The organism is Microbacterium sp. PI-1 (assembly GCF_004337555.1).
Taxonomy (GTDB): Bacteria; Actinomycetota; Actinomycetes; order Actinomycetales; family Microbacteriaceae; genus Microbacterium; species Microbacterium aurugineum.
Genome location: NZ_SJYZ01000025.1, coordinates 1 through 47,915, shown reverse-complemented (window position 1 = coordinate 47,915; position 47,915 = coordinate 1). Strand labels below are relative to the sequence as shown.

Here is a 47,915-nt window from a genome sequence, read left to right as displayed (position 1 = left end):
CAGTGCTTCTTCTTCAGGGCCTTCTCCTGGATGGGAGCCTGCCCGGTCGCCGCGAGGTCGGCGTAGTACGCACGCGCCTCGTCCTGACGCTGCTTCTCGATGCCGCTCGCGATCGGTGCACGCACATGCTCCGGCTCATAGCCGAAGGCGTTGACCAAGTCGAGGGCGTACGGGCGCAGCCGCGCGCACAGACGGTCGATGTAGCTCGACACGGCCGCTGCGCGCTGGGTCGACAAGCGTCCGTTGATCAGGTGCCAGGCGAGGTGCTTCTCGATGAGCTGCAGCCCGAAGAGGTCACGCAGCCACGTGAGGACCTTCTTCGTGTCGGGGTCGTCCATCTGATGCACGGCGTCGGTGAACGCCTCCCACTGCAACAGCTCTCCGTGCGCACGAGCGGCTTCGATGAGTTCCGCCTGGTTCTCGTTGAACAGACGCGCACCGAGCACCTTGTCCTTCGCCCCCGGACGCAGCCGAGCCGCGATGTCGGCGACCATCTGCTGCACGCGCCCGGCGAGCAGGTCGTGCTGCTGCTCCTCGCGCAGCCCCCGCTCGACCGAGCGACTCACCTGACCGAAGTCGGAGACGGCCTGTCCGAGCTGACGGAGCCCCGCGCCGTGGAACACCTTGCCCGCGGTCATTCCGACGGCGAACTTGGCCAGCGCCGCCGCGTCCTTGCCCTGGAACTGCTTGGCGTAATCGGTGAGCAGGCGCTTGCCGACCAGCTGCAGGAGGACGTTGTTGTCGCCCTCGAACGTGACGTAGATGTCGAGGTCCTGGCGAAGGCCGACCAGACGGTTCTCGAACATGAAGCCGGCCCCACCGGTGGCTTCGCGGGCCTCCTGCAAGGTGTCGAGCGCATGCCAGGTCGAGAGCGGCTTGAGGGCGGCCGCGAGCGTCTCGAGGTCCTCCCGGTCGGCGGGCGTGTCGGTGCGGCCGGAGAACACGCCGTCGAACTTCTGCAGGAACTCGTCGTGCGCGAAGATCTGCGCGTAGGTGGTCGCCAGGCGCGGGAGCAGACGGCGCTGGTGCTTGCCGTAGTCCATCAGCACGACTTCCTGGCCGTCCGCTCCGTCGAACTGACGACGCTGCGTGGCGTAGGTGATCGCGATGTGCAGGCCGAGCGCCGATGCCCAGGAGGCCGCGCCGTCGAGGGACACGCGCCCCTGGACGAGCGTGCCGAGCATCGTGAAGAAGCGGCGGCCGGGACTGTCGATCGCGCTGGAGTACGTCCCGTCGGCGGCGACGTCGCCATAGCGGTTCAAGAGGTTGGTGCGCGGGATGCGCACGTGGTCGAACGACAGTCGTCCGTTGTCGATGCCGTTGAGGCCCCCCTTGAGCCCGTCGTCCTCGCGACCGATACCGGGGAGATCGTTGCCGTCCTCCCCGCGCAGTGGCACGTAGAAGCAGTGCACACCGTGGTTGACACCGTTCGTGATGAGCTGAGCGAACACGGTCGCCGCGACGCCATGCAGTGCGGCGTTGCCCAGGTACTCCTTCGTCGCGCCCCGGAAGGGGGTGTTGATGACGAACTCCTCGGTCTCCGGGTCGTACGTCGCGGTCGTGCCGACGGCGGCGACGTCGGAGCCGTGTCCGATCTCCGTCATCGCGAAGGCACCGGGGATCGACAGGTCCATCACGCCGGGGAGCCACTTCTCGTGGTGCTCCTTCGTCCCCAACTGGAGGATCGCGGAGCCGAAGAGTCCCCACTGCACACCGGACTTGATCTGCAGACTCGGGTCGGCGACCACGAGCTCCTCGAAGCCGGCGATGTTGGCGCCGTTGTTCTCCTCACCGCCGAGCGACTTGGGGAACGCACGGTGCACCGCCTTGTTCTCGACCAGCAGGTGCAGCTGGCTGAGCACGCGCTCGCGGTGCTCGTCCTTGCCGAGCTCGTCCTTGCGCCAGAACGCCGAATCCTTGATCATCTCGCGCGCCTGGCGGCGGACGTCACCCCACGTGCCCATCAGGGCATCGTTCACTCGGGCGACGTCGATCTGCGGCGGGGCCGCGATCTCGTGTGATTCATCGGGTGTCGTCGAAGGACGGACGGCAGCGTCGACCATGGGGTTCCTCCAGGAAAGTAGGGAGAACACCATGGTAGGTCTGCGACAAACGTCGAGGAACTCCTCTGTAAGCATCCTCCAACGCGTCGCCGGGATGCCCCCGCCGCCGGTTGTCGCCTCGCGACAGGAACGGCCGAGCCGCCCTCCTGCCCACGACTCCGAGAGGGTCGCCGGCGGGAGGACGGCTCGAGAGCGACTACAGCGAGAGACCGTGGCCGAAGCGGAAGAGGGGATCCGCGGTGTCGAACGGGACATCGGGGCGGGAGGCTTCGACAGCGGCCATCGAGCGCGGCAGATCGAACGGCAGTCTGCCGTGCGCCTCGACCGCACCGCTCAGCACGTCGAGCAATGCGGCGCCGGACGCGCCCCAGTTGACGGTCACCGCAGCAGCCACCTCGGCGATGGGGGTGAGGATCGGCGGACGGTCGGCCAGCACGTCGACGATGGTCGGGACCGCGTGTGCAACCTCACGGACGTGGGCGGCGAGCTCGGCGGGGAACTCCAGGGATCCCGCGTGGAAGAAGTTCTCGAACATCGTCGCGCGCTCTTCGAACGGCGCCTGCAGGCGGATGATCGCGAGGTCGGCCTCGGCAGGAGTGTCGACGACCTCGCCGAAGGCGGCCGCCACGTCCGCATCGATGCCCTCGAGGTAGAGCTTCGTTCCGCTCGCGAACGGCAGCGCACCGTCGTTGGACAGGACGGTGATCGAGGCGCGTTGCGCGTCCTCCCCCGCGGCGCGGAAGTCCGCGCGTCCGACGATCTCGTCGGCGGCGTCCTCATCCACGAAGGGGTTCTCGAAGAGACCGAGCTCGAACTTCTCCCGCAGGATCCGCCGCGCCGAGACGTCGAGTCGCTCTTCCGTGATCTCGCCGTCGGCGACGAGCTCGAGCAGCAGCTCCGGGTTCGCCTCGCCGCCGAACTGGTCGGCACCGGCATCCAGCACCTTCTTCATGCGCTCGCGAGGCGTGAGGTGTTCGACTCCCCAGGCGCGGGCGGAGAAGGGCTGTCCGAAGATCTCGGAGTCGCTGATCAGCCCCCAGTCGGTGCAGACCACCCCGTCGAACCCGTAGCGCTCCCGCAGCAACCCGGTGATGACCGACTTGTTGAAGCCGAAGCCGACCTCTTCATACTCGGTACCGACGGGCATGCCGTAGTACGGCATCATCTGGCGCGTGCCGGCGGCGAGCGCATCCTCGAAGGGCTTCAGGTGCAGCTCGAACTCTCCGCCGGGGTACACCTGCTCGCGCCCGTAGGAGAAGTGCGGGTCCTCGCCGTCCTTCTGCGGACCGCCGCCCGGGAAGTGCTTCGTCATGGTCGACACGGATCCGGGTCCGAACGAGGCGCCCTGGAAGCCGCGGATGTACGCGGCCCCGAGCCTACCGGAGAGTTCCGCATCCTCTCCGAAGGTCGCCGTCTGCCGGGCCCAGCGCGGTTCGGTCGCGAGGTCGACCTGAGGGTGCAGCGCCACGCGGAGGCCGACCGCGGTGTACTCCTGTCGGGCGATGTCGGCGAATCGCTCCACGAGCGCCTCATCCCGCGTCGCGGCGAGCCCGAGCGTCTCGGGCCACTGGGAGAAGGGACCTGCGAGGATCGACGCCCCGGGGTTCTCACTGAACGAGTGGCGGGGGTCGGTCGACAGGGTGACCGGGATGCCGAGACCCGTGGATGCCGCGAGACGCTGCAGGGAGTTGTGCCAGGCCGCGATCTCGCGGCCTGTCGGTGCAGCCCCCAGCAGGTTGAAGTGGGTCATCCGCTTGCCCTCGAGGAACTCACGGGCCGAGGGCGTCGCGAACGTGGGGTCGGACTCCTCGAGATCGCCGATCGCGATCATCGTGTGGAAGAGGAGGCCGGCCTTCTCCTCGATCGACATGGCATCCAGCAGCAGCTGCACGCGCTCGTCGACCGGGAGAGCGGCATCGAGCCAGGGACGGACGGTGGTGGCGGTATCGGTCATGGTCACTTGACTCCCTTGATGCGGTAGACGAGGAGGGCACCGGCCAGCGCGACGAGCGCACCGAACAGATACCAGGCCGTGTAGCCGCCGAGCGGCGTGGCGGCGCCGAGCGCGATGATGGCCGGGGCGATGGCCGGCGCGATCGACTGCGGCAGCGCGTTGGCGATGTTGAGCACCCCGAGGTCCTTGGCGGTGTCGGCGGGGTCGGGCAGCACCTCGGTGGCGAGGGCGAGGTCGACCGAGAGGAACGAGCCCGCACCGAGCCCGATGATCGCCTGCGCGACGACGACCGTGGTGACGTCCGGAGCAACGGCCAGGATGACGAGACCGACCACCATGATCACACCGGCGACCGCGACGAACGGACGCCGCTTGCCGATCTTGTCGGAGAGGAAGCCACCGAGCGGCGAGGAGATCGCCATCGCCGCCATCGAGGCGAGGTTGGCCAAGAGGATCGTTCCGACCGCGCCCTGCTCGTCGAGGCCGAACTTGGTGATCAGGTACAGCGGAAGGTAGGTGGCGATGCCCGCGTAGCCGAACATCACGAAGAACTTGGTCAGCCACGTCCAGCCGAAGTCCGGGTGCTTGCGCGGATTGAAGACGAAGGAACCGAAGAAGGTGCCGACCGTGAAGCGCTCCGCCGGCTTCTCTGTGAGTCGACGGTCCTGGAGGACGAGGACGAACACGATCACCAGGATCAGCGCGATCACAGCGGGCACGACGAAGCGTTCGAAGTCACCGGGGAGGAAGTTGACGATGAAGCTCCCGGCGAGGATGCCGATGGGGGTGGTGATACCGATGATGCCGGACACCTTGCCGCGGCTCGAGACGGGCACCTGGTCGGGCAAGGTGGCGTTGGCTGCGGCGAGCACCGCGTTCATCGACGCCTGCACGAGGCACCAGGCGAGCAGGACCATCCACACGGAGGTGGCGACGCCGATGATCAGGAATCCGCCGAGGCCGACGATCGCGCCACCGAGGATCCACGGGCGACGCATGCCCCAACGCGAAGTGGTCCGGTCGGAGAGCCGACCCACCAGCGGGTTCGCCACGAGCGCGAACGCTGCGCCGATGCTCATCACGAGCCCCAGGCTCGCCTCCGTGCTGACCGGATCGATGTGCTGGATCTTGAACGCCATCGACACCATGACCGGCGTGAGAAGCGCGAGGTACACGCCGAAGTTCACGGCGGCGAGGCCGGGCGCGTAGCCGCGCGGCGTCTTCGACGGCGTCGTTCCGGGCGCTTTGAACCCGGTGGTGCCGACCGCAGCCGCGTTCGCGGCGGATGACAACTCTGTCATGACAGTCCTTTCGAATCTCCGCACGTCTTCGGGCGATGCGGCTCTCCGAAGAAGATACACGAATCCAGACCGATTGGTAAGTGAATACCGACCGGTTGGTAATGAGCGAGGATAGAGAGCGGAGAGGAGGATGCGATGACCACGACCGCACCGACGGGCTCGCGGCACGCCCGTGCCGCCGCCACACGGGAGCGCATCCTCGCTGCCGCCCACGATCTGTTCATCTCCCGCGGCTATCGGTCGACCTCCCTGCGCGACATCGCCGCCGCCGCCTCGGTCAGCCACCCCGGGCTGCTCGGGCACTTCGGCTCGAAGGACGACCTCCTCGCCGAGGTCGTCGGCGCACTCGAGGCCGACAACGAGACGGTCTTCGCGGAGATCGCCGCCGCCTCCGAACCCGGCGACCTCGTCTTCACCCGACTCGCCGAGCGGAACGCCCACACCGAGGGATACCTCGAGCTCTTCGCCGCGCTCACCGGCGAGGCATCATCGCCTGGGCACCCGGCGCACGAGCGGATGCGGGAGCGCTATGCGCGGTTGCGCGAACTCAGCGTCGATGTCCTGGAGGACGCCAAGCACCTCGGCGTGGTCGCCGCCGACCGCGATGTCGACGGTGAGATCGTGCGGCACACCGCCGGCTGGGACGGCTTGCAGCTGCTCTCGCAGTACCTGCCCGACCGGGTCGACGTGGTCGAGGAGCTCGAGGAGCAGGAGAACCTGTGGGCCTTGCCGGTCGGCTGGCGCGACCCCGACGACGCGCCCGGCTCCGGCACCGGAACTTCCCGGACCCTCCCCGAACTCCGCACCGGCACCCTGGCGAACACCGATCCGGGGTACGCGGTCGGCCGCCGCCGCCGGGCGCAGATCGTCGCCGACGCGATGCGCCTGTTCTCGCGCGACGGCTATGGCGACACCAGCCTGCAGGACATCGCCACCGCCGTCGGCGTCTCCAAATCGACGCTGCTGCACCACTACCCCTCGAAAGAGCTGCTCCTCAGCGCCGTCCTCGCCGAACGCGACAAGGCGATCAGCGCGACCACGGAACTCTCCGAAGTCGGTTCGGCCGGCGCGCTGCTGCGAGGCATCCCGGACGGCGCGAGGGTCAACGCACGCAACGAACCCGGCCTGATCGAGGTGTACGCGGTCCTGTCCTGCGAAGCCGTCCCCGCGACCCATCCGGCACACGACTACTTCGCCTCGCGGTTCACGAACGCCCTGGACCACTTCACCGAGCTCTTCCGCATGGCTCAGGAAGACGGCGACCTCCCGGCACACCGCGACCCCGCACACGAGGCCACCTGGCTCATCGCGATGTGGGACGGCCTGCAGTATCAGTGGCTCTACGACCGGAGTGCGGTCGACATCGCCGAACAGCTGCGAGCCCACCTCGCCGACGTGCTGCCCGCGCGCTGACGGACAGGACGCAGTGCTCAGGCCGCGGCGATGACCGCGAGCACGCTCTCGCCGTAGGCCTCGCGCTTCTTCGCGCCGATGCCGGTGATGCCGTCGAGGTCTGCGAGCGACGCCGGACGATGCTCGGCGAGAGCACGCAGGGTGGCATCGCCGAAGACGATGTACGCAGGAACACCCTGCTCTCGTGCGGTCTCGGCGCGCCAGGCGCGCAGCGACTCGAAGAGCCCGCGATCCCCGGCGTCCAGCGCATCCGCGGCACTCGCCTTGCGGGCACGGCCGGACGAGACGGGACGGCCGATGGTGTCCTTGCGCAGAGGCACGGCGGTCTCTCCGCGCAGCACCCCGGCCGCCTGCTCGCCGGGGGCCAGCGTGCCGTAGTCGCCTTGGGCCACGAGGATGCCGCGGGCCAGGAGTTGCCGGACCACGCTGCGCCAGTCCTGATCGGACAGGTCGTGACCGATTCCGTAGGTCGCGAGCTTGTCGTGACCCTGCTGCCGGATGCGCTCGGTCGAGGCGCCGCGGAGGATGTCGATCAGGTGTCCGGCGCCGAACGCCTGGTTGCGCTCGCGCTGGAGTCGCACGATGGTCGACAGCAGCTTCTGCGCCGGAACGAGCCCGTCGAACGTCTCGGTGTCGTCGAGGCACGTGTCGCAGTTGCCGCAGGGCTGCGACTGCTGACCGAAATAGCCCAGCAGGTTCTGCCGACGGCACTCCACGGTCTCGCAGAGCGCGAGCATCGCGTCGAGGTGCTGCCCCATCCGCATCTTGAACGTGCGGTCGCCGGGGCTCTGATCGATGAGGCGGCGCTGCTGCACCACGTCGCCGAGTCCGTACGCCATCCACGCCACCGCCGGCTCGCCGTCACGACCGGCACGGCCGGTCTCCTGGTAGTACCCCTCCACGGACTTCGGCAGGTCGATGTGCGCGACGAAACGCACATCGGGCTTGTCGATCCCCATGCCGAACGCGATGGTCGCGACCATGACCACGCCGTCTTCCCGGAGGAAGCGGGCCTGATGAGCTGCACGCACCTCCGCGGGAAGGCCCGCGTGATACGGGAGCGCGTCGATCCCCTGAGCGGCGAGGGAGGTCGCCGTCTGCTCGACCGACTTGCGGCTGAGGGCGTAGACGATACCCGCCGCACCTTCCGGTTGCGACCGGATGAAGGCGACCAGCTGCTTGCGGGGGTCGACCTTGGGCACGATCCGGTACTGGATGTTGGGGCGATCGAAGCTCGCGACGAAGTGTGCGGCGGCCTCTCGTCCGTCCTGACCGTCGAGTCGCAGACGCTCGGTGATCTCCTTGTGCGTGGCCGCGGTCGCCGTCGCGGTGAGAGCCATGCGAGGGACCCCGGGGAACCGCTCGCCGAGGTCACCCAGCGCGAGGTAGTCGGGCCGGAAGTCATGACCCCACTGAGACACGCAGTGGGCCTCGTCGATCGCGATCACGCTCAGCGTCCCGCGTTGGAGCAGCGCCGTGGTCTGAGCGTGGGAGAGCCGCTCGGGGGCGACGTAGAGGAGGTCGAGCTCACCGGCGACGTAGGCCCGCTCGACCTCTCGGCGCTCGTCGATCGCCTGCGTCGAGTTGAGGTACGCGGCATTGACGCCGTTGGCCCGGAGCGCATCGACCTGGTCGTGCATGAGCGCGATGAGCGGGCTGACCACGAGCCCCGTGCCCTCGCGCACGAGTGCCGGCACCTGGTACGTGATGCTCTTGCCCCCACCGGTCGGCATGAGGACCACGGCGTCGCCGCCCGCGATGACCTGCTCGACGATCTCGGCCTGGTCGCCACGGAACTCGTCGTAGCCGAAGACCGTGTGCAGCGCGTCGAGCGCGGTCGCGAACCGGCTCGGGGTCGCCCGCCGTGCAACCGACGCGGGGGTCGAGGCCGGCGATGCGACCGGTGTGACGGGCCCGGACCCCCAGTCGAGGGGCGGCTCGTATCCTGCTCCCTGTGGCTCCCAATCCATCGGCTCCGGCGGGGCGGACGGCTCCCAGCCATCGTCGTAGGGCTCGTCGGCGTACGGCAGGTCCGCGTACGGGTCACGGGGAGTCTGCGGCATTCCTCCAGCGTAACCACCCCCGCCGACGCGGGAGCCCCCTTCTCCACAGGGGCGTAGGTTGGAGGCAACCCGTTCGAAGGAGCTCCGATGACCGACATCACCGTGACCCGCAACGAGGGCGAATCGCGCTACGAACTCCACTCGGGCGACGTGCTCGCCGGCTTCGCGGCCTTCGACCTCCGTGCCGGATCCATCCGCTTCCTCCACACCGAGATCGACCCGGCGTTCCAGGGACAGGGATTGGCCGGGAAGCTGGCCTCCGAAGCGCTGACGGATGCGGCCGGGCGCGGCGAGGCGATCGTGCCGCTGTGCCCGTACATCGCGAAGTACCTCGAGACGCATGAGATCCCCGGTGCCGAGATCCGCTGGCCGAAGGCTCCCGAAGGTCACGCCGGATCCGCGGGCGAGGACCCGACCGGGCGGGCGGAATGATCGGGCAGCACCGCCTGATCCTGGAGCCGCGGGAGGTTCCGCTCGGCGGTGTGCGCGGGATGAACGTGCTGCGAGCCCTGCCGCACCGGAACCTGCCCACGATCGGCGCCTGGTGCTTCCTCGACCGGTTCGGTCCCGCCGACACGAAGATGCGGGTCGAGCCGCATCCGCACATCGGGCTGCAGACCGTGACCTGGCCGCTCGTCGGGGAGATCCGCCACCGCGACTCACTCGGCAGCGATGCGGACCTGCGGCGCGGGCAGCTGAACCTGATGACGGCCGGGAACGGCATCTCGCATTCGGAGTACTCGATCGGCGACGATCCCGTGCCGCTCGACGCACTGCAGCTCTGGGTGGTGCTGCCCGAATCCGCCCGCCACGGTTCCCCCGGCTTCGAACGGCACACCGAACTGCCCGCGCTCACACTCCCTGCCGACGAGGGGGCAGCAGCCGAAGCCACCGTCGTGCTCGGTGACTTCGCCGGCGTGCGCTCGCCCGCGACCGTCCACACGCCGATCGTGGGCGCGGAGATCGTCCTCTCCCCCGGCTCCCGCGTGCCTCTCCCCCTGCGGGCCGACTGGGAGCACGCGCTGATGCTCGTCGAGGGCGATGCTGTCGTGGCCGAGCATCCTCTCGACCGCAACGGCCTGCTCTACCTCGGCGACTCCCGCGAGAGCGTCGAGGTGTCGAGCGGCGAGGGGGCACTGCTTTTCCTCCTCGGCGGCGAACCCTTCGAGGCCGACATCGTGATGTGGTGGAACTTCGCCGGCCGCTCGCACGACGAGATCGTCGACGCGCGCGAGGCCTGGGAAGCGGCATCCGACCGCTTCGGTGTCGTCGCCGGACACGACGTGCGCATCCCCGCTCCGCCGCTGCCACCCGTGCGGCTCATGCCGCGCAGCCGCAAGATCTGACGCGACACGGAGATCGTCACGCCCGGGCGGCGATGGCGGCGGCCTCGACCCCTTCGGGGAGTTCGCCGAACAGTCGTCCCATCCCCTCGCCGAGGCGCGCCGCGAGGAACCCCTCCGCGACGGCGGAAGGGGTGGTACGGATCAGGAGCGACGCCTCCAGCGACAGCGCGAGATCGGCGACCAGCCTTCGTGCCCGCGCCTCGGCCGCAGGATCCTCCGTGATGCGGCGAACGCGATCCCGCGTGCGGGCGATGTGCGCGTCGAGTCGGGGATCCTGCCCGGCGGCGAGCGCCACTTCGGCGTCGAACGCCTCGAAGGATTGCGGCTCGCGGGCCAGCGCACGCAAGACATCGAGGGCGATGACGTTGCCCGACCCCTCCCACACCGCCATGACCGGCTGCTCGCGGTAGCGCTGGGCGAGCGGGAAGTCTTCGGTGATCCCGTTGCCGCCGAGGCATTCGAGCGCTTCGGCCGCATGCGCAGGTCCGCGCTTGCAGACCCAGTACTTCATGACCGCGGTGCCGAGACGACGAAAACCGGTCTCCTGCTCGTCGGCATCGGCGTCGTAGGCGCGCGCGAGTCTGAGCGCCGCAGCGGTGGCCCCCTCGGTCTCGAGCTGCAGGTCGGCGAGCACGGCGGTCATCGCCGGCTGGTCGATGAGGGTACGACCGAACGCGGAGCGATGACGCACGTGCCAGGCTGCTTCGGCGGTCGCCTGACGCATGCCGGCAAGCGAGCCCAGGATGCAGTCCAGCCGGGTGTGGGTGACCATCTCGATGATCGTGCGCACACCGCGCCCCTCCTCCCCGACGAGGTGGGCGACGGCGCCTTCGTACTCCACCTCGCTCGACGCGTTGGAGACGTTGCCGAGCTTGTCCTTCAGGCGCATGATCCGGATCTCGTTGCGCGTTCCGTCTTCGCGCAGGCGCGGGAGCAGGAAGCAGGAGAGGCCGCCCGGCGCCTGAGCGAGAACGAGGAAGGCGTCCGACATCGGCGCGGAGCAGAACCACTTGTGCCCCGTCAACGCGTAGCGTCCGCCCCCGAGCGGCGCGGCGACGGTCGTGTTCGAGCGCACGTCCGAACCACCCTGCTTCTCTGTCATGGCCATGCCGAACAACGCGCCCGGCTTTCCGGGGGACAGGGTGGAGTCGTATCGGGTCGACAGGAGTCGCGGCATCCACTGCGCGGCCAGGTCCGGCTGCGCGGCGACGACCGGCACGACGGAATGCGTCATCGACACCGGGCAGGCGTGCCCGGGCTCGACCTGGGCGAACAGCATGAACGATGCGGCACGAGCGACGTTCGCACCGGGCCGCGGGTCGGCGAAAGCCGAGGTGTGCGCCCCCGCCGCGACGGCCGCGCCGAGCACGCGGTGGTACGACGGGTCGTAGTCGACCTCGTCGATGCGGTGCCCCCAGCGGTCGTGGGTGCGCAGGACCGGCTTGTTCCTGTTGGCCCGTCGCGCATCCTCCTGGAACTGCTCGCCACCCACACGGACGCCGATCTCGTGCAGTCCCGGGTGCGCCCATGCGGCGTCATAGCGCTCGACCCCCTCGACGAGCGCCGTGTTCGTGCCGTACTCGTCCACGCCGACGCGCTCCGGCGCCTGATTCGTGACCTGATGCGTGCTCATCTCTCCCCCACAGCGCGCAGACACAGGGCCGTGATCGTCGCCACGACGGACTCGGGGTCGGGTGCGTCCTCGACGCCGGAGACCGGGGACAGTGGTCCGGTGAGCGCCTCACCGATCGCGCCGACGAGTCCCGCCGCCGTGATCGCCGGATCCTGCGGAGCGAAGACCTCAGAAGCGATCCCCTGTCGGACGATCTCATCGAGCAGGGCAGCGTAGCCGCGGCGGTAGGCGAGGCGCTCCTCATCGACGGCGCGGCCGACGGGTTCGGCGAGGAGCGCCCAGGCCAGTCGCCGTCCGCGGAGTGCGCGCGCCGCGAAGGTCTCGATCAGAGCGACCAGACGCGCACGAGCATCATCGGGCGCGGCGTGCACCGCATCGTCCACCGCCGTCAGCTCGGCCCCGGCGCACTGTCGGAAGACATCGGCGAGTAGATCGTCGACGCTGTCCACGTAGGTGTAGAGCAGGCCCGCGCTCATTCCCGCACGAGCGGTGATGGCCTTCACGGTCGCCGCGCCGAAGCCCTCCTCACGCACGATGCCGCTCGCGGCCTCACGCAGTTCGCGACGACGATCTCCGGCCACGACGTTCACTCGTCGGCGTCTCTGCTCCGCCATCTCGTCTCCCCACCGGATGCGACTGTTCGAGTCGACTGAATCATGATTCAGTCGACGCTGCAAGGCGCTTCCGGACGGAGGCCCGGACGCACACAGCGCCCCGCGGAAGGGAGACCGCGGGGCGCTGTGCTGTGGGGGCTACTCCGGCTTGGCCGTCGGCGGAGCCTCCGTCTCGGGCGCCTCCGTCGGCGGCGCGTCCGTCTCGGGCGCCTCCGTCGGCGGCGCGTCCGTCTCGGGGGCCTCCGTCGGCGGAGCCTCCGTCTCCGGTGCGTCCGTCTCGGGCGCTTCGGTCGGCGGGACCTCGGCGTCGGGCGCTTCACCCGCGGGGACGGTGACCGTCACCAAGGTCCGGACTTCGGAGTCGCCGTAGCGGACCAGCCCCAGGTACCGAGTACCGGCCGTGAGGCCTGTCCAGCTGAGCTCGTAGCTCGTCTTCTCGCCACGGACGGCGGCGATCGGGTTCGGGGTCGCGGCGAACGCGCCCTCTCCGCCGGGCTGCACGTTGGCGTAGGTCATGTCCCACGTCATCGGACCCGTCGTCGAGTACATGTTCGCGACCACGAGGTAGGTCCCGGCGGTCGGTGCGGGGAGCGTGACCTGCTCGTCCGCCGAACCGGTCGCCGACTGCCACCGCTCGTAGTACCGCAGGTCGTCCGGGCTCACCACGCGGTACACGGTGAGGTCCAGGTCACTGCCGTCGTCGTCCGAGGAATCGAGGTCGAACCGCGAGAGGGTGGTCCCCTCCGGTACATCGACGATCCACGCCACGTCCTTGTTCGCGTCACCGGAGTTCTCGTCGCCCGAGTGCCCCTCGACCGGGTTGTCCGGGTCGCTGAGCAGGTCGAAGGCGGTGAGGCCCGAGAGGTCGAGCGCCAGGTCGCCGTCGAGACCGGGGGTGATCTCGACCGCCGTGCTGCCGTCCGCTCCGGTACCTGTGACCTCGGCCGGAGCATCCGCCGTCACCGGGAACACCGCGATCGGGGAGCGCACCGTGTTCTTCTTGCTCGTCCAGGTCAGCGTGCCGGTGGCCCACTGCTCCACCGGAGCATCGGTGTTGTCGAACGTGACCGTGAAGGTCTTCGTCTGCCCCGGCTTGTCGAAGGTCAACTGCGAGGGCGTGACCTTCACGTGCACTCCGGGGACCGAGGCCTTCGCGGTGAACGTCCCCTTCTGGGTCGATGTGACCGACCGGGTGACGGTCTGCGCGCTGGCCAGCGAGCCGATCGAGATCGATGCCTGGTTCAGGTCGCTGCCGTCGATGGGATCGATGCCGGGGAAGTCCGACAGACCCTTCCCGTCGAGGAACGCCGCCCAGTCCTTCACCCCGTTGAGGTAGAGCAGACCCGGGTTCAGGTACCGCGTCGCGTCGACCTGTCCCGCGCCCTGTTCGAACGGGTTCGTGTTCTTCGATCCGTCGGGCAGGACGGTGTCATAGGCGGTCGTCATCATCGCGGAACGGATCTCCGCCGGCGTCGCCTTCGGGTGCTCACCGAGGTAGAGCGCTCCGAGACCGGCGACGTGCGGTGAGGCCATCGACGTGCCGGAGAGGATGCCGAAGGTCGGCTTCTCTCCGGGGGCGTTGTTCGTCGCCGCGAGGATCGCGACACCGGGGGCCGCCACGTCCGGCTTCAGCACATCGCTGCCGTCGGCGAGCATCGGTCCGCGGCTCGAGAAGCCCGCGATCTGCGGCGTGGGGGTGGTCACGCCCGTCGTGTTCTCGCCGACCAGCGTGATCGGCCGATCGACGCCACCCTGCACATACGCGAGCACGGCTTCGCGGTACTCGGCGTTGAGGTGGACGGTCGGCACGGCGTGGAAGTCGTTGTCGAGCGAGTCCGCTCCACCGGGCACGTTCACGAGAACCATGCCGATGCCGCCGGCATCCTTCACGACCTGCGACTTCTCGGCACGTGCGTTGCTGCCGCGGTCGCACACGACGATGTGTCCGGCGACCTTGGCCGGGTCGAGGGTGCCGGGCAGGCAGAGCTGCGCGTCGACCGCTCCCGCCGCCCCGGCGTCGACCGCCGCGATGGACGGGCCGGTGACACTCTCGCCGAACGGCACGCTCACCGACGCTCCGGCCTGCTCGAACCCGTCGAACTGCACGGTGCCCTCCCAGGTGGGGATGGTGGAGGCGGCGACCGTCGTGTACCAGGGCGAGGCGTGGTCGGCGGTGACCGGGTCCGGACCGTCGTTGCCGGCGCTGGTCGCGACGAAGACACCCGCGGCCGCGGCGTTGAAGAACGCGAGGTCCTCCGGAGCCATCACGGTGCTGGCGGCACCGCCACCGATCGAGTAGTTGATCACGTCGACACCGTCGGCGACGGCCTGGTCGATCGCGGCGACGAGGTCGCTGAGGGCGCAGATGTCATCCGTGGTGACCGCAGGGTCGGGACCGACGTAGCAGGCCTTGTAGGCGGCGACCTTCGCGCCCGGCGCGACGCCGGACACCGTTCCGAAGTCGACATCCTCGATGGAGGCCTTGACCTTGAAGTTGCCCGCCGCGGTGCTCGCGGTGTGGGACCCGTGACCGTCGCCGTCACGCGGCGAGAGGTAGTCGTACTGGAAGTCGAAGCCGGCGGCCTCGGCTCCGGCGTAGAAGTACTGGCCGCCGATCAGCTTCGAGGAGTAGTCGCGCTTGTCCCAGTCCTGGGCTTCGACCATCGCGGACTGGAACTGGCCGCCGTCGGACTTGTCGAAGTAGACGTACTTCCCGTCGGTGTAGGGCTGCTTGCCCTTGTGCCGGTCGTGCTGCTTCTTCTGCTTCTTGAGCTTCTTGCCGTCGAACGAGGGGTGCTCCGGGGCGATGCCGGTGTCGATCACACCCACCACGACGCCTTCTCCGGCCTTGTCTACGCCTCCGGTCTGCTGCCACACGCCGCCACGGCCCTTGCGGTCGTCGCCGAGACCGAGGAAGTCGGTCGACGTCTGCGCATCCGGGTGACGGATCTCATCGGGGTACACGCCCAGCACATCCTTCGACGCACGGAGCGCATCGACCTGTTCGCCACTGAGGTCGGCGCTGAACCCGTTGAGCACGACCTGGTAGGTCGTGTCCGGGGTGACGCCGATGTCGCTGACGAGATCGGTCTGCTCGGATTCGAGGTGCTTGACGTACCGCTGCGAGTCCTGCGACTGCGTCTCGAGCTGCTCACCCTCGGCGGGTTTCGTCGCCTTCAGGCCCTTGACGTCGCCCTCGTAGGTGGCGAGGGGGTCTGCTTTCATGACCACGATGTAGTGCCCTGGGGTGCCGGCGACCGGAACGGGGTGCGTCACCTCCTCGGTCGCCGCGAAACCGGTGGTTGCCGTGGATGCGATGAACAGCGTCGCCAGGGTGGTGGCTGCTGCCATCCGGAGGGGTGTTCGACCCATGTGGTGCTCCCGATGATCACGATGCAGCCGCGTTGCTGCACCGCGGCCAACATAGCCCCGCTCCTCACCTGCGGAGACAGAACTGGTCGATGGTCGAATCCGGCTTCGCCGATACGCCAGGATTTTGCACGGCAGGGCTCCCGATAGGTCGACAGTAAGCTGGAGACGTGGCCCGCACCTCCGTCCTGACGACTCGCGTCCTGCTCGTCTGCGCAGCGATCGGCGTCGCGACGGGCATCCTCGCGGGCATCGCCGGATGGGTGACGCCGGTCCTGCTGGCGAGCCCTCTGCTGTTTCTCTACGGCCTCGTGCTCGGCTCGCACGTGCTCCCGGGGATCATCGCCCAGGAGGTGCTGCGCCTTCCCCTCGTCGCCCTGATCACGCATGTGTTCGCAGCGCTGATCGCGAGCGCCTTCAACCCGGCCTGGGCTCTGCGGTTCATCGGCACGGCCCTGCTGTTCGGCCTGATCCAGGAAGGAGTGGCTGCGCTCACGCGCTACCGCTCCTGGGGCCCGTGGCGCTTCTTCCTCTCGGCCGCGATCATCGGGATCTTCGTGGCGGTCGTCGTGTTCTTCGCCGCCCATCTCTCGGTCATGCCGCTGTGGGCGCAGATCCTGTACCTCGCGATCTCGGTGCTCGGCCCGGTCGCCTGGACCGCGATCGGGCTCGCCATCGGTTCGGCGCTGCGCCGCGCCGGAGTCGCCCGACGCTGACCGGGCTCGATCCGGCGCACTGCGTCACCCCCGCTCGATGGCGGATCAGGTAAGGCTCAGCTAAGTTAGAAGTCCACGATCCGACGACCCGGGACCCGCCGTGCGCCCATCCGCGCCTCTGCTCCGCGTGCGTGACCTCTCCCTCACCCACGCCGATGCCGCGCACCCCTCCCCCCGTGACGTCACGTTCGACATCCACCCCGGCGAAGTGGTCCTGCTGCTCGGACCGTCCGGATCCGGCAAGTCGACACTGACCCTCGCGCTCAACGGTCTGATCCCGCACGCGCTGCCCGCGAGCATGGTCGGCACGGTCGAGGCCGGTGGCATCGACTCGGCGAGCGCGGAGACCGCGACACTCAGCACGCAGGTGGCGATGGTGTTCCAGGATCCGGACACGCAGATCGTCACGGGCACGGTCTACGACGAGGTCGCGTTCGGACCCGAGAACCTGCTCCTCGACGTCGACGTCGTCCGCGACAGGGTCGAAGCCGCTCTGCGGCGCGTCGGGCTCTGGGATCGCCGCGACGAGAACCCCGATCACCTCTCGGGGGGAGGGAGGCAGCGACTCGCGATCGCCTGCGCCCTCGCGATGGGTTCCCCGCTGATCGTGCTCGACGAACCGACCGCCAACCTCGACCCGCAGGGCATCGACGACGTATACACGGCGCTGGCGGATGTCGTCGCCGCCGGTGACCGGGCGATCCTCCTCGTCGAACACAACCTCGATGCAGCGATGGACTTCGTCACCCGCACGCTCGTGCTCGACCGCGAAGGGACGGTCGTCTTCGACGGCCCCGCGGCGGAGATCATCCGCGAGCACGCCGACGAACTCGTGTCGATGGGCGTGTGGCTTCCGGGAGCCACGCTCGCCGCACTCCGGCTGCGGGACGAGGGCCGGAGACTCGATCCGCTCCCCCTCACACCGCACGAGCTCGCTGACGCGCTCGCCCAGGAGGCACCACACTCCCCCGCGACGGCGGCGGCCATCCCCGCACCGCGTGAAGAGGACCGCGATGCACGCGCACACACCGGCCAGGAGATCATCCGCGCGCGCGGGCTCTCCGTCAAGAAACGGCGCACCGAGATCCTGCACGGGATCGATCTCGTTCTGGAGGCGGGGAGCCTCACGGCGATCGTCGGGGCGAACGGAGCGGGCAAGACCACGCTGATCCAGGCGCTCGCCGGCGTCGTGCCGCCGCCTCGAGGCCAGGTCACGGTCGACGGCATCGACCCGGGCGTCGCCTCACCACGTGACCTCGCCGCACGGGTCGGATTCGTGTTCCAGAACCCGGAGCACCAGTTCATCGCGCACACGGTGTTCGACGAGCTGGCTCACGGCCTGCGACTGCGCCAGGTTCCGGACGCCGAGATCACCGTGCGCGTCGACGACATGCTCACGCGCTTCGGGCTCGCGCACAAGGCGGAGGTGCATCCGTTCCTGCTCTCCGGCGGCGAGAAGCGGCGTCTGTCGGTGGGCACCGCACTGATCACCCGGCCGCGGGTCCTCGCTCTGGACGAGCCCACCTTCGGTCAGGACCGCGCCAGGGCGGCCGAGCTCCTCGACCTGCTGCAGGAGCTGCGCACCGAGGGCACCACCATCGTGATCGTCACGCACGATCTGCAGCTCGTGGCAGAGCACGCCTCCCACGTCGTGGTGCTCGCGGGCGGGCGGGTGCGAGCGAGCGGCCCGACATCGACACTGTTCCAGGACGAGCGGCTGCTCGCCGATGCGGGGCTCTGCCTGCCCGCTCTGCAGCGTGTCCTTTCGTCTGCCGGGCTCGGGGTGCACCGGTGAGCGCCGAAGCCACGGACCGCGTGGTCCCCGGCACTGCGGCCGCCACCGGTCCGGGTTTCGACCCCTACGCCCGGATGACGGCGTCCTCCCCGCGGCAATTCCTCTACGCCCTGAACCCGCTCGCCAAGGTGGCCGGGTTCGCGCCCGCGATGCTGCTGCTCGTGTTCGTCCGCGACCTCGCCACCCCGGCCGCGTTCCTCCTGCTCGCGTATGCCCTGATCCTGCTCGGCGCGCGGCTGACCGGACGCCTCCTGGCCCTCCTGCTGCTCGCCCTCCCCGCCGGGATGCTGCTGATCGGTATCGGCTTCTCGGTCTGGGTCGACACCGCGATCGTCGCCGACACCACCCCCGTCGTGCGCATCGGCGACTGGACGCTCTACAGCGGTGCCCTGCTGCTCGGCTTCGCCACGGCCCTGCGTCTGGGCGCCATCGTCTCCCTCGCCCTCGTCGGCGGTCTCACCACCAGCGGCCCCGACCTCGTCCGTGCCGGCGTGCAGCAGCTGAGGGTCCCGTACCGGATCGGGTATACGGCGCTCGCAGCCTTCCGTTTCGTGCCACGGTTCGGACACGAGCTCGCCGTCATCCGGGCGGCTCATCGGGTGCGCGGCTACCACGGCGGACGCGGACCCTTCGCCCGCATCGCCCGCGGCTGGGGTTACATCGTTCCGCTGCTCGCCGGCGCGATCCGCCACGCCGAACGCGTGGCCCTGGCGATGGACTCGCGGGCCTTCGGCGCGCACCCCACCCGCACGGAACGACACCTGGTGCCGTTCCGCACCCGGGACACCGTCTTCACCGCGGCGATGCTGTTGGTCTCCGCCGCGCTCTTCGTGGTGTTCTTCCCCTGGCAGCTTCCCTGAAAGGCGCGCATGGCATACAGCAAGATGGTCAAGCCCGAGAGCGCCGAGCTCCTCCACCTCACGGTGCTGCGCACGCAACGACTCTCGGCGCACTGGTCCCGGGTGACGCTCGGCGGTGGTGAGATCGAGAAGTTCCGCCCGATGGGGTTCGATCAGTGGTTCCGGCTGTTCCTGCCGATCGGTGGCGACGCGGGACTCGACCGCGTGCCCGCGAAGGCGAACAAGATGTTCGGCTACCTGAAGTTCCTGCGCATCCCCGACGACGAGCGCCCCGTGATGCGGAACTACAGCGTGCGCGCCTACCGCGCGGCCACGGCGGACGCCGGTGCGGAGATCGATGTGGACTTCGTGCTGCACGGATCGGCGGCAGGGGGCACGGCCGGCCCGGCATCGCACTGGGCCGAGACCTGCCAGCCGGGCGAGCACGTGCTCATCATCGACGAGGGGCTCACCTTCAACCCGCAGCGCGGCACCGAACGCGTCCTCCTCGTCGGCGATGAAACCGCCCTCCCCGCGATCGCCTCGATCAGCGCATCGCTGGCGGAGGACGCCGCCGGCACCGCGATCGTCGAAGTGCCGTCCGACGAGGACGCCCTGCCGTTCCCGCATCCTCCAGGGATCGAGATCGTCTGGCTCGTGCGTCCGCACGACACGGCTCCCGGGGTTCTGGCTCTCGAGACGCTCAGCCGTACGGCGCTACCCGCCGCTCCGTTCCACGCGTATGCGGCGGGGGAGCAGGCACTGGCCTCCGGGGTCCGCAAGCACCTCGTCGGCGAACGCGGGGTCGACAAGAACGCGGTCAGCTTCTGCGGCTACTGGAAGCGCTGAATCCCCGCTGCGCGGCCGGCGTGCGGGATCAAAAACGCGCCTCAAGTGCTTCCCGCAGGGGCGTTTTCGATCCCGCACGCGGGGTCAGCGACCCGCTGGACGTCTCGGAACAAGCCCATGACCTCCGGGCCCATCTCGACCTGGCTCAGCACGATGCCGAACGAACCGTCGGGGTCGATCCAGAAGTCCGTGCCCTGCCCGCCTGACCATCCGTAGCGACCGGCGTTCGCCCCGGAGGTCTGCATCGCGACGCCGAACCCCCACCCCGTGCCGTCCCAGAACCCCGGGAAGAAGCTGTCGTCGGTCTTCGCGCTCGCAGGCACCTGGTCCGTGCGCATCTCCGTCAGCAGTTCGGGGTCGAGGACGACCTTTCCGTCATGCCGTCCGCCGGTCGCCAGCATCCGCGCGAAGGCCGCATAGTCGGCAGCGGTCGACACGAGTTCGGAGTGACTGAGGTCGAAGGGCGCCGGCGCGACCGAGAAACCCTCACCCGCAGGCTCGACCTCGACCAGTCCGCCCTCCGTGTGCCGGTTCGCAGCGGGCAGCCGGTGCGCCTGCTCGAGCGGAACCGTGTACCCGGTGTCGACCATGCCCAACGGCTCGAAGAGGTCACGCCGAAGGTGCTCCTCCAGCGACCCGTCGACCACGCGCGAGAGGAGCACCCCGAGGATGCCGAAGGAGTGGTGGTAGCGCCACCCGGAGCCGGGTTCGAACGCCAGCGGAAGTGCGGCCAGCGCGTTGATCCACTCCGGAGCGCCCATCGCCACCGGCTCCTGCCCCGCGGCCGTCCTGTTCCCGATCATCGCCATCGCCAGCGGAGACGGCACGACCTGCACGCCGTACCCGGAAGTGTTGGTGAGCAGATGGCGCAACGTGATGGGTGTCGTCGCCGGACGGACATCGTCGATCGGCGCGTCCGGCGTGCGCAGCACCCGGCGGTCGGCGAGCTCCGGCAGCCAGCGCTCCACGGGATCGTCGAGTCGGAGGCGCCCGCCCTGCACGAGACGCAGTGCCGCAACGGCGAGGATCGGCTTCGTCATGGACTGGATGCGCACGATCGCATCCGCCGGGAGATCACCGGCCGTGACGATCTCGGTAGACCCGTCGGGGGCGCCGAGCACGCCGATGATCCCCGGTGCCGTGCCGCGCGCGACGTGCTCATCCAGGATCTCCAGGAGCGAGGTCGTCATGCCCTCGATTCAACCCGGCGACGGCGGCCTTGTCCACGGTCCGCCCGCGCGTGCGGGATCAAAAACGCACCCCCGGAGCATTCCAGAGGTGCGTTTTTGATCCCGCACACACGGTGACGCGGTGACGCGGCGACGCGGCGACGGGGCGACACGGCGACCGGGCGATGGGGCGAGTTACTTCACGCTGCCCTGAGTGAGACCGCCCACGAGCCACTTCTGCAGGAACAGCGCCAACAGGTAGATCGGGATCAGGCCGGACAGGCTCGCCGCGGCCATCTGCCCGAACATCACCTCACGGCCGCCCTGCATCAGGGCGATCCCGACCGGAAGCGTCTGGGAGTCGATGCTCTGGGTCAGCAGCAGCGGGATCAGGAAGTCGTTGTACGCGAGGATGAAGACGATGATCGAGACGGCGACGATCCCCGGTGCGGTGAGCGGCAGGATGACGGACCAGAGTGCGCGGAGCGGGCCACAGCCATCGATCTGAGCCGCCTCGTCGACCTCGAAGGGGATAGCTCGGAAGAAACCGTCGAGCAACCAGACGGCCACCGGCGTGAGCAACAGTCCCTCGACGATGCCGAGGCCCAGCACGGAGTCCATCAGTCCCGCAGAGCGCACCAGCACGAAGAGCGGGATGATCGCCACGACCGGCGGAGCGACGTAGGCCGAGACGATGAGCCCGAGGGCCTGCTTCCCTCCGACGCGGAGTCGAGCCATCGCGTAGTTCGTGGGGATCGAGACCAGGAGCGCCACCAGGACCGCCACGATCGCGGCGCCGAACGAGTTGCGGAGGTACGTGAGGATCGGCCAGTTCTCGAACGCGGCGACCCAGTTCTCGACCGCGAGGCGAGAGGGGAGGATTCGCGTCGACAGGATGTCGTCCGGGCTCTTGAAGGACATTCCGACCATGTAGAGCACGGGCAGCAGGGCCAGAGCGATCGAGACGACGATCACGACCCACTTGACGGCGGTGACCACGACGGACGGACGCCCCGGACGCGACGTGCTCGAGGTGCGGACCTTCGGGCGACGACGACGACGCGCGTCGGGGACGACGAGGGTTTGCGTCGCGCTCTCCTCGGTGCGGGCGGGGACGCGGAGCGTGAGGGACATGATCAGCTCTCCTTGTGCAGGCGCTGCCGCACGGCGTTGAGCGGCAGGATGACGATGGTGACGAGCACGAGGAAGGCGATGGTCTGAGCCGCGGCCGCTCCCACGTCGAACGTCTGCAGGCCGGTGCGGTAGATCTCGAAGCTGCTGACGGTGGTGTCGAAGCCCGGTCCGCCGCTGGTCATGATGAAGACGAGGTCGAACACCTTGAAGGAGACCACGAGCTTCAGCAGCAGCACCGTGATCAGGCTCGGAAGCACCAGGGGGAAGGTGATGCGCCAGAACGTCTGCCACACACCGGCGCCGTCGACCTGCGATGCCTCGTAGACCTCCGTCGGGAGCGTCTGCAGCGCCGCGAAGACCAGGAGGACGCAGAACGGCGTCCACTGCCACGCATCCACGAAGATGACGGAGATCATCGCGGCAGGGCTCGACCCGAGGAACAGGAACGGATCCGACCCGGGTGCGAACGACTGCCCGATGTTGTTCAGCAGGCCACCGGTGGGCGCGAGCATGAGCTTCCAGATGACGCCCGCCATGACGGGCGGTGTCATCAGCGGGAGCAGCAGGAGCACCCGGATGATTCGACCGCCCTTGACGGCCGCATCGAGCGAGAGTGCCACCGCGAGACCCGCGACGAGCGCGATGACCGCGGACGGGATGGCGAACAGGAGCGACCTGCCGAGGGACGGGATGGTGACCCCGTCCCCCAGCATCGCGGCGAAGTTGTCGAACCCGACCCATTCCGAGAACGGCCGCCCCAACGACGACTCCGAGAAGGAGGCAGCGATGATGTACGCGAGCGGGTAGATCGCGATGATCACGATCGCGATGACGGCGGGCGCGAGCAGGGCGCGCCCCGTCCACGACCCGCGCCGGGCGACGCGACGGCTTGCGACGGGCTGCGACATGAGCGGTCCTTTCCGGGTTCGACGAGGGGTCAGTCGGCCAAGGACTGCCAGGAGTCCCAGGTCTGCTGCATCGCCTGTTCGGCGGTCAGGCCGCCCTGCAGCATGAGCGCCAGGTTGTCGCTCAACGACTGGATCATCTCCGGCGCCTGCGGCGAGGTCGGCCACGACTGCGCGTTGGGAAGCACCTGCGCCGCGACGGCCGACACTTCAGGGGCGAACTCGATGTACTTCGCGCTCTCCAGAGTGGAGGTGCGGGTCGGGTCGACGCCGGAGCCCGTCGTGGTGATGAGCTTCTCGTTGGTCTCCTTCGACGACGCGAAAGCCACGAACTGCTTGGCCAGGTCCTCGTCGGCGGCATTGGGGCTGATGCCCATCGCCCACCCCGCGTTCAGGGCTCCGGAGACCTTGCCCTCCGGCCCGACGGGAAGGGGCGCGACGCCCCAGCCGTCGACGATCTTCGACTGCTCGGGGTCCTGCGCGAAGACGCCCAGATCGGTCCAGAACTCGATCATGCCGACGGATCCGGAGAGGAACTGCGGGAGGGCCTGCTCGAAGCCGATCTCCAGCGGACTGGGCAACGCCGACGGCGCCGCATCGAGCATCGACTGTGCGGCCGCGACCGCGTACTCCGTGTCGAGCTGCGGCATCTGCGGGTCGATCGGATCGGGCGACATCGTGGCGAGACGGTTGAAGAACGTCGAGCCGATGTTGAAGGCGCTCTTGGAGCCGAGCAGCGCATTGCCGTACACGCCGTTCGCCTTCTCGGCATCCGTGATCTTCTTCGAGACCTCGACGTACTCGTCCCACGTGGTCGGGACCTCGACGCCGTTCCGTTCGAAGATCGCCTTGTTGTAGAACAGCACGTGCGTGTCACCGTCGATCGGCAGCCCGTAGGTCGCGCCCTCGTACTGCGTGTACGGTCCGAAGATCGCCTCGATGAAGTCGGAGGAATCGATGTCCTCGTCAGAATCGACCCAATCGGTGATGTCGGCGAGCGCACCGGCATCGGCGAGCGCGCCGACCGACGTGTACCAGTACTGGATGACGTCGTAGTTGTTCGTCCCGGACTGGGCGTCCAGGATCGCCTTGGTCTGGATCTGGTCGTAGGGCACGACCTCGACCTCGATCTCGACGCCGGTCTCAGCCTCGAAGTCGGCCTCGAGGATCTTGCCCGCGCCTTCCTGCGGGGCGGCGATCAGGACCTTGAGGGTCTTGTCGCCGCCGTCGCCGGAGGAGCCGCCGGAGTCGCCGGCGCATCCGGCGAGAACGAGACCCAGCGTGGATGCCAGAGCGATGACGGGCAGAGCGCGCCGAGTGAGGCGAGCGGATGATGAGGAGCGTCTTTGCACACTCATGGTGCTGTCCTTTCGATGTTCTTCGGGTGGGGGAGGAAAAGTCAGACGGTCGGTGGTGCGGCAGGGGTCCAGGGTCGATCGACCTTGTCGCCGTCGACCCACGGCGTCTTCACGAACACGGCGCGGAAGACCTCGTCGAACGGGTTCCGCACGAGGTGCTCCTCGTGCGGTGCGGCCCGCAGCACGTCTCCGGCTTCGACGACGCGACGGGTGCGGCGGTCGAGCCAGATCTCCGCACGTCCTTCGAGAACCACGAACGACTCGGTGTGGTGTTCGTGAAGATGGTTGGCGAACACGTCTCCCGGACGGAGCACGACCACGCCGAAGGCGGCGTCCTCGTCCTGTGCCAGGTAGCCGGGCCCCCAGTCGCCGAAGCGCAGGTCGGCCTCCGCGGCCCGCAGCACCTCGGCGCTCATGCGGGCACCCGTGTCTCGGTCGCCTCGCGGAACAGCTCGTGGGCATCCACGGGATCGACGTCGTCATGGACGACGGCACGGACGGCGAGCATCATGGCCGCGGGGTCGGCGCTCTGGAAGATGTTGCGCCCCATGTCGACACCGGCGGCCCCCGCACGCACCGCGTTCGAGGCCATCGTGAGGGCTTCGAGCTCGGGCAGCTTCTTCCCGCCCGCCATGATCACCGGGACCGGGCAAGCGGCGACGACGTCCTCGAACCCCTCCTCGCAGTAGTAGGTCTTGACGAGCTGCGCTCCCAGCTCGGCGATGATGCGGGTGGCGAGGCCCAGGTAGCGGGCGTCGCGCACCAGCTCCTTGCCGACCGCGGTCACACCGAGCACGGGCACACCGGCCACGTATCCGTCGTCGACGAGCGTGGTCAGATTGCGGATGCTGCGGCTCTCGTGCTCGCCTCCGACGAAGACCTGCACGGCCACGGCATCGGCGTTGATGCGCACGGCATCCGCCATCGCCATCGCCGTGTACTCGTCGGAGAGGTCCTTGAGGATCGACGGCCCGCCCGAGGCTCGCAGCACGAGCCCGGCCCGGGTCGCGGGTGGCACGGAGGTGCGCAGGGCGCCGCGGGTGCACATGACGGCATCGGCGTGTTCGGCGAGCGGTGCGATGTTGAGGTCGATGCGCTCGAGGCCGGATGTCGGCCCCTGGAAGTACCCGTGATCGAACGCCAGCATGACCGTGCGTCCGGTCTGGGGGTCGAGGATGCGCGAGAGGCGGTTCTGCATGCCCCAGTCGAGGTTCGCCGCGCCGCGGATGTTCTGGGTGAACCGGGCGGCCGGCGTCTCGACGTGGAACTTCTTCGCTGCGGCGTTGCCTTCGAGGTCTGCCATGGTGTCTCCTTCTGGTGGTCGTCAGCCGGCGTGGCCGGCGTGCGAGAGTCGGGTGGGAGGAAGGTCGTGAGGGGCGCGGGCGGCCCCGGGAGGGGTGAAGAGCGGATGCAGGTCGGGCCCCGAGATCGAGAGCACATCCCGGTAGACGCGATGCCAGCGCTCGGTCACGGCGCGATACCGCTCGTGCTCTTGCGGGTCGACGTGCTCGACACGATCGGGGTCACCCATCGGGGGCAGGTCCGCACCCACTCCGCGCGCCGCCAGACGTGCCGCCCCGTAGGAGGTGGCCTCCGGCGCCGGGGTCACCCGGGTGTCGAGTCCGGTGACCCCCGCGATCACGCGCGGCCAGAGCGCACCGGCGCTCGAACCACCGGTGAAGGTCACGGTTCCCTCGGCGAGGGCTCGACCGCCGGTGAGCGAGGCGAGGATGCCGAGGTGGGCGTTCGCGACGATGGCGGCCGATTCCTCGATCGCCCGGATGAACGCGCCCCGTGACGAGTGCGCGGCGTCGTTGATGTCGAAGCCCACGAAGGCGGGCGCCGCATGATGCCAGGCATCCGCCTGCATGACGTTCGCCATGGTCGCGACCACCCCGTTCGCGCCCGCGGGCACCTCGGCGGCCCAGCCCTCCATCACCGCGAACGCCGACGTACCGGCTGCTCGACCGAGATCTGCGGCATCGGGGCACATCGCATCGCGGAACCACCGCATGGCGAGCCCGGAGAGGAAGCCGATGCCCTCGACCATCCAGCTGCCGCGCTCGACATGGCAGAGCGTGCGCAGTCGACGCTCCGGATCGATGAGCGGTTCGGACACGACGGCGGTCGTCTGCCAGAAGGTTCCGGCGACGATGGTCGGCACCCCCTCCCTGGCGGCGATGCCGTGCAGGGCGAGCTGGGTGTCAGCGCCTCCCGCGACGACCGGGGTCCCGACGGCGAGTCCGGTCGCGGCAGCGGCGGCGGGCGTGACCGCACCGACGACGTCTCCGCACTCGACGACGGGAGGAAGGATGCGACGGTTCACCCCGACCAGGCCTGCCAAATCGTCGGACCAGTTCCGCGCGCGGAGATCGAACAGCGCCGAGCTCGAGCCGCTGGTCGGCTCCGTCACGAACTCTCCCGTCAGGCGCGTCGTGACCCAGTCGCTCAGCATGCCGAGATGCTGGGCCTGCGCGAACAGGTCGGGCTGGTGCCGGGCGATCCAGCGCAACCGGGCGGGCGCGGTGATCGACACCCAGTCGCCTGCGGTGCGATACACCTCGTCGGCGACGCCTTCGGCGACCAGTTCATCGGCCTCGATCCGTGCCCGACCGTCGGTGTTCGGGCAGGCCCAGAGCTCGCGTCCCTCGGCGTCGTAGAGCACGAACCCTTCCCGCATGCTCGACGCAGCGACGGCGGCGACGCGTCGATCGCCGAGCCGCGCGACCACCTCGGCGACGGCGTCCGCGATGGCGTTCCATCCGCCTTCCGTGTCGAAGACGGTGCCGCCGGGGTGGCCGGGCACGGCCGTGTGCGTCCATTCACGAGCGGCGCGCGCGACGAGGCGCCCTTCGATGTCGAAGGCGAGCGCCCGTGCCGAACCCGTGCCCGCATCGATCGCGAGGAAGACATCGGTCATCGTTCCCATCGGAGGCTCCCGTCCGTCAGGAAGCTCTCGACCTCGGCGGCGAGCATGTCGGCGCCGCGGGCGAGGGTCTCGTTCGTGGCCCCGGCGAGGTGCGGGGTGAGGATGAGAGAGGGCTCGGCGACGAGCTCGCGCCAGGGCCCGTCCGGCTCGTTGACGTCGAGCGCGGCACCGGAGAGTCGGCCGCTGCGCAAGGCGTCCAGGAGAGCCCCCTCATCGACGAGGGACTCCCGGGCTGTGTTGATGAGGAACGATCCTTCGGGCATCCGGGCGAGCTGCGCGGCACCGATCATGTGGCGGTTCTCGGCCGTGGCCCGGGCGTGCACACTGACGACGTCGCTGGAAGCGAGCAGCGCGTCGAGATCGGAGACGATCGTGGCATCCGTCACCGAATCCGGATCGACGAAGGGATCGTAGGCGGTGATGGTCGCCCCGAGGGCCCGGGCGCGGGCGGCGACGAGCCGCGCGACGTTCCCGTAGCCGATCAGTCCCAGCCGGAGGCCCTTGACCTCGCGGCCGAACCACCGCGCACCCTCGAAGGTCGACTCGGCGAGCGGGCGTCCATCGGCCACCCGCTCGTCGACGTCACGCAAAGACGCCGGCACGTTGCGCACCAGGGAGATCAGGAAGCCGATGGTGAGGTCGGCCACGGCATCCGCGTTCTTCCCCGGCGTCGTGGTGACCCGCACCCCTCGCTCACGCGCGGCATCGACATCGACGTTGACGGGTCCTCCGCGAGCGCAGCCGATCAGACGCAGGTCAGGGAGTGCAGCGAGCACCTCAGCGGTGACCGGTGCCGCATGGAAGGCGATGATGTCGTAGCCGCGTCCGAGGCGTGCGACCTCCGCCGGGTCGCCCTCGTACTCCCGGATCGAAGACGTGTCCCACGTCGGCGTCGTGATCGCCATCGTCGCCTCGTCGACGTCGATGCCCCGCTGCGCGAACGCGCGGGTGAAGATCTCGGCGGTCATGTAGCTGTCGCCGATGACGAGGATGCGGTGTTCGCTCATGTGCAGGGCTCCCGGGGGAATTCGATGGGTGTGCGGGGTCAGCGCAGGACGGTCGGATAGCGGCCGGATGCGGTCTCGGTGGAGATGCCTGCGGCGTCGAACCCGGTGTCGACGCTGACGCGCAGGCGGTCGGTCCGCACCGAAGCGCGGGAGAAGTCGATGGGCTGTCCGGCCTGGTCGTAGGCGACGGCTTCGACCACGACGATCGGATGCCCCGGCTCGACCTCGAGCAGACTCGCCAACGCTCGGTCCGCGGCGACGGCTTCGATCGTGCGGTGCATGCGAGCGATGCGGACCCCTGCCACGTTCCGGATCGCGGCGTAGAGACTCGCGCGCGGGTCGCGGAGATCGGGCAGCACTCCGGCGAAGCGCGACGGCAGGTAGTTGATCACGTGCACGGCGGTCCGGGCTCCCACGGCGCGCACGCGTTCGAGCACGAATCCCATACCGTCGGGCGAGTCACGGCCGACGACCGCCGCCGCCCAGGACGGGAGGGGTTCGATGCCGGCGCGGAGGATCTCGGAGCTCAGTGCGCTGCGTCCGTCCTCGCTGTACTCGCCGAGGAGGCTCGGCGCCGAGGGCAGGGTCCACGCCGAGGGACCTTGCGCCCGCTCGACGAATGCGCCCTTGCCCTGCTGACGGGAGATGATGCCTGCGCTTTCGAGCCGGGACAGGGCATCGCGAACGGACGTGCGAGATGCGGAGAAGTGGTCGCGCAACGCGCTCTCGCTCGGCAGCCGGTCACCCGGCGCCCAGGTCCCCTGCGCGATCTCGCCCTCGATGGCGCGCATGATCTGGAACCAGATCGGGGCGGTCGACGTACGGTCGAGCAGCGGCATGGTGAGCGTGGACATTCCGGCCTCTTCGATGAGCGGGTACGGGGACTTCGTCGTTCCCCGAGTCGGACATCTCGTATCCGACATGTATCGATCATGGTGCAGGACATGTATCCCATGAAGAGACAAGTCAAGAGAATGATCCACGAGCTTCATCACTGCGAAGATATGCGCTCTGATCAGGAATTCGCGCCGCCTGCTTCCCCGCACCCACGCCGGATGCGGCGCGCGCTACCGCCCATTCCCGCCCGACCGTCGATACAAGTCACCCCGCTTCGCACGGCCCGACCGCGCGTGCGGGATCAAAAACGCACCCCCGGAGCATTCCAGAGGTGCGTTTTTGATCTCGCGCGGGAAGGTGTCAGCGCTTGCCGGCGATCTGGCGGCCGACGAGATCGCGCATGATCTCGTTCGTGCCGCCGTAGATGCGGTGCACCCGAGCATCCGTGAAGGCGCGGGCGATCGGGTACTCCATGATGTAGCCGTACCCGCCGTGCAGCTGCACGCCCGTGTCGAGCACCTCCCACTCGCGCTCGGTCGCCCAGAACTTGACCTTGGCGGCGTCCTCGGCGGTGAGCGTGCCGTCCTTGTAGGCGAGCAGCGCGCGGTCGATGTACGCCCACATCGCGTCGGTGGTGGCCGACATGTCGGCGAGGCGGAAGCGGGTGTTCTGGAAGTCGGCGATGCGCTCGCCGAATGCCTCGCGGTCCTTCGTGTAGGCGACGGTCCAGTCGAGGGCGGCCTGCGCAGCGGCGGCGGCCGCGACACCGATCGAGAGACGCTCGAGCGGGAGGTTGAGCATCAGCTGGATGAAGCCCTGGCCCTCCTTGCCGCTGATGAGGTTCTCTTCAGGGATGAACACGTCGGTGAAGCTGAGCTCGGCCGTGTCCCAGCCGTGGAAGCCCATCTTGCTGAGCTTCTTCCCCTGGTCGAAGCCCTCCATGCCCTTCTCCACGAGCAGCAGACTGAACGCGTCGGGACGGTTGCCCTCGCCGGTCTTCACGAAGGTCACGACGACGTCGGCCGTGGTGCCCGAGGAGATGAACGTCTTCGCGCCGTTGAGGATGTAGCCGCCGTCGACCTTCTTGGCGTTGGTCTTGATGCCGCGCAGATCCGAACCCGCTCCGGGATCGGTCATGGCGAGCGCACCGAGCACTTCGCCCGTGGCCATGCGCGGCAGCCACTTCTCCTTCTGCTCCTGGGTCCCCATGTGCACGAGGTAGGGCACGGCCAGGTCGTCCTGGATGCCGAAGGCCCCTGCCAGCGAACCCGCACCGGCGGCGATGACCTCTTCCATGACGATCGTGCGGAAACGGTAGTCCTGCAGCATCCCGGCGCCGCCGAACTCCTCGGGGACCGACAATCCGATCAGACCCGCCTCGCCGGCAGCCAGCATCGTGGCCCGGTCGATCTCCCCCGCGGCATCCCACCGCTCGATCGCTTCGCCCGTCACGTGGCGCTTGACGAAGTCCTTGACCAGGTCTCGGAATGCCTCGTGATCCTCGTCGTAGATGTCGCGTTCCATGCCGTCCTCCTGAACGTCTCATGCATCGTTGCTCCGGAGATTCTACGTCCCCGCAGGCGGGTGATACAGCACGTTGTGAGAATGCATCCCATATATCGTGACACTGGGTATCGCCGTTGTCGGATGCCGCAACGACCGCGGATCGCGTCGATTCAGTGCCCGTAATCGGGGGCCGCCGGGAGCCCGAAGAACTCCTCCAGCGTGTGATATCCGCCGTCGTGATACGCCGCCGCGAGGTCGACGCCGACGTAGCGGAGATGCCAGGGCTCCGGCGCATAACCGGTCACCGGCGTGCCGACCTGTTCGTATCGGACGATGAACCCGTACTCCCAGGCGTGCGCGGCGACCCAGTCGCTCTGCGCCGTCCCGCCGAACCCGTCCAGGCCCCCGCAGCCGGAACCGCAGGCCACCACGTCGATGGCCAGACCCGTCTGATGCTCGCTGTGCCCGGGGCGGGCCGACCCCGCATCCGCGCCCTGCTGACCCTGCGCACGCACGTGCGAGTCGTACGTCGACACCTGCAGTCCGTACGAGCGGTAGCCGTTGTTCGCGCCGATGCGGCCGACCCCTGCCTCGACCGCCGCATCCGCCATCGCGCCGACGGCAGCGGCCACCTCGGTGCGCACCCGACCGGATGGCGTCGTCATCTGCAGCGGCACGGAGGCGAGATCCGAGGGCTCGTACTCGGGTGGATCCAGCGGAAGCGACTTGTTCACCACGACCCAGAGACGTGCCGGGTCGGTGAGCGAGACGCAGGGAGCGTTGCCCGCGACGACCGCATCGCGAAAAGCCCGTCCACCCCCGAAGCCCGCGATCGTGGCCACATCGTCACCGTCGGCGACCGCCTGCTGCACGGCCGGGTCCGCACACGGGTCGGCGGCCGTCGTCGCCCCCACCTGCACGGTCGGCACCTGCAGCACCGCGACCGGCTCCGGCATGGGGACAGCGTCCGATGACGCCGACGGCAGGGACCCGAGGGACAGCAGCACGCCGATCGCGGTCACCGCCACCCCGATCGGCAGTGCAGGACCCCGGATCGGGGACCGCGGCGCCGCATGCTGAGCGTGCGGCAGAACGGGCATTACCCCATTGTCTCATTCGAAGATAAGTCTCAGAGTCTCTTGCATCGCATTCGTTATTCTGTTCGAATAGAGGAATGCGGTGGCAGGGACAGAAGCTCGGAGAGGTGGATGCCTCAGCGCTGCCGGGGATGGAAGATCGCAGCAACGTGCTGCGCACGGTGACGACTCCCGAGTTCGCGGGCATGACGTTTCACGAGGTGCTGTCGAAGTCGGCCCTGAACCACGTGCCCGGTGCCTCCCGGATGCCCTTCGCCTGGACGATCAACCCCTACCGCGGATGCAGTCATGCCTGCGTCTACTGCTTCGCCCGCGGCACGCACGAGTATCTCGACCTGGACGGCGGCTCCGACTTCGACTCGCAGATCGTCGTCAAGGTCAACGTGGTGGAGGTGCTCGAGAAGGAGTTGCGCAAGGGGAGCTGGGAGCACGAGACCGTGGCCCTGGGCACCAACACCGATCCGTATCAGCGCGCCGAAGGGCGATACAAGCTCATGCCGGGCATCATCGAGACGCTCGCCGCCTCGGGTACGCCGATGTCGATCCTCACCAAAGGCACGTTGATCCGCCGCGACATCCCCCTGCTCGTGAAGGCCGCTGAGCGGGTGCCCGTCGACGTGCAGATGTCCATCGCGATGTACGACGATGAGTTGCAGAAGGCGATCGAACCCGGCACCCCGACCACGCAGGCCCGTCTCGACACGGTGCGTGCACTGACGGATGCCGGTTTCCGCGTCACCGTCTTCCTGATGCCGATCATGCCGCATATGACCGACTCACTCGAGGCGATCGACAACGCGCTCCTGCGCATCAAGGAGGCCGGGGCTCGCAGGGTCGTCTACGGCGCCCTGCACCTGCGACCGGGCGTGAAGCCGTGGTTCTTGCAGTGGCTCGACACTCACCGGCCCGACCTGGTCTCCTCGTATCGCGGCCTCTATCCGGGGGCCTCCGTCGAGGCTCCGAAGCCGTACCGGCAGTGGCTCGCCAAACGCGCGCGTCCCCTCATCCGGATGCACGGGCTCGATGGCCGTCATGAAGACGACTATCCCCGGCGCGACCGCCCGACGTTCACACCGTCACCGGCCAGGACGGCCGCACCCGAGCCGCAGCCGATGCTCTTCTGAGGGAGGCACCCGCGCTACGGTGGACGCATGTTCCGTGGATTCGTGGCCCTGTTGTTCCTCGGCGGTCTGGCAGCCGCTGTCGTCGGAACTCTCCTCCCGCTCGGCGGAGGCACCACTCTGTCGCTGCTGGGAGCCGCGGCGTTCGGGGCATCCTTGGTACTCATCGGCATGGTGCTGCTCCGCGACCGCGACGAGCAGCGGGCCGGGCTTCCCGAGAAGGTCGACGCCTCGCGCTGATCGCCTTCGCCGGGGTCGCGGTCGGGGCCCCGCTCCCAGCCGCGTAGGCTCGGTGATCATGGCGATCGGTTCCACAGTCCACACATTCGAGGTGCAGCTCGCTGACACCGATCGCGGCGTCTACGAGGACTACTCCCTGCGCGTGGCGCGGCATCCGTCCGAGACCGACGCGTATATGCTCACCCGCGTGCTCGCCTACGGGCTCGAGTTCGCGGAGGGCATCGCGTTCGGCGGCAGCATCTCATCGACCGAGGAGCCCGCCGTTCTCGTGCGCGACCTCACCGGCCTCATCACCACGTGGGTCGAGATCGGTGCACCCGACGCTGAACGACTTCACTACGGCAGCAGACTCGCCGAGCGCACCGTCGTGTACACCCACCGTGACCCCGCCAAAGTGATGGCACCGTGGGCGGACAAGCGCATCCACCGCCGAGAAGACCTCCGCGTCCACAGCTTCGACCCCGGCTTCATCGACACCGCGGCCACCCTGATCGAGCGCCGGAACACGATGACCCTGACCGTGACCGAGGGCGTCCTCTACCTCGACCTCAACGGCACGAACCTCACCTCGACAGTGCACGTGCACGAGCTGGCCTGACTCCGCCCTCGCTCTCGCCGCACGGCCGTTCACAACTCAGGAAGAATGACGCCGAAAGGCCCCGGAAACCGTGTTCCCAGGGCCTTTCGGCAGACTTTTGCGGAGTTGTGAACGGCCGCAGCTCGCGACCGCCCCGACTCAGGCAGTCAGGTCGGCCGCTGTCGGCACGCGGCCGGCGATCTCCTCGATGATGTCGTCGTCGAGGCGCGCGTTCTCGAACGGCGCGTCGATCTCGGCACGGTCGAGCAGCTCGGTCATGCGACGCTGGCGCTGACGCGTGATCAGCGTCACGACGCGGCCCGAACGACCCGCTCGCCCGGTACGGCCCGAACGGTGCAGGTACGTCTTGTACTCGTCCGGGGCATCGGCCTGCACGACCAGGTCGATGTCGTCGACGTGGATGCCGCGGGCGGCGACGTCCGTCGCGACGAGCACGTTCACGCGGCCCGAGGTCAGACGCTCCAGGTTGCGCGTGCGCTTCGCCTGGTTCAGGTCACCGTGCAGCGAGACCGCGGGGATGCCGGCGTCGTCGAACTGCTCGGCCAGCATGTCGGCGTAGGCACGGGTGCGAGCGAAGACGAGGGTCTTGCCCTCGCGGTCGACGAGCGACGTGAGGATGTCGGCCTTGTCACGGTGCTCGATCACCAGCACCCGGTGCTCGATCGTGCTGGAGTCCTGGTCCTCCCCGGCGACCTCGTACACGGCGGGGTCCACGAGGAACTCGTCGACGAGCGCCGCGACCTCGCGGTCGAGCGTGGCCGAGAACAGGAGCTTCTGGCTGCCGTCCGCAGTGTGACGCAGGATGCGCTGCACGGGCTCGACGAAGCCGAGCTCGCACATGTGGTCGGCCTCGTCGAGCACCGCGATGCGGCAGTCCGAGAGGTCGAGCTTGCCCTGGTTGATGAGGTCTTCGATACGACCGGGCGTGCCGATGACGATGTCGACGCCCTTCTTGAGCGCGCCCACCTGGCGGCCCTGCGGCACACCACCGTAGATCTGCGTGGTGAACAGGCCGACGCTGCGGGCGATGGGCTGGATCGTACGGTCGATCTGCAGCGCGAGCTCGCGCGTCGGCGCGAGGATGATCGCGCGCGGCGACCGTCCGAACTCACGGCGCTTGCCGGCCTGCGACTGCAGCACGCGCTCGACGAGCGGGGCGCCGAAGGCGATGGTCTTGCCCGAACCGGTGCGCCCGCGAGCGAGCACGTCGCGACCGCCGAGCACGGCGGGGATGCTGGCCGCCTGGATCGGGAACGGCGTGGCCGCCCCCATGCCGGCGAGGGTCTCGACGATGTTCGAGCCGAGACCGAGGTCGCCGAAGGTCACACCGTCGACCTCGACCGCCGCGACGGACTTCGCCTCGAGGCGCTCATGCACCACGTCGTCACCCGGCGCGAACTTGGCTCCGGTGGAGGCCGGGCGGCCGGTGGCGTTCCAGTCGTTGCGGCTCGGACGCTCGTTGCGCGCCGGACGCCCCCGCGTGTCCGAGGTCAGCGGGCGCGGACGCTCGGTGCGGTAGGCCCCACCGGTCGACGGACGTGACCGCTCATCGCGGCCGCCCTCGTACGAACGCTGCGTGCGGTCGCGGTCGAAGGCACGGCGTGCGCGGTCGGCGTCATAGGAACGCTCGGCACCACGGTCGTCACGGCGCGGACGCTCGTCACGGTCATACCGGGGACGCTCGGCCCCACGGTCGCTGTTGTACCGGGGACGCTCGGCACCGCGGCGGTCGTCGCGGCCAGGGCGCCCACCGTCGCGGTGGTCGTTGTCACGGAAGCCCTGACGCTGAGTGCCTGCGCGGTCGTCACGGCGCGGACGGTCACCGCCGCGGTCATCGCGGTAGGTTCCGGGACCGGTGGGGCGCTGTCCGCCACGGTCGTCACGCCGCGGACGGTCGTCGAACCGTCCGCCGGAGCTGGGCCGGTCGTTGTACCGCGGACGGTCGGAGCGCTCGTCGAAGCGGGGGCGCTCGTTGCGGTGGTGCGGGGCCTCGCGACGCCCGGACTCGGCGCGGTTGCGGATGCCACGGGCTTCATCGCGGCCCGCGCGCTCGGATGCGCTCCAGCGCTGCTTGGGCGCACCCGTCTCGGCCTCGGCCGGACGGTAGCCGCGGTGGCCGGCGCTGCGGCTGCCGGGACGCCGGTCGTAGCCACCGGCGGCGGGCGCGGAGCGACGCTCCCCGGCATCCGATCGTCCACCACGCTCGGTGCGCGCCCCGTCACGGGCGGGCCCACCGTTGTGACGATCGTGGAAGGAGGTCTTCTTCGCGCCGTAGCGCGGCTCGAAGTTCGCGGACGGGCGTCCGCCCTTGGGCTTCTTGTTCTTCGGCATTGCGGTGTCTTCCTGTGTTCTCGCACGAGAACAGCGCCGCGCGCACGCGCGAGCACCCTGCGCCTGATCGGGCTCGATCAGCGGGGTTCCGGACTGTCAGCGGCCGGGGCCATTCATGTGATGGTTGATTAGCGTCGAGCGACGCTCACCATCGGCCCCTGGACTCACACTTCATACACAGAAAACGTCCGCGCCAACGCGCGGGTGTCCGAAGCCGACCGTCCGATACTACCGGACGCACCTGAGAGAGTGCTGCCGCAGGCGTGGCCGTACGATGTCGAGGTGAGTACCGCTTCCCCCACCGGCGCCCAGATCACCCTCCGACGCGGCGAGGTGGATGCGCAGATCGCCCAGGTCGGTGCGTCCCTGCGCTCCCTGCGCATCGGCGGTGTCGATCTCGTGCCGCCGTATCCCCTCGACCTGCCGACTCCCGCGTGTTCCGGTGTGGTGCTCGTGCCGTGGCCGAACCGGGTGCGCGACGGACGCTGGGATGACGACGGCACCGCGCGAGCGCTCGCGATCACCGAGCCGAAGTTGAACAATGCGAGCCACGGACTGCTGCGCTTCACCTCCTACGAGGTGTCGCAGACCGACACCGAAGCTGTGCTGCGAGCGACCATCGTGCCGCAGACCGGCTATCCGTATCTGATCGAGACCGCGGTGACCTACACCCTCGCCTCCGACGGCATCCAGGTCGCGCACGCCCTCACCAACCGCTCGGACACCCCGGCGCCGGTCGCGCTGGGCACGCATCCGTTCGTCACGATCGGTGATGTCGACCCGCACGACCTCACGCTGAGGATCCCCGCGAAGACCGCGTTCGAGACCGATGAGCGGATGCTGCCGACCGGGACGCGTCCGGCGGATACCGCGCTGCGGGATGGCGTCCGCCTGGGAGACGTGAGCCTCGACACCGGCTTCACCGATCTCACGCGCGACCCGGACGGGCGGGTACGCCACTCGCTCACCGCACCGGACGGCCGTCGCGTGACCCTGTGGCAGGGTGAGGGCTTCGACTACGTGCAGGTGTACACCACACCCGCTTATCCCGGACAGAGCCTCGCGGTCGCGATCGAGCCGATGACCGCGCCCGCCGATGCGCTCAACAGCGGCCTCGGCATCCGCCGCCTCGCCCCGGAAGAGACCTGGACACTGCACTGGGGCATCACGTTCAGCTGACCTGTTCCGACCCGTCGCAGCGTCGGGCCGTTGACAACTCCTCAAGGATCGACTCGAAAGGCCCCGGATCACGCATCTGCCTGCGGATCCGGGGCCTTTCTGCGGAGTTGTGAACGCGCGTGAGTTGTGACCGTCCGCCGGAACCCCCGACGGACGGACCCACTACTCCCGGTCGCGCAGTTCGCGCCGGGTGAGCTGCCGTGCGTGCGGCAGACCAGACGCGTCGATCAGCACCGAACCGGCCGGAGCTGCCGCAGCGCCCGACGCATCCGGCCCGACCGGAGCATCCGGCTCGGGCGCCCCGCCGGCATCCGACCCGCCCGCCTTGCGCGCCGCCCGCCGCTCCTTGGCACCCTCGACGAGGTTGTAGAGCGTCGGCAGCACGATCAGTGTCAGCACGGTCGAGGACAGGAGTCCGCCGATCACGACGATCGCCAGCGGCTGGGAGATGAACCCGCCGTGCCCGGTGATGCCGAGCGCCATCGGGGTGAGGGCGAGGATCGTCGCGAGCGCGGTCATGAGGATCGGACGCAGACGCTTCTCCCCGCCGGCCTTGACCGCCTCGACGGTCGACAGCCCCTTCTCCCGATACTGGTTCACCAGGTCGACGAGCACGATCGCATTCGTCACCACGATGCCGATCAGCATCAGCACACCGATCAGCGAGGCGACACCGAGCGGCACTCCCGTGACGATCTGCAGCAGGATCGCGCCGGTCGCCGCGAACGGCACCGAGACGAGCAGCAGCAGCGGCTGGCGCAGCGACTTGAAGGTCGCGACCATCACCACGTAGACGATCAGGATCGCCGCGAGCATCGCGAGGCCCAGCTGCGAGAACGAGTCCGCCTGCTGCGACGCCACGCCACCGACCTCGGCGGAAGCACCGTCGGGCAGGTCGACCGCGGCGAGCGCCTCGTTCACCGACTGTGTGGCGGTGGCGAGGTTGTCGGATGCCGGCGGCACCGTGATCGTCGAGGTGCGACGCCCCTGCTCGGTCGTGATCGACGTCGGGCCGTTGCGCTGCTCGACGGTCGCGATGTCCTGCAGCTGCACCACGCCAAGCGGCGTCGGGATCGCCAGCTCCTTGAGCGCCTCGACCGTGGTCGGCGGCTCGGGGGTGACGATGTAGACGGTCAACGCGGTGTCGTCGATCTCGACGGAACCGGCCTGCTGCGGGCGCATGGTGTTCGACACGATCGAGCCGACCGCGACCTCGGAGAGCCCGCGCTGGGCGGCCGCTTCGCGATCGACCACGACCGCGATGTACGGCAGCGAGGCGGCGAGGTTGTCGGTGACCTGACCCACTCCGTCCCGGCCTTCGAGCTCGTCGACGAGTGCCGTGGTCGCGGTCTGCAGGTCATCGGAGTTCGGTGCGCTGACCGTGAGCTCGATGTCGCTCGAGCCGAATCCCGCGGAGGCGGACACGGCCACATCGCCGACCTCGTCACCGAGTCCGTCGATCGCGTCCTGCACATCGGCGCGGAGCTTCTCCTGGTCCGCGTCGGAGTCGGTCAACACCGAGTACGTGACACCCGCTCCGCCCGAGAAGGCATCGCTGAGCGCCGAGCCGCTGGTGCCGATCGAGGCCTGCACGTGCTCGATGCCGTCGATGTCGAGCAGGGCGTCCTCGACCGCGACGGCCGCATCCGACTTCGCCTGCAGGCTCGCCGACGGACCGAGGTCCTGCGTGATGGTCATGGTGTTCTGCCCGGAGTCTCCGAGGAAGTTGACCTTCATCAGCGGTGCCGCGGCGAGCGTGGCGCCGAGCACCACGACAGCCAGGATGACCGTGACACCCGAGTGCTTCAGCGTCCAGGCGAGGATCGGCCGGTACACGCGCTGGAGCTGCGTCGGCGGAGCATCGGGGTGCTCGGGGTCGATCGGCGTTCCATGCTCGTCGAGCAGCGGCTTGCCGGGCTTCAGGAACCAGTAGGCGAGCACGGGCACGATGGTGAGCGCGACCAGGAGCGAGGCCACCATCGCGATCGTCACCGTCATCGCGAACGGTCGGAACAGCTCGCCGACCATGTCGCCGACGAAGACGATCGGCAGGAACACGGCGACGGTCGTGATCGTCGAGGCGGTGATCGCCATCGCGACCTCGCGCACGGCGAGACGGATCGCATCGCCCTTGTCGGCATCGCCGACGTAGTGACGTTTGATGTTCTCGATCACCACGATGGAGTCGTCGACCACTCGACCGATCGCGATCGTGAGCGCGCCGAGCGTCAGCACGTTCAGCGAGTAGCCGAACGCCTGCAATCCGATGAACGTGATGAGCACGCTGGTCGGGATCGAGATCGCCGTCACGAGGGTCGAGCGGATCGAGAGCAGGAAGACCAGGATGACGATCACGGCGAAGACGAGGCCGAGCAGACCCTCCGTCGCGAGCGTCTCGATCGACTGCACGATGAAGGGCGCCTGGTCGAAGATGATCGTGAACTCGGCGTCGGGGAAGGCCTCGCCGATCTCGTCGAGGGCTGCGATCACGCCGTTGGACACCTCGACGGTGTTGGCGGCGGGCAGCTTCGTGATCGAGATCGACAGCGCATCCTTGCCGTCGACCCGCGAGATCGAGGTGACCGGGTCGGACTCCTGCACGACGCTGGCCACGTCGCCGATGGTGAGATCGGTGCCCACCAGCGGCAGCGCCGCGATCTCGTCGACCGAGGTGATCTTGGCTCCGGTCTGCACCGTGAGCGTCTGCCCGTCGGCGGTGATGTCTCCGCCCGGGAACAGGGTGCCGTTCTGCTGCAGCGCCGAGCTGATGGCCTGTGTGCTCTGACCCGCGGCGGCGAGCTTCGCCGTGTCGGGGGTGATGCTGATGCGCTGTCCGACGCCACCGACGATCTCCGCGGCGTTGACCCCGTCGACGTCCTCGAGGTCAGGGATCGCGACGGATTCGAGTTCGGCCTGGGCGTTGTCGGCATCCTCGAATCCGGTGACGGCGACCTGGATCACGGGGAAATCATCGATCGACACCGACAGCACCTGCGGGCTGACGTCTTCGGGCAGTTGCGACGAGATCCGGTTGATCGCCTGCTGGATCTTCTGCTCGGCTGTGGCGAGGTTCGTGCCGTAGGCGAACATCGCCTGGACGATCGAGGCGTTCGTGGTGCTGGTCGCGGTGGTCGACTCAAGCCCGGGGACACCCTGGATCGCCGACTCGACCGGCGTCGACACGTCATTCTCGACCACCTCGGGCGAGGCCCCGGGGTAGGTCGTCATGACGACGAGCGCCGGCAGCTCGAGCGAAGGGATGAGCTCCTGCTTGAGGTTCGTGAGCGCGAGCCCGCCGAACACCGCCGCGACGATGGTGATGAGGGCGATGAGCGCACGGTTCTTGAGGCTCAGGATGGCGAGTTTCGACAAGGCGTTTTCCTCGGTGTCAGGGTGTGGCTGTCGTTGCGGTCGGAGTGGAGACGGAATCTCCGAGGATCCGCGCCAGTGCGGTCTCGATGAAGGGCTGTGCCAGGCGGTCGTCGCGGATCTGCATGTTCCACATGACGCCGTCGATGAAGATCATCGCTGCACGGGCCCGATCTTCACCATAGGTCGGTTCGAGGAGTTCCACGAGTCGGTCGGAGAGGTGGCGAGCGAGTTCGCGCAGCCGCGGATCGTGCACGGCAGCGGTCACCACCGCGCGGTCGGCCTGGACGGCGTGCGCGTCCTCCATGCTGTCGGCGATCAGGGTGGCGATCGTGTGCGGCGAGACGCCGCGCTCGGCGAGGGTCTGACGGACACCGTCGAGGCGCGCGTCAACCTCTTCGGCAAGCGCGCGGAAGGCCGCAGCACGGAGGTCGTCGAGGGTGTCGAAGTACTGAGTCGTCGCACCGAGGGGCACGCCGGCGCGGGCGGCCACCATACGGTGCGTGACGGCCTCGGCGCCCACCTCGACGATCAGTTCCGCCGCGGCGGTCACGATCTCCCGGCGGCGCGCCTCAGGGTCACGTCGCCGACGCGCACCATGCTTCATCCCGCCCCCTTGGACATCCGTACATGTACTTTTGTACATTTCGGGATTGTGAGGATGCTGGGAGCGGGCCGTGCGGGATCAAAAACGGACCGGGCGTCGCGTGTTCCGGCCCCTTTCTGATCCCGCAACATTCGATGGATGGAACTTCATGCGGATCACGGCGAGCATGCCCGCGAGGGTGAGGACGATGCCCCCCGCCTGCATGGGCCCCGGCAGCGGGGAGAGACCGACGGCAGCAGAGGCGACGCCGACGACCGGCGGTACGGCCAGGCCGAGAAGCGCAGCATAGGCGGGGCCCGCGGTCAGAATGATGCGGTGCTGCACCACGTAGGCGGGCACGTAGATCCCCAACCCCAGCACCAACAGGGCGATGAGCGTGACCAGCGCCACCGGCCCGCCGCCGCTCACCTCCGCGGCCGCCCACACCACCAGCGGCATGCTCCCCAGGGTGAAGACGGGCAGGATGCGCGGGGTCATCGGGCCGCGGTAGTCCCGATTGACGTGGGCGAAGTAGAGCCCGTAGACGGCCATCGAGAGCATCGCGCCGACGGCCGCCAGCACCCCCCAGACGAGGCCGGACTCTGCGGCACCGCGCAGGCGGGGAACGATGTACAGCACGGCACCAGCGATGGCGATGACGGTCGCTACCAGTACGAGGGGCCGAACCCGAGCTCTCGTCAGCAGGCTCTCCAGAAGAAGCACGACGACGGGGGACAGCGCGAGGATGAGGCTGGGGATGGTGGGCCCGGCGAACGCGATCGCGATGGTCGAGAGCATCGTGTAGCCTGCGACGCCGGTGAAGGCGAGCACCCCGAGCTGCCACCAGGTGTAGCGGCGAGCGGAGACGGGCGGGTGCGTCGGCGCGGATCGCCTTCCGCCCCGGCGCGACAGCAGCGCGAGCAGCAGGAGTCCGAGCGCCGCGAAGCCGGTGCGCCCTGCAGACACCACGCCGACGCCGGCTCCCTCCAGCGTGTATCCCGCGACGACCCAGGTCGCCGCGAGGAGCACGACCAACGCGAGGGATTCGAGCGCGAGCCGCACGCGATCGGTGCTCGATGAGACCGATCTCGTGGCGACCCGCGGTGCGCTCATACCAGCGCGGCCTCGACCTGACCCCGCTCGAAGTAGGCGACGAGGTCGGGATCCAGCGGGGGGATCTCGATCGCGGAGCCGTCACCCCGCAGCGACGCGGTGGCGAGGATGCCGGCAGCGACGGCCTCGCGCGCCGCGATCGGTGACGTCGCCGTCAGACCACCGTGCCGCACGAACCGCAGGAACTCGGCGACGAGCAGCGCATCGGCGCCGTCGTGCCCCGCGTCCGGGACCTCGGGAACGATGAAGGTCTCGTCGGCGTCGGCCGCGCCCGCATGCCTCCGATTCCACAGCTTGACCTCGCTGCCGGCCACGTCGCCGAAGTTCTCGATGCGCCCCTCGGTGCCGATCACGGTGTAGTTGCGCCAGTAGTCGGGCGTGAAGTGGCACTGCTGGTACGACGCGAAGATCCCGCCCTCCAGCTGCATGTTCACCATCGAGATGTCCTCGACGTCGACCACCGGGTGCAGGCCGGTGAGCGCGGTCGGCGGCCAGTTGTCCATGCTGAACCAGTCCGGCATCCGCTCCCCCGTCCGGTCACGCCGGTCGGTGATCTCGCCGTACACGCTCAGCGCCCCCATCGCGGAGACCCTCTCGGTGTACGCGCCGGCGAGCCAGTGGATGATGTCGATGTCGTGCGCGCCCTTCTGCAGGAGCAGTCCCGTGGTGCGGCGGCGGTCGGCGTGCCAGTCCTTGAAGTAGAAGTCGCCGCCGTGGCCGACGAAGTGCCGCACCCACACGGCCTTGACCTGTCCGATGCGCCCGGTCTGGATGAGTCCGCGCATGAGGGTGATCACGGGCATGTGTCGCATGTTGTGGCCGATGTAGAGCCCGGTGCCGGTGCGGCGCGCGGTCTCGAGCATCCGGTCGGCGTCGGCGAGGTCGATCGCGAGGGGCTTCTCGCAGAACACCGGCACTCCGGCTTCGAGTGCCCGGATGCTGAGGGCGGCGTGCGTGTCGTCGGGGGTGAGCACCATGACGGCGTCGACGCCCGAGGCCAGGAGCTCATCGAGCGAATCGGTGATGAGCGCATCCGTGACGAGGGCGCGGGCGTCCTCGCGAGCGCGCAGAGCGAGGTCGCACACGGCGCTGATGCGTGATCCGTGCCCGGGGCGATGCACCTCTTCCTGGAGGGTCGAGCGCGCGCCGAAGCCGATGATGCCGATCTGGAGATCCACGATGGTCCTTCTGTGTGATGAGTCTGTGCGGGATGCCGAGGTCAACGGGCCCGCGGTGCGGGGGCGTCGAGGTCGGTGGATCCGCCGGGGAAGAGCGTCCATGCGAAGTCGTGCAGGCGCCCGGGGGTGGGTTCGGTCTCGAGGGCGCGGTCGACGATGATGCGCGCCTGCCTCTCGTAGAAGTCGGTCGGGCCGACGGTCGTCAGTGTGGGCGCGATCAGGCGGGCGTCCGGGGTATTGCCGACGCCCACCACCGCGACGTCGTGTGGCACCCGCAGACCGAGCATGTGCGCGGCGTTGATCGTGGCGATCGCGGCGAAGTCGGTCGTGGCGTACACCGCCCGCGGCCGGTTCTCACCCGAGAGCAACTCGACCGCCGCCGTGAACGCGCTCGCCTGGGTGTCGGCGTACGTCACGGTCCAGTTCGGGTCCGGCTCGATGCCGGCGGCCGCCAGCTTCTCGACGTAGGGCGTGTAGCGCGTGACCTGCTCACCGGCGAGGCGCACCGCTCCCTCGGCGGCGATGCATCCGATCGCGGTGTGCCGCTCCAGCAGATGATCCATCGCGATCTCGCATCCCGGGATCGCGTCGGAGCGGATCACGTCGAATCCCTCGGGTTCGAGGTGCTCGGAGAACACCACCAGACGCTGCCCGCGCCGGACGAGGTCGGCGAGGTTCTGCCGCGCCGACTCGTCGAGTCCCACGCCGTCCAGATAGGCCACGTCGCTCTCGACGCGGTCGAGCGCGGCATGCCAGTCGCCGTCGGCGAGGATCAGCGTGGTGAGTCCGTGCTTGTTCGCCTCGGCGTTCACCGCGTCGGCCACCGCAAGGGACCACGGGTCGCTGAGCATGTGCAACGAGAGCTGCACCATGCCGCTGCGCCCCGTGCGGATCGCCCGCGCCGCGCTGTTCGGCCGGTAGTTGAGCTCGTCGGCCGCGGCCAGCACCCGCGCGGCCGTGGCCTCGGCGACACCGGCCCCCGAGGCCGCCCCCGCCCGTCCGGAGAACACATACGACACGGTCGCGGTCGACACCCCGGCCCGTTCGGCCACCATGCGCAGTGTCGGGCGCCGAGGCACCTGGTGCTCGCTCTTCGCCATGTCTCAGCCCTTCGATCCGCTGAACGCGATGCCCTGGATGAACTGCCGCTGCAGGATCATGAAGGTCACCAGCATCGGGAGCGTCGCCAGCAGCGCACCCGCCATCAGCACCGGGTAGTCCGTGCCGTGGATGCCGACCAGCTGCGAGAGCCCGACCGACAGCGGCATCTTCGCGGGGTCGGTCGTCACGATCAACGGCCAGAGCAGATCGTTCCAGGACCACAGCACGGTGAACACCACAAGTGCGATGATGCCAGGCTTCGCGAGCGGAACCATGATCCGCCAGAAGGTCTGCCACGGATTCGCGCCGTCGATGCGCGCGGCCTCCTCGAGCTCGGCGGGCATCGACATGAAGAACTGCCGCATCAGGAAGGTGCCGAACGCGCTGAAGATGCCGGGCACGATGAGCGCCTGCAGGGTGTTGAGCCACCCCAGCGACTGGATGATCTCGTACTGCGGCAGCAGGTAGAGCTGCGACGGCACCATCAGCACCGAGAGGAACACCACGAACAGGGCATTGCGCCCGGGGAACGGGATACGTGCGAACGCGTAGCCCGCCATCGTGCACAGCACCACCTGTCCGACCGTGCGCCCGACCGTGAGGAGCACGGAGTTCAGGAACATCTGCCCGAACGGCATCGAGTCGAAGACCTCGGCGAAGTTCGTGAACACCCATTCACGCGGCAGGAACGACGGCGGCACCTGCACCGAGTCCGACAGCGTCTTGAACGAGGTCAGCAGCTGCCAGACGAACGGGAAGACCATCAGCACGGCGCCGAGGAGGAGCACGAGGTGCACGATCCAGAGGCCACGATTCCTCGGCTTCCCGGCGCGCGTGCCCGAGCGGCCCGCGGGAGCGCCGACCACGGCGCGCGTGTCGAGCGAGACGTCACTCATAGTGCACCCACTTCTTCTGCAGACGGAACTGCGCGATCGTGAGGATCAGGATGATCACGAGCAGGAGGAAGGCGACGGCCGCCGCATAGCCGCGGTCGTTGTCGAGGAAGCCCGCTTCGTAGAAGAGATAGACGACGGTGCGGGTGTTCGGCATCGCGGGGTTGCTGCGTCCGAGCATCATGTAGATCAGGTCGAACACCTGCAGCGCCCCGATCACGCTGATCACGCTGACGAAGAAGATCGACGGCGACAGCAGCGGGATCGTGATCGAGAAGAACTTGCGCACAGGACCCGCGCCGTCGAGGTCGGCGGCCTCCATGATCGTGTCGGGGATGCCCTGGAGACCGGCGAGGAAGATCACGATGTTGGTGCCCAGCCCCGCCCAGATCCCGACGACGGCGATCGCGATCAACGCGGTGTTCGGGTCGGTGAGCCAGCTGCGCCCCTCGATGCCGACGGCACCCAGAGCGGCGTTGAGCACCCCGTAGTCGCCGTTGTAGATCATGCGCCAGACCAGCGCGATGGCGGCCGGCATCGTGACGACGGGGATGAAGTACAGCGTGCGGTAGGCGCTGCGGCCCTTGAGCCCGGCGGTGTTCAGCAGGGCGGCGATCCCGACCGCGAGAGGGATGCCGATGAGCGCGATGACCGTGTAGACCGCGGTGTTGCGGAGGGCCCCGATGAGCTCGGGATCCTGGAACAGACGCGTGTAGTTCTCGATGCCCACCCACTCGGACCCGCCGAACGGGCCCGACTTCGTGAACGAGATGATGAGGGTCCGGACGGTCGGCCACAGGTAGAACACGGCGATGCCCAGTGCGGTCGGCCCGAGGAAGACCAGCGCCCACCAGGGCGAAGCTCCGGGACTCCGACGGCGGCGACGGATGCCGGAGCCCTGCGGCTCCGGCATCCGCTCCGCCGTCTCGACCGCGCGCGGCGCGAGGACGGTCATACGATCAGTCCTGCTCGGCGTCCAGTGCCGCCTGCATCTGGGCGGCGAGATCCTGGAGGCCGTCCTTCGAGGTCACCGCACCCGACCACACCTGGGAGAGCACCTCGCTCTCGATGCTCGTCCAGGCGGAGGTGTTCTTGGACACCGGGTACGGGACGGCGTTCTCGAGCGCGTCGATGTAGACCTGCAGGTCGTACTGGGGAAGCGCGTCGACCCACGCCTGCTGCGTGCCCTCGAACGCCGGGATCACGGTGCCGGTCTCGGCCTGGATCTTCGCGGCCTGCTCACCGGAGGCGAACTCGGCGAACATCTTGGCCTCGGCGAGGTGGGCGCTCTTCGCGTTGGCGACGTTTCCGACACCGTGGATCACGCTCTGGTTGCCTTCGGCGCCGGCGGGCAGCGGTGCCACGTCGACGTCACCGCCGATGTCGGCGTTGTCCGCGTAGGCGATGGCCGCCCACGACCCGTTCTGGAACATGGCGACCTTGCCGGAGAGGAAGAAGTCCTCGGGGTTCGTGTCGGTCATCTGCTGTGCCGTGGGCGAAGAGCCGGCGGCGATCAAGTCGGTCCACAGCTCGATGCCGGCGAGCGCTTCGGGCGATCCGTATCCGCTCTTCGTGCCATCGGCGGAGATGACCTCACCACCGGCCTGGGCGATCGAGTTGTAGAAGTTCTCCTGGCCGTACTGGCTCGCCGCGACGCCGAACTGCCCCTTCGCGGGATCGGTGAGCTTCGCGGCGGCCTCGGTGAAGTCATCCCACGTCCACCCCGCCGAGGGGTACTCCACCCCGGCGGCGTCGAACAGCGCCTTGTTGTACCAGAGGGCCACGGTGTCGAAGTCCTTCGGGGCGCCGTAGAGCTTGCCGTCGTAGGTGTACAGGTCGATCAGGCCCTCGGGGTAGTCCGCGGCGTCGATCCCGCCGTCGTCGAGAGGGGCGAGCTGGCCGTTCGAGGCGTACAGCTGGAAGTTCGGGCCGTTCATCCAGAAGACGTCGGCTGCCGAGCCACCCGTCGCGGCGGTCTGCAGCTTGGTGAAGTACTCCTTGTAGGGGGTGACCTGGATGTCGATCGTGACGTTCGGGTGCTCCTTCGTGAACGCCGCGGCGATGTCCTCCATCGCGGGCTTCTGGTTCTCGTCCCAGATGGCGTAGCTGAGGGTGACGTCGCCGTCGGAGCTCTCCCCCGCGGTCGCGGAGGAGCAGGCGCTGAGGGCGAGGACGGCGGCCGCAGACGCGGCGAGGGCGCCCAGAGCGCGGCGGGTCGTACGGGGCATCGGTGTCTCCTTCGACAGTGCACGAGTGCAGGAACGGGTGTTAATCGTTTAGCGTTAATCGATTAGCAAGGAGAGTACCCC

The 47,915-nt window shown here is 68.9% G+C and carries 38 protein-coding genes; 11 read left to right on the top strand and 27 right to left on the bottom strand.

Going from position 1 to position 47,915, the window contains the following annotated elements:
- The 3 genes from E0W80_RS16235 to E0W80_RS16225 form a co-directional block, all read right to left on the bottom strand.
- Positions 1-2,063, bottom strand: a 2,063-nt coding sequence (locus E0W80_RS16235) for an acyl-CoA dehydrogenase (RefSeq protein WP_131494060.1), incomplete at its 3' end; no start/stop codon positions are given.
- Positions 2,064-2,259: 196 nt separating this feature from the next.
- Positions 2,260-4,017: a glycoside hydrolase family 3 N-terminal domain-containing protein gene (locus E0W80_RS16230; protein ID WP_131494058.1), complete on the bottom strand. Its 1,758-nt coding sequence runs from the start codon at positions 4,015-4,017 to the stop codon at positions 2,260-2,262.
- 2 nt (positions 4,018-4,019) lie between these two features.
- Complete coding sequence (locus E0W80_RS16225; protein ID WP_131494056.1) at positions 4,020-5,318, bottom strand: MFS transporter; 1,299 nt, start codon at positions 5,316-5,318, stop codon at positions 4,020-4,022.
- A 135-nt stretch (positions 5,319-5,453) separates the two neighbouring features.
- Between E0W80_RS16225 and E0W80_RS16220 the strand changes: the two genes are divergently transcribed.
- Entirely contained in the window at positions 5,454-6,731 is a 1,278-nt protein-coding gene (locus E0W80_RS16220; protein ID WP_131494054.1) for a TetR/AcrR family transcriptional regulator, read from the top strand.
- Between the two features lie 17 nt (positions 6,732-6,748).
- Here E0W80_RS16220 and recQ read toward each other — a convergent pair whose 3' ends face one another.
- On the bottom strand, positions 6,749-8,794 hold the full coding sequence (recQ, locus tag E0W80_RS16215) for a DNA helicase RecQ (RefSeq protein WP_131494052.1): 2,046 nt from the start codon (positions 8,792-8,794) through the stop codon (positions 6,749-6,751).
- 87 nt (positions 8,795-8,881) lie between these two features.
- Here recQ and E0W80_RS16210 point away from each other — a divergent pair, with 87 nt between their 5' ends.
- Both E0W80_RS16210 and E0W80_RS16205 read left to right on the top strand, forming a co-directional pair.
- The gene (locus E0W80_RS16210; RefSeq protein WP_131494051.1) at positions 8,882-9,226 is read left to right on the top strand and encodes a GNAT family N-acetyltransferase; all 345 of its coding nucleotides are present in this window, start codon (positions 8,882-8,884) and stop codon (positions 9,224-9,226) included.
- On the top strand, positions 9,223-10,140 hold the full coding sequence (locus E0W80_RS16205; protein ID WP_131494049.1) for a pirin family protein: 918 nt from the start codon (positions 9,223-9,225) through the stop codon (positions 10,138-10,140). The genes E0W80_RS16210 and E0W80_RS16205 overlap by 4 nt, the downstream gene beginning before the upstream one ends.
- Before the next feature lie 16 nt (positions 10,141-10,156).
- Here the strand turns inward: E0W80_RS16205 and E0W80_RS16200 are convergent, their stop codons facing one another.
- The 3 genes from E0W80_RS16200 to E0W80_RS16190 form a co-directional block, all read right to left on the bottom strand.
- Positions 10,157-11,773: an acyl-CoA dehydrogenase family protein gene (locus E0W80_RS16200; protein ID WP_131494047.1), complete on the bottom strand. Its 1,617-nt coding sequence runs from the start codon at positions 11,771-11,773 to the stop codon at positions 10,157-10,159.
- The gene (locus E0W80_RS16195) at positions 11,770-12,387 is read right to left on the bottom strand and encodes a TetR/AcrR family transcriptional regulator (RefSeq protein WP_131494045.1); all 618 of its coding nucleotides are present in this window, start codon (positions 12,385-12,387) and stop codon (positions 11,770-11,772) included. Before E0W80_RS16195 ends, E0W80_RS16200 begins: the two co-directional genes overlap by 4 nt.
- Before the next feature lie 138 nt (positions 12,388-12,525).
- Positions 12,526-15,738 carry a S8 family peptidase gene (locus E0W80_RS16190; protein ID WP_165875494.1) on the bottom strand — a complete coding sequence of 1,071 codons (3,213 nt, stop codon included), beginning with the start codon at positions 15,736-15,738 and terminating at the stop codon, positions 12,526-12,528.
- A gap of 188 nt (positions 15,739-15,926) precedes the next feature.
- On the opposite strand from E0W80_RS16190, the gene E0W80_RS16185 reads away from it, so the two are divergent.
- From E0W80_RS16185 to E0W80_RS16170, 4 genes are all read left to right on the top strand, one after another.
- Complete coding sequence (locus E0W80_RS16185; protein ID WP_047522418.1) at positions 15,927-16,472, top strand: ECF transporter S component; 546 nt, start codon at positions 15,927-15,929, stop codon at positions 16,470-16,472.
- A gap of 100 nt (positions 16,473-16,572) precedes the next feature.
- Positions 16,573-18,267 carry an ABC transporter ATP-binding protein gene (locus E0W80_RS16180; RefSeq protein ID WP_131494041.1) on the top strand — a complete coding sequence of 565 codons (1,695 nt, stop codon included), beginning with the start codon at positions 16,573-16,575 and terminating at the stop codon, positions 18,265-18,267.
- Positions 18,268-18,341: 74 nt separating this feature from the next.
- Positions 18,342-19,127 carry an energy-coupling factor transporter transmembrane component T gene (locus E0W80_RS16175; RefSeq protein WP_131494066.1) on the top strand — a complete coding sequence of 262 codons (786 nt, stop codon included), beginning with the start codon at positions 18,342-18,344 and terminating at the stop codon, positions 19,125-19,127.
- A gap of 9 nt (positions 19,128-19,136) precedes the next feature.
- Positions 19,137-19,955, top strand: a complete 819-nt coding sequence (locus tag E0W80_RS16170; protein WP_131494039.1) for a siderophore-interacting protein — start codon at positions 19,137-19,139, stop codon at positions 19,953-19,955.
- Between the two features lie 41 nt (positions 19,956-19,996).
- Here E0W80_RS16170 and E0W80_RS16165 read toward each other — a convergent pair whose 3' ends face one another.
- From E0W80_RS16165 to E0W80_RS16115, 11 genes are all read right to left on the bottom strand, one after another.
- The gene (locus E0W80_RS16165; RefSeq protein WP_131494037.1) at positions 19,997-21,145 is read right to left on the bottom strand and encodes a serine hydrolase domain-containing protein; all 1,149 of its coding nucleotides are present in this window, start codon (positions 21,143-21,145) and stop codon (positions 19,997-19,999) included.
- Positions 21,146-21,319: 174 nt separating this feature from the next.
- The gene (locus tag E0W80_RS16160; protein ID WP_131494036.1) at positions 21,320-22,258 is read right to left on the bottom strand and encodes a carbohydrate ABC transporter permease; all 939 of its coding nucleotides are present in this window, start codon (positions 22,256-22,258) and stop codon (positions 21,320-21,322) included.
- A gap of 2 nt (positions 22,259-22,260) precedes the next feature.
- Positions 22,261-23,166 (bottom strand): sugar ABC transporter permease, encoded by a 906-nt coding sequence (locus E0W80_RS16155; protein WP_131494034.1) that lies wholly within the window; start codon positions 23,164-23,166, stop codon positions 22,261-22,263.
- Between the two features lie 29 nt (positions 23,167-23,195).
- Complete coding sequence (locus E0W80_RS16150; RefSeq protein WP_131494032.1) at positions 23,196-24,521, bottom strand: extracellular solute-binding protein; 1,326 nt, start codon at positions 24,519-24,521, stop codon at positions 23,196-23,198.
- 41 nt (positions 24,522-24,562) lie between these two features.
- Positions 24,563-24,937 carry a cupin domain-containing protein gene (locus tag E0W80_RS16145; RefSeq protein ID WP_131494031.1) on the bottom strand — a complete coding sequence of 125 codons (375 nt, stop codon included), beginning with the start codon at positions 24,935-24,937 and terminating at the stop codon, positions 24,563-24,565.
- Positions 24,934-25,824: a 3-hydroxy-5-phosphonooxypentane-2,4-dione thiolase gene (gene lsrF, locus E0W80_RS16140; protein WP_131494029.1), complete on the bottom strand. Its 891-nt coding sequence runs from the start codon at positions 25,822-25,824 to the stop codon at positions 24,934-24,936. The genes E0W80_RS16145 and lsrF overlap by 4 nt, the downstream gene beginning before the upstream one ends.
- Positions 25,825-25,845: 21 nt before the next feature.
- Positions 25,846-27,441 (bottom strand): FGGY family carbohydrate kinase, encoded by a 1,596-nt coding sequence (locus E0W80_RS16135; protein WP_165875493.1) that lies wholly within the window; start codon positions 27,439-27,441, stop codon positions 25,846-25,848.
- Positions 27,438-28,457, bottom strand: a complete 1,020-nt coding sequence (locus E0W80_RS16130) for an NAD(P)-dependent oxidoreductase (protein WP_131494025.1) — start codon at positions 28,455-28,457, stop codon at positions 27,438-27,440. Before E0W80_RS16130 ends, E0W80_RS16135 begins: the two co-directional genes overlap by 4 nt.
- A 38-nt stretch (positions 28,458-28,495) precedes the next feature.
- Entirely contained in the window at positions 28,496-29,311 is an 816-nt protein-coding gene (locus E0W80_RS16125; RefSeq protein ID WP_047522400.1) for a GntR family transcriptional regulator, read from the bottom strand.
- Positions 29,312-29,654: 343 nt separating this feature from the next.
- The gene (locus E0W80_RS16120; protein ID WP_047522398.1) at positions 29,655-30,818 is read right to left on the bottom strand and encodes an acyl-CoA dehydrogenase family protein; all 1,164 of its coding nucleotides are present in this window, start codon (positions 30,816-30,818) and stop codon (positions 29,655-29,657) included.
- Positions 30,819-30,970: 152 nt separating this feature from the next.
- Positions 30,971-31,900, bottom strand: a complete 930-nt coding sequence (locus tag E0W80_RS16115) for a M15 family metallopeptidase (protein ID WP_131494022.1) — start codon at positions 31,898-31,900, stop codon at positions 30,971-30,973.
- Between the two features lie 74 nt (positions 31,901-31,974).
- On the opposite strand from E0W80_RS16115, the gene E0W80_RS16110 reads away from it, so the two are divergent.
- From E0W80_RS16110 to E0W80_RS16100, 3 genes are read left to right on the top strand one after another with little or no spacing between them, the layout of a single operon-like run.
- Positions 31,975-33,021 (top strand): Rv2578c family radical SAM protein, encoded by a 1,047-nt coding sequence (locus E0W80_RS16110; protein WP_131494020.1) that lies wholly within the window; start codon positions 31,975-31,977, stop codon positions 33,019-33,021.
- A gap of 27 nt (positions 33,022-33,048) precedes the next feature.
- Positions 33,049-33,258 (top strand): hypothetical protein, encoded by a 210-nt coding sequence (locus E0W80_RS16105; RefSeq protein WP_131494018.1) that lies wholly within the window; start codon positions 33,049-33,051, stop codon positions 33,256-33,258.
- 58 nt (positions 33,259-33,316) lie between these two features.
- Positions 33,317-33,856: a YaeQ family protein gene (locus E0W80_RS16100; protein ID WP_047522390.1), complete on the top strand. Its 540-nt coding sequence runs from the start codon at positions 33,317-33,319 to the stop codon at positions 33,854-33,856.
- A 138-nt stretch (positions 33,857-33,994) separates the two neighbouring features.
- On the opposite strand, the gene E0W80_RS16095 is transcribed toward E0W80_RS16100, so the two are convergent.
- Positions 33,995-36,187: a DEAD/DEAH box helicase gene (locus E0W80_RS16095; RefSeq protein ID WP_131494016.1), complete on the bottom strand. Its 2,193-nt coding sequence runs from the start codon at positions 36,185-36,187 to the stop codon at positions 33,995-33,997.
- A gap of 282 nt (positions 36,188-36,469) precedes the next feature.
- Here E0W80_RS16095 and E0W80_RS16090 point away from each other — a divergent pair, with 282 nt between their 5' ends.
- Positions 36,470-37,366: an aldose 1-epimerase family protein gene (locus E0W80_RS16090; protein WP_131494014.1), complete on the top strand. Its 897-nt coding sequence runs from the start codon at positions 36,470-36,472 to the stop codon at positions 37,364-37,366.
- Positions 37,367-37,528: 162 nt separating this feature from the next.
- On the opposite strand, the gene E0W80_RS16085 is transcribed toward E0W80_RS16090, so the two are convergent.
- From E0W80_RS16085 to E0W80_RS16050, 8 genes are all read right to left on the bottom strand, one after another.
- Positions 37,529-40,738, bottom strand: coding sequence for an efflux RND transporter permease subunit (locus tag E0W80_RS16085; RefSeq protein WP_131494012.1), 3,210 nt, complete (start codon positions 40,736-40,738; stop codon positions 37,529-37,531).
- A 16-nt stretch (positions 40,739-40,754) separates the two neighbouring features.
- Positions 40,755-41,342, bottom strand: coding sequence for a TetR family transcriptional regulator (locus tag E0W80_RS16080; protein WP_131494011.1), 588 nt, complete (start codon positions 41,340-41,342; stop codon positions 40,755-40,757).
- 78 nt (positions 41,343-41,420) lie between these two features.
- A complete protein-coding gene (locus E0W80_RS16075; protein ID WP_131494009.1) occupies positions 41,421-42,434 on the bottom strand; it encodes a DMT family transporter in 1,014 nt (337 codons plus the stop codon).
- The gene (locus E0W80_RS16070; protein WP_205802383.1) at positions 42,431-43,612 is read right to left on the bottom strand and encodes a Gfo/Idh/MocA family oxidoreductase; all 1,182 of its coding nucleotides are present in this window, start codon (positions 43,610-43,612) and stop codon (positions 42,431-42,433) included. The genes E0W80_RS16075 and E0W80_RS16070 overlap by 4 nt, the downstream gene beginning before the upstream one ends.
- Positions 43,613-43,653: 41 nt before the next feature.
- On the bottom strand, positions 43,654-44,712 hold the full coding sequence (locus tag E0W80_RS16065) for a LacI family DNA-binding transcriptional regulator (protein WP_131494007.1): 1,059 nt from the start codon (positions 44,710-44,712) through the stop codon (positions 43,654-43,656).
- A 3-nt stretch (positions 44,713-44,715) separates the two neighbouring features.
- Positions 44,716-45,609: a carbohydrate ABC transporter permease gene (locus E0W80_RS16060; RefSeq protein ID WP_194239336.1), complete on the bottom strand. Its 894-nt coding sequence runs from the start codon at positions 45,607-45,609 to the stop codon at positions 44,716-44,718.
- Positions 45,602-46,561 carry a sugar ABC transporter permease gene (locus tag E0W80_RS16055; protein ID WP_131494005.1) on the bottom strand — a complete coding sequence of 320 codons (960 nt, stop codon included), beginning with the start codon at positions 46,559-46,561 and terminating at the stop codon, positions 45,602-45,604. Before E0W80_RS16055 ends, E0W80_RS16060 begins: the two co-directional genes overlap by 8 nt.
- 4 nt (positions 46,562-46,565) lie before the next feature.
- Positions 46,566-47,834, bottom strand: a complete 1,269-nt coding sequence (locus E0W80_RS16050; RefSeq protein ID WP_131494004.1) for a sugar ABC transporter substrate-binding protein — start codon at positions 47,832-47,834, stop codon at positions 46,566-46,568.
- Between the last annotated feature and the right edge of the window lie 81 nt (positions 47,835-47,915).

Excerpts from the sequence above, each read along its gene's own strand:
- E0W80_RS16175 (WP_131494066.1), top strand. The coding sequence starts at position 18,342 with ATGACGGCGTCCTCCCCGCGGCAATTCCTCTACGCCCTGAACCCGCTC.
- E0W80_RS16190 (WP_165875494.1), bottom strand. The coding sequence starts at position 15,738 with ATGGCAGCAGCCACCACCCTGGCGACGCTGTTCATCGCATCCACGGCA.
- E0W80_RS16210 (WP_131494051.1), top strand. The coding sequence starts at position 8,882 with ATGACCGACATCACCGTGACCCGCAACGAGGGCGAATCGCGCTACGAA.
- E0W80_RS16100 (WP_047522390.1), top strand. The coding sequence starts at position 33,317 with ATGGCGATCGGTTCCACAGTCCACACATTCGAGGTGCAGCTCGCTGAC.
- E0W80_RS16225 (WP_131494056.1), bottom strand. The coding sequence starts at position 5,318 with ATGACAGAGTTGTCATCCGCCGCGAACGCGGCTGCGGTCGGCACCACC.
- E0W80_RS16115 (WP_131494022.1), bottom strand. The coding sequence starts at position 31,900 with ATGCCCGTTCTGCCGCACGCTCAGCATGCGGCGCCGCGGTCCCCGATC.
- E0W80_RS16065 (WP_131494007.1), bottom strand. The coding sequence starts at position 44,712 with ATGGCGAAGAGCGAGCACCAGGTGCCTCGGCGCCCGACACTGCGCATG.
- E0W80_RS16110 (WP_131494020.1), top strand. The coding sequence starts at position 31,975 with ATGCGGTGGCAGGGACAGAAGCTCGGAGAGGTGGATGCCTCAGCGCTG.
- E0W80_RS16130 (WP_131494025.1), bottom strand. The coding sequence starts at position 28,457 with ATGAGCGAACACCGCATCCTCGTCATCGGCGACAGCTACATGACCGCC.
- E0W80_RS16165 (WP_131494037.1), bottom strand. The coding sequence starts at position 21,145 with ATGACGACCTCGCTCCTGGAGATCCTGGATGAGCACGTCGCGCGCGGC.
- E0W80_RS16055 (WP_131494005.1), bottom strand. The coding sequence starts at position 46,561 with ATGACCGTCCTCGCGCCGCGCGCGGTCGAGACGGCGGAGCGGATGCCG.
- recQ (WP_131494052.1), bottom strand. The coding sequence starts at position 8,794 with ATGCCGCAGACTCCCCGTGACCCGTACGCGGACCTGCCGTACGCCGAC.
- E0W80_RS16155 (WP_131494034.1), bottom strand. The coding sequence starts at position 23,166 with ATGTCGCAGCCCGTCGCAAGCCGTCGCGTCGCCCGGCGCGGGTCGTGG.
- E0W80_RS16220 (WP_131494054.1), top strand. The coding sequence starts at position 5,454 with ATGACCACGACCGCACCGACGGGCTCGCGGCACGCCCGTGCCGCCGCC.
- E0W80_RS16060 (WP_194239336.1), bottom strand. The coding sequence starts at position 45,609 with ATGAGTGACGTCTCGCTCGACACGCGCGCCGTGGTCGGCGCTCCCGCG.
- E0W80_RS16095 (WP_131494016.1), bottom strand. The coding sequence starts at position 36,187 with ATGCCGAAGAACAAGAAGCCCAAGGGCGGACGCCCGTCCGCGAACTTC.
- E0W80_RS16080 (WP_131494011.1), bottom strand. The coding sequence starts at position 41,342 with ATGAAGCATGGTGCGCGTCGGCGACGTGACCCTGAGGCGCGCCGCCGG.
- E0W80_RS16145 (WP_131494031.1), bottom strand. The coding sequence starts at position 24,937 with ATGAGCGCCGAGGTGCTGCGGGCCGCGGAGGCCGACCTGCGCTTCGGC.
- E0W80_RS16150 (WP_131494032.1), bottom strand. The coding sequence starts at position 24,521 with ATGAGTGTGCAAAGACGCTCCTCATCATCCGCTCGCCTCACTCGGCGC.
- E0W80_RS16230 (WP_131494058.1), bottom strand. The coding sequence starts at position 4,017 with ATGACCGATACCGCCACCACCGTCCGTCCCTGGCTCGATGCCGCTCTC.
- E0W80_RS16200 (WP_131494047.1), bottom strand. The coding sequence starts at position 11,773 with ATGAGCACGCATCAGGTCACGAATCAGGCGCCGGAGCGCGTCGGCGTG.
- E0W80_RS16120 (WP_047522398.1), bottom strand. The coding sequence starts at position 30,818 with ATGGAACGCGACATCTACGACGAGGATCACGAGGCATTCCGAGACCTG.
- E0W80_RS16105 (WP_131494018.1), top strand. The coding sequence starts at position 33,049 with ATGTTCCGTGGATTCGTGGCCCTGTTGTTCCTCGGCGGTCTGGCAGCC.
- E0W80_RS16160 (WP_131494036.1), bottom strand. The coding sequence starts at position 22,258 with ATGTCCCTCACGCTCCGCGTCCCCGCCCGCACCGAGGAGAGCGCGACG.
- E0W80_RS16170 (WP_131494039.1), top strand. The coding sequence starts at position 19,137 with ATGGCATACAGCAAGATGGTCAAGCCCGAGAGCGCCGAGCTCCTCCAC.
- E0W80_RS16195 (WP_131494045.1), bottom strand. The coding sequence starts at position 12,387 with ATGGCGGAGCAGAGACGCCGACGAGTGAACGTCGTGGCCGGAGATCGT.
- E0W80_RS16205 (WP_131494049.1), top strand. The coding sequence starts at position 9,223 with ATGATCGGGCAGCACCGCCTGATCCTGGAGCCGCGGGAGGTTCCGCTC.
- E0W80_RS16075 (WP_131494009.1), bottom strand. The coding sequence starts at position 42,434 with ATGAGCGCACCGCGGGTCGCCACGAGATCGGTCTCATCGAGCACCGAT.
- E0W80_RS16125 (WP_047522400.1), bottom strand. The coding sequence starts at position 29,311 with ATGTCCACGCTCACCATGCCGCTGCTCGACCGTACGTCGACCGCCCCG.
- E0W80_RS16135 (WP_165875493.1), bottom strand. The coding sequence starts at position 27,441 with ATGACCGATGTCTTCCTCGCGATCGATGCGGGCACGGGTTCGGCACGG.
- E0W80_RS16050 (WP_131494004.1), bottom strand. The coding sequence starts at position 47,834 with ATGCCCCGTACGACCCGCCGCGCTCTGGGCGCCCTCGCCGCGTCTGCG.
- lsrF (WP_131494029.1), bottom strand. The coding sequence starts at position 25,824 with ATGGCAGACCTCGAAGGCAACGCCGCAGCGAAGAAGTTCCACGTCGAG.